The organism is Mesorhizobium sp. Cs1321R2N1 (assembly GCF_037179725.1).
GTDB lineage: Bacteria > Pseudomonadota > Alphaproteobacteria > Rhizobiales > Rhizobiaceae > Mesorhizobium > Mesorhizobium salmacidum.
The window spans coordinates 1-56,552 of sequence record NZ_JAPYKP010000012.1; the positions used below are offsets into that span (position 1 = coordinate 1).

52 protein-coding genes, 1 tRNA gene and 1 pseudogene (1 of these 54 running past the window's edge) are annotated in these 56,552 nt (G+C 62.2%); 28 read left to right on the forward strand and 26 right to left on the reverse strand.

Annotation, left to right across the window (positions count from 1 at the left end):
• From O7A61_RS05450 to bglA, 4 genes are all read left to right on the forward strand, one after another.
• A partial coding sequence (locus O7A61_RS05450) for a glycosyltransferase (RefSeq protein WP_337128886.1) occupies positions 1-445 on the forward strand: 445 nt, incomplete at its 5' end.
• Between the two features lie 3 nt (positions 446-448).
• Positions 449-2,077 carry an alpha-D-glucose phosphate-specific phosphoglucomutase gene (locus O7A61_RS05455; RefSeq protein WP_337128887.1) on the forward strand — a complete coding sequence of 543 codons (1,629 nt, stop codon included), beginning with the start codon at positions 449-451 and terminating at the stop codon, positions 2,075-2,077.
• 232 nt (positions 2,078-2,309) lie between these two features.
• Positions 2,310-4,310, forward strand: coding sequence for a glycogen debranching protein GlgX (gene glgX / locus O7A61_RS05460; RefSeq protein ID WP_337128888.1), 2,001 nt, complete (start codon positions 2,310-2,312; stop codon positions 4,308-4,310).
• The gene (bglA, locus tag O7A61_RS05465) at positions 4,311-5,945 is read left to right on the forward strand and encodes a beta-galactosidase BglA (protein ID WP_337128889.1); all 1,635 of its coding nucleotides are present in this window, start codon (positions 4,311-4,313) and stop codon (positions 5,943-5,945) included.
• 28 nt (positions 5,946-5,973) lie between these two features.
• On the opposite strand, the gene O7A61_RS05470 is transcribed toward bglA, so the two are convergent.
• Positions 5,974-7,743, reverse strand: coding sequence for a hypothetical protein (locus tag O7A61_RS05470; protein ID WP_337128890.1), 1,770 nt, complete (start codon positions 7,741-7,743; stop codon positions 5,974-5,976).
• Entirely contained in the window at positions 7,744-8,190 is a 447-nt protein-coding gene (locus O7A61_RS05475) for a TadE/TadG family type IV pilus assembly protein (RefSeq protein WP_337128936.1), read from the reverse strand. It lies immediately after the preceding gene.
• 477 nt (positions 8,191-8,667) lie between these two features.
• On the opposite strand from O7A61_RS05475, the pseudogene O7A61_RS05480 reads away from it, so the two are divergent.
• The 4 genes and pseudogenes from O7A61_RS05480 to O7A61_RS05495 all read left to right on the forward strand — a co-directional run.
• A pseudogene (locus tag O7A61_RS05480) lies at positions 8,668-9,813 on the forward strand (peptide ABC transporter substrate-binding protein); the annotation flags it as partial.
• A 416-nt stretch (positions 9,814-10,229) separates the two neighbouring features.
• The gene (locus O7A61_RS05485) at positions 10,230-11,153 is read left to right on the forward strand and encodes an ABC transporter permease subunit (protein WP_140508021.1); all 924 of its coding nucleotides are present in this window, start codon (positions 10,230-10,232) and stop codon (positions 11,151-11,153) included.
• Positions 11,146-12,267, forward strand: a complete 1,122-nt coding sequence (locus tag O7A61_RS05490; protein WP_337128892.1) for an ABC transporter permease — start codon at positions 11,146-11,148, stop codon at positions 12,265-12,267. The genes O7A61_RS05485 and O7A61_RS05490 overlap by 8 nt, the downstream gene beginning before the upstream one ends.
• 17 nt (positions 12,268-12,284) lie before the next feature.
• Positions 12,285-13,904, forward strand: coding sequence for an ABC transporter ATP-binding protein (locus tag O7A61_RS05495; RefSeq protein WP_027144001.1), 1,620 nt, complete (start codon positions 12,285-12,287; stop codon positions 13,902-13,904).
• A 28-nt stretch (positions 13,905-13,932) separates the two neighbouring features.
• On the opposite strand, the gene O7A61_RS05500 is transcribed toward O7A61_RS05495, so the two are convergent.
• The 3 genes from O7A61_RS05500 to O7A61_RS05510 form a co-directional block, all read right to left on the reverse strand.
• The gene (locus O7A61_RS05500) at positions 13,933-14,277 is read right to left on the reverse strand and encodes a hypothetical protein (protein WP_337128893.1); all 345 of its coding nucleotides are present in this window, start codon (positions 14,275-14,277) and stop codon (positions 13,933-13,935) included.
• 151 nt (positions 14,278-14,428) lie between these two features.
• A complete protein-coding gene (locus O7A61_RS05505) occupies positions 14,429-14,872 on the reverse strand; it encodes a hypothetical protein (protein ID WP_337128894.1) in 444 nt (147 codons plus the stop codon).
• The gene (locus O7A61_RS05510) at positions 14,869-15,021 is read right to left on the reverse strand and encodes a hypothetical protein (protein ID WP_442921048.1); all 153 of its coding nucleotides are present in this window, start codon (positions 15,019-15,021) and stop codon (positions 14,869-14,871) included. Before O7A61_RS05510 ends, O7A61_RS05505 begins: the two co-directional genes overlap by 4 nt.
• A gap of 532 nt (positions 15,022-15,553) precedes the next feature.
• Between O7A61_RS05510 and O7A61_RS05515 the strand changes: the two genes are divergently transcribed.
• Positions 15,554-16,039: a hypothetical protein gene (locus O7A61_RS05515; protein ID WP_337128895.1), complete on the forward strand. Its 486-nt coding sequence runs from the start codon at positions 15,554-15,556 to the stop codon at positions 16,037-16,039.
• A 408-nt stretch (positions 16,040-16,447) separates the two neighbouring features.
• Here O7A61_RS05515 and O7A61_RS05520 read toward each other — a convergent pair whose 3' ends face one another.
• Positions 16,448-16,846 carry a helix-turn-helix domain-containing protein gene (locus tag O7A61_RS05520; protein ID WP_337128896.1) on the reverse strand — a complete coding sequence of 133 codons (399 nt, stop codon included), beginning with the start codon at positions 16,844-16,846 and terminating at the stop codon, positions 16,448-16,450.
• Positions 16,847-16,946: 100 nt separating this feature from the next.
• Here O7A61_RS05520 and O7A61_RS05525 point away from each other — a divergent pair, with 100 nt between their 5' ends.
• Positions 16,947-17,222: a hypothetical protein gene (locus O7A61_RS05525; protein WP_027143995.1), complete on the forward strand. Its 276-nt coding sequence runs from the start codon at positions 16,947-16,949 to the stop codon at positions 17,220-17,222.
• A 156-nt stretch (positions 17,223-17,378) separates the two neighbouring features.
• Here O7A61_RS05525 and O7A61_RS05530 read toward each other — a convergent pair whose 3' ends face one another.
• Positions 17,379-17,786, reverse strand: coding sequence for a lysozyme inhibitor LprI family protein (locus tag O7A61_RS05530; RefSeq protein WP_337128897.1), 408 nt, complete (start codon positions 17,784-17,786; stop codon positions 17,379-17,381).
• Between the two features lie 472 nt (positions 17,787-18,258).
• Between O7A61_RS05530 and O7A61_RS05535 the strand changes: the two genes are divergently transcribed.
• A complete protein-coding gene (locus O7A61_RS05535) occupies positions 18,259-19,293 on the forward strand; it encodes a YihY/virulence factor BrkB family protein (protein WP_337128898.1) in 1,035 nt (344 codons plus the stop codon).
• 333 nt (positions 19,294-19,626) lie between these two features.
• Here the strand turns inward: O7A61_RS05535 and O7A61_RS05540 are convergent.
• Positions 19,627-19,703, reverse strand: a tRNA-Pro gene (locus O7A61_RS05540).
• A 199-nt stretch (positions 19,704-19,902) separates the two neighbouring features.
• Here O7A61_RS05540 and O7A61_RS05545 point away from each other — a divergent pair.
• Positions 19,903-21,423, forward strand: coding sequence for a phosphomannomutase/phosphoglucomutase (locus O7A61_RS05545; RefSeq protein WP_337128899.1), 1,521 nt, complete (start codon positions 19,903-19,905; stop codon positions 21,421-21,423).
• A gap of 1 nt (position 21,424) precedes the next feature.
• Here the strand turns inward: O7A61_RS05545 and O7A61_RS05550 are convergent, their stop codons facing one another.
• Positions 21,425-22,312 carry an NmrA/HSCARG family protein gene (locus O7A61_RS05550; protein ID WP_337128900.1) on the reverse strand — a complete coding sequence of 296 codons (888 nt, stop codon included), beginning with the start codon at positions 22,310-22,312 and terminating at the stop codon, positions 21,425-21,427.
• 113 nt (positions 22,313-22,425) lie between these two features.
• On the opposite strand from O7A61_RS05550, the gene O7A61_RS05555 reads away from it, so the two are divergent.
• Positions 22,426-23,325: a LysR family transcriptional regulator gene (locus tag O7A61_RS05555; RefSeq protein ID WP_337128901.1), complete on the forward strand. Its 900-nt coding sequence runs from the start codon at positions 22,426-22,428 to the stop codon at positions 23,323-23,325.
• A gap of 51 nt (positions 23,326-23,376) precedes the next feature.
• Positions 23,377-25,611, forward strand: coding sequence for a mannose-1-phosphate guanylyltransferase/mannose-6-phosphate isomerase (locus O7A61_RS05560; RefSeq protein WP_337128902.1), 2,235 nt, complete (start codon positions 23,377-23,379; stop codon positions 25,609-25,611).
• Positions 25,612-25,617: 6 nt separating this feature from the next.
• Here the strand turns inward: O7A61_RS05560 and betB are convergent, their stop codons facing one another.
• From betB to betI, 5 genes are all read right to left on the reverse strand, one after another.
• Positions 25,618-27,081, reverse strand: coding sequence for a betaine-aldehyde dehydrogenase (gene betB / locus O7A61_RS05565; RefSeq protein WP_337128903.1), 1,464 nt, complete (start codon positions 27,079-27,081; stop codon positions 25,618-25,620).
• 86 nt (positions 27,082-27,167) lie between these two features.
• On the reverse strand, positions 27,168-28,820 hold the full coding sequence (betA, locus tag O7A61_RS05570; RefSeq protein WP_337128904.1) for a choline dehydrogenase: 1,653 nt from the start codon (positions 28,818-28,820) through the stop codon (positions 27,168-27,170).
• Positions 28,813-29,817: a threonine/serine dehydratase gene (locus tag O7A61_RS05575; RefSeq protein ID WP_337128905.1), complete on the reverse strand. Its 1,005-nt coding sequence runs from the start codon at positions 29,815-29,817 to the stop codon at positions 28,813-28,815. Before O7A61_RS05575 ends, betA begins: the two co-directional genes overlap by 8 nt.
• Positions 29,814-31,343, reverse strand: a complete 1,530-nt coding sequence (gene betC / locus O7A61_RS05580) for a choline-sulfatase (RefSeq protein ID WP_337128906.1) — start codon at positions 31,341-31,343, stop codon at positions 29,814-29,816. Before betC ends, O7A61_RS05575 begins: the two co-directional genes overlap by 4 nt.
• Positions 31,340-31,930 carry a choline-binding transcriptional repressor BetI gene (gene betI, locus O7A61_RS05585; protein WP_337128907.1) on the reverse strand — a complete coding sequence of 197 codons (591 nt, stop codon included), beginning with the start codon at positions 31,928-31,930 and terminating at the stop codon, positions 31,340-31,342. The genes betC and betI overlap by 4 nt, the downstream gene beginning before the upstream one ends.
• A 188-nt stretch (positions 31,931-32,118) precedes the next feature.
• Between betI and O7A61_RS05590 the strand changes: the two genes are divergently transcribed.
• The 3 genes from O7A61_RS05590 (at position 32,119) to greA (ending at position 35,004) form a co-directional block, all read left to right on the forward strand.
• Entirely contained in the window at positions 32,119-33,285 is a 1,167-nt protein-coding gene (locus tag O7A61_RS05590; protein ID WP_337128908.1) for an acetyl-CoA acetyltransferase, read from the forward strand.
• 78 nt (positions 33,286-33,363) lie between these two features.
• On the forward strand, positions 33,364-34,368 hold the full coding sequence (locus O7A61_RS05595; RefSeq protein ID WP_337128909.1) for an asparaginase: 1,005 nt from the start codon (positions 33,364-33,366) through the stop codon (positions 34,366-34,368).
• A 162-nt stretch (positions 34,369-34,530) separates the two neighbouring features.
• On the forward strand, positions 34,531-35,004 hold the full coding sequence (gene greA, locus O7A61_RS05600; protein WP_337107794.1) for a transcription elongation factor GreA: 474 nt from the start codon (positions 34,531-34,533) through the stop codon (positions 35,002-35,004).
• Here greA and O7A61_RS05605 read toward each other — a convergent pair.
• The 4 genes from O7A61_RS05605 to O7A61_RS05620 all read right to left on the reverse strand — a co-directional run bounded on the left by O7A61_RS05605 (position 35,001) and on the right by O7A61_RS05620 (position 39,242).
• The gene (locus O7A61_RS05605) at positions 35,001-35,390 is read right to left on the reverse strand and encodes a type II toxin-antitoxin system death-on-curing family toxin (RefSeq protein ID WP_027143980.1); all 390 of its coding nucleotides are present in this window, start codon (positions 35,388-35,390) and stop codon (positions 35,001-35,003) included. The two genes, greA and O7A61_RS05605, sit on opposite strands and share 4 nt — an antisense overlap.
• Entirely contained in the window at positions 35,387-35,608 is a 222-nt protein-coding gene (locus tag O7A61_RS05610; RefSeq protein WP_337128910.1) for an AbrB/MazE/SpoVT family DNA-binding domain-containing protein, read from the reverse strand. The genes O7A61_RS05605 and O7A61_RS05610 overlap by 4 nt, the downstream gene beginning before the upstream one ends.
• 68 nt (positions 35,609-35,676) lie before the next feature.
• Positions 35,677-37,803: a methylmalonyl-CoA mutase gene (gene scpA / locus O7A61_RS05615; RefSeq protein ID WP_337128911.1), complete on the reverse strand. Its 2,127-nt coding sequence runs from the start codon at positions 37,801-37,803 to the stop codon at positions 35,677-35,679.
• Positions 37,800-39,242 carry a methylmalonyl-CoA mutase subunit beta gene (locus O7A61_RS05620; protein WP_337128912.1) on the reverse strand — a complete coding sequence of 481 codons (1,443 nt, stop codon included), beginning with the start codon at positions 39,240-39,242 and terminating at the stop codon, positions 37,800-37,802. The genes scpA and O7A61_RS05620 overlap by 4 nt, the downstream gene beginning before the upstream one ends.
• Before the next feature lie 359 nt (positions 39,243-39,601).
• Here O7A61_RS05620 and O7A61_RS05625 point away from each other — a divergent pair, with 359 nt between their 5' ends.
• The gene (locus O7A61_RS05625) at positions 39,602-41,149 is read left to right on the forward strand and encodes a helicase HerA-like C-terminal domain-containing protein (protein WP_337128913.1); all 1,548 of its coding nucleotides are present in this window, start codon (positions 39,602-39,604) and stop codon (positions 41,147-41,149) included.
• 34 nt (positions 41,150-41,183) lie between these two features.
• On the opposite strand, the gene O7A61_RS05630 is transcribed toward O7A61_RS05625, so the two are convergent.
• Together O7A61_RS05630 and O7A61_RS05635 are read right to left on the reverse strand one after the other, a co-directional pair.
• A complete protein-coding gene (locus O7A61_RS05630; protein WP_027143974.1) occupies positions 41,184-42,008 on the reverse strand; it encodes a L,D-transpeptidase in 825 nt (274 codons plus the stop codon).
• Between the two features lie 171 nt (positions 42,009-42,179).
• Positions 42,180-42,842 carry a haloacid dehalogenase type II gene (locus tag O7A61_RS05635; protein WP_337128914.1) on the reverse strand — a complete coding sequence of 221 codons (663 nt, stop codon included), beginning with the start codon at positions 42,840-42,842 and terminating at the stop codon, positions 42,180-42,182.
• A gap of 155 nt (positions 42,843-42,997) precedes the next feature.
• Here O7A61_RS05635 and O7A61_RS05640 point away from each other — a divergent pair, with 155 nt between their 5' ends.
• From O7A61_RS05640 to O7A61_RS05660, 5 genes are all read left to right on the forward strand, one after another.
• Positions 42,998-43,876, forward strand: coding sequence for a branched-chain amino acid aminotransferase (locus O7A61_RS05640; protein WP_027143972.1), 879 nt, complete (start codon positions 42,998-43,000; stop codon positions 43,874-43,876).
• Between the two features lie 169 nt (positions 43,877-44,045).
• Entirely contained in the window at positions 44,046-44,648 is a 603-nt protein-coding gene (locus tag O7A61_RS05645) for a superoxide dismutase (RefSeq protein ID WP_027143971.1), read from the forward strand.
• A gap of 161 nt (positions 44,649-44,809) precedes the next feature.
• Entirely contained in the window at positions 44,810-45,247 is a 438-nt protein-coding gene (locus O7A61_RS05650) for a c-type cytochrome (protein ID WP_337128915.1), read from the forward strand.
• A gap of 9 nt (positions 45,248-45,256) precedes the next feature.
• Entirely contained in the window at positions 45,257-46,207 is a 951-nt protein-coding gene (locus O7A61_RS05655) for a c-type cytochrome (RefSeq protein ID WP_337107786.1), read from the forward strand.
• Between the two features lie 152 nt (positions 46,208-46,359).
• Positions 46,360-47,001 (forward strand): glutathione S-transferase family protein, encoded by a 642-nt coding sequence (locus tag O7A61_RS05660; RefSeq protein WP_337128916.1) that lies wholly within the window; start codon positions 46,360-46,362, stop codon positions 46,999-47,001.
• Between the two features lie 121 nt (positions 47,002-47,122).
• Here the strand turns inward: O7A61_RS05660 and O7A61_RS05665 are convergent, their stop codons facing one another.
• From O7A61_RS05665 to O7A61_RS05675, 3 genes are all read right to left on the reverse strand, one after another.
• Entirely contained in the window at positions 47,123-47,524 is a 402-nt protein-coding gene (locus O7A61_RS05665) for an SET domain-containing protein (RefSeq protein WP_140506104.1), read from the reverse strand.
• Between the two features lie 136 nt (positions 47,525-47,660).
• A complete protein-coding gene (locus O7A61_RS05670) occupies positions 47,661-48,287 on the reverse strand; it encodes a LysE family translocator (RefSeq protein ID WP_337128917.1) in 627 nt (208 codons plus the stop codon).
• A gap of 19 nt (positions 48,288-48,306) precedes the next feature.
• Positions 48,307-50,406, reverse strand: a complete 2,100-nt coding sequence (locus tag O7A61_RS05675; RefSeq protein WP_337128918.1) for a S9 family peptidase — start codon at positions 50,404-50,406, stop codon at positions 48,307-48,309.
• 114 nt (positions 50,407-50,520) lie between these two features.
• Between O7A61_RS05675 and O7A61_RS05680 the strand changes: the two genes are divergently transcribed.
• Positions 50,521-50,889, forward strand: a complete 369-nt coding sequence (locus O7A61_RS05680) for an SH3 domain-containing protein (protein ID WP_337128919.1) — start codon at positions 50,521-50,523, stop codon at positions 50,887-50,889.
• A gap of 411 nt (positions 50,890-51,300) precedes the next feature.
• The gene (locus O7A61_RS05685) at positions 51,301-51,726 is read left to right on the forward strand and encodes a MucR family transcriptional regulator (protein ID WP_027143963.1); all 426 of its coding nucleotides are present in this window, start codon (positions 51,301-51,303) and stop codon (positions 51,724-51,726) included.
• A gap of 169 nt (positions 51,727-51,895) precedes the next feature.
• On the opposite strand, the gene O7A61_RS05690 is transcribed toward O7A61_RS05685, so the two are convergent.
• Together O7A61_RS05690 and O7A61_RS05695 are read right to left on the reverse strand one after the other, a co-directional pair.
• Positions 51,896-52,324, reverse strand: coding sequence for a SufE family protein (locus O7A61_RS05690; protein WP_337128920.1), 429 nt, complete (start codon positions 52,322-52,324; stop codon positions 51,896-51,898).
• A 99-nt stretch (positions 52,325-52,423) separates the two neighbouring features.
• Entirely contained in the window at positions 52,424-52,774 is a 351-nt protein-coding gene (locus O7A61_RS05695; RefSeq protein WP_337128921.1) for a DUF5330 domain-containing protein, read from the reverse strand.
• Between the two features lie 533 nt (positions 52,775-53,307).
• On the opposite strand from O7A61_RS05695, the gene O7A61_RS05700 reads away from it, so the two are divergent.
• The 3 genes from O7A61_RS05700 to O7A61_RS05710 all read left to right on the forward strand — a co-directional run bounded on the left by O7A61_RS05700 (position 53,308) and on the right by O7A61_RS05710 (position 56,234).
• Positions 53,308-55,059 (forward strand): PAS domain-containing sensor histidine kinase, encoded by a 1,752-nt coding sequence (locus O7A61_RS05700; RefSeq protein WP_337128922.1) that lies wholly within the window; start codon positions 53,308-53,310, stop codon positions 55,057-55,059.
• Entirely contained in the window at positions 55,034-55,816 is a 783-nt protein-coding gene (locus O7A61_RS05705; protein WP_337128923.1) for a peptidoglycan-binding domain-containing protein, read from the forward strand. The genes O7A61_RS05700 and O7A61_RS05705 overlap by 26 nt, the downstream gene beginning before the upstream one ends.
• A gap of 70 nt (positions 55,817-55,886) precedes the next feature.
• Positions 55,887-56,234 (forward strand): DUF1491 family protein, encoded by a 348-nt coding sequence (locus tag O7A61_RS05710; RefSeq protein WP_337128924.1) that lies wholly within the window; start codon positions 55,887-55,889, stop codon positions 56,232-56,234.
• Here O7A61_RS05710 and O7A61_RS05715 read toward each other — a convergent pair.
• A protein-coding gene (locus O7A61_RS05715) for a hypothetical protein (RefSeq protein WP_337128925.1) crosses the window boundary here: on the reverse strand, positions 56,212-56,552 show its end. 685 nt of this gene lie beyond the right edge of the window; 341 of the gene's 1,026 nt are visible here — the last part of the coding sequence; its start codon lies off the right edge, out of view; it ends in the stop codon at positions 56,212-56,214. The genes O7A61_RS05710 and O7A61_RS05715 overlap by 23 nt on opposite strands.

Genomic DNA, 56,552 nt, shown 5'->3' on the forward strand with positions numbered 1-56,552 from the left:
AGGCGCGCTGCTGGCCGCGGCCGCACGCCACCGCGGCCGCATCGGCGTCGTCGTCGGCTATGATGAGCAGCTGTCGCATATCATGCAGGGCGGCTGCGACGCCATTGTTATTCCTTCGCGCTTCGAGCCTTGCGGGCTGACGCAGCTTTATGGCCTGCGCTATGGCTGCGTGCCGGTCGTCGCGCGCACTGGCGGCCTTGCCGACACCATCATCGATGCCAATGAAGCAGCAATGGCCGCGGGCGTGGCGACCGGGTTCCAGTTTGCTCCCAACAATGGCGGCGCGCTGCTGCACGCCATCCGCCGCCTGGTCGATGCCCATGCCAGTCCCGCAAGCTTCGAAACCATCCAGCGCCAAGGCATGAAGACCGATCTGTCGTGGGACCGAAGCGCCGAAAAATACGTCGAACTTTATCGCCTGCTGCTTTCGAAAAGGGTTGTCTGAAGCATGATACGCACCGTCCCCACCAAGCCCTATTCCGACCAGAAGCCCGGTACGTCGGGACTGCGCAAGAAGGTACCAGTGTTCCAGCAGGAGCACTATGCCGAGAACTTCATCCAGTCGATCTTCGACGCGCTCGACGGATTTGCCGGCAAGACCCTGGTGATCGGCGGCGACGGCCGCTACTACAACCGCGAGGTCATCCAGAAGGCCATTGCCATGGCCGCCGCCAACGGTTTCGGCAAGGTGATGGTCGGGCAGGGCGGCATATTGTCGACGCCGGCGGCCTCGCATGTCATCCGAAAATACAAGACCTTCGGCGGCATCATTCTGTCGGCCAGCCACAATCCTGGCGGCCCGCACGAGGATTTCGGCATCAAGTACAATGCGGGCAATGGCGGCCCGGCGCCGGAAAAGCTGACCGACGCCATCTTTGCCAAGACCAAGGCGATTTCGAGCTTCAAGACCGCCGACATCGATCCGATCGACATCGATACGGTCGGGACCGTCAAGGCTGGCGGCATGACCATCGAGATCATCGATCCGGTCACCGACTATGCCGAGCTGATGGAGAGCCTGTTCGATTTCGATGCGCTGCGCAAACTGTTCAAGTCGGGCTTTCGCATGCGCTTCGACGCCATGCATGCGGTGACCGGACCCTACGCCAAGGAAATCCTCGAACACCGCCTCGGCGCACCGAACGGCACCTGCCGCAATTTCAAGCCGCTGCCGGATTTCGGCGGCCATCACCCCGATCCCAACCTTGTTCATGCCAAGCACCTCTATGACGAGATGATGGGACCGGACGCGCCGGATTTCGGCGCCGCCTCCGATGGTGACGGCGACCGCAATCTGATCATCGGCAAGGGCATTTTCGTCACCCCGTCGGATTCGGTCGCCATGCTCGCCGCCAATGCCCGCCTGGCGCCGGGCTACAAGGAAGGTCTGAAGGGCATTGCCCGCTCGATGCCGACCAGCGGTGCGGCCGACCGCGTCGCCCACAAGCTCGGTATCGGCATCTACGAGACGCCTACTGGCTGGAAGTTCTTCGGCAATCTGCTCGACGCCGGCATGGCGACCATCTGCGGCGAGGAAAGTGCCGGCACCGGCTCCAACCATGTCCGCGAAAAGGACGGTCTGTGGGCCGTGCTGCTGTGGCTCAACATCCTGGCCGCGCGCGGCGAAAGCTGCAAACAGATCGTCACCGAACATTGGGCGACCTATGGGCGCAATTACTATTCGCGGCACGACTATGAGGAGGTCGAGACCGACCGCGCCAATGCGCTTGTCGACGAACTCAGGGCCAAGCTAGGCTCGCTGCCGGGCACCAGCGTGCGTGGCCTGAAGATCGCCAAGGCCGACGATTTTGCCTATCACGACCCGGTCGACGGCTCGACCAGCGAGCACCAGGGTATAAGGGTGCTGTTCGAAGGCGGCTCGCGCGTCGTCTTCCGGCTTTCGGGCACCGGCACTTCGGGCGCAACCCTGCGCGTCTATATCGAGCGCTACGAGCCGGACCAGGCGAGGCACGACCTCGACACGCAGGAGGCGCTCGCCGATCTCATCGCCGCCGCCGACGACATTGCCGGGATCAAGAGCCACACCGGCCGCAACAAGCCCAGCGTGATTACTTGAGGGTGGTGGATGAGGCCTTCCCTTCTCCCCTTGTGGGAGAAGGTGGCCGAGCGAAGCTCGGACGGATGAGGGGTGCTCCAGCTTGGCGCAAACCGGCGCCCAGAACACGGGCGCCTCATTCCTTCCAACACCCCTCATCCGGCTCGGCGCTGCGCGCCGAGCCACCCCCGGGGCGAGCCAACGGTTTCGCCCGCCCTTCGGGCCCCACAAGGGGAGAAGGGAAGGCGCGCGCATGACGCCGCTCGGCGCCACCATCACCAGCGAAGGCATCCGCTTCGCCGCATGGTCCTCGTCGGCCCGTCGCCTCTGGGTTTCGATCTTCGACGAGCAGGGAAACCGCGAACTCGATCGGCTGGAGCTGACGCCGGATGGCGACGGCATGCATGCGCTTTTCGTCTCCGGCCTGGCCTTGGGCGCGCGCTATGGCCTGCGAGCCGACGGCGACTATGCACCCGAGCGTGGGCTGTGGTTCGACCCCGACAAGCTGCTGACCGATCCTTACGCCGTCGAGATCGACCGGCCCTACGCCTATCACTGGCGGCTCGCCGCGCGGCGCAATGAGGGCGCCGACACCGCGTCGGTGATGCCCAAGGCCGTGGCCAAGGCCTTGCTCGTGGCCCCACCGATCCTGCCGCCGCTGTTTCGTCCGGGCGGCCTGATCTACGAATTGAATGTCCGCGCCTTCACCAAGCTCCACCCGGATGTGCCCCAAGAACAGCGCGGTACGATCGCCGCACTTGCCCATCCAGCCATCATTGAGCATCTGCAAAGGCTCGGTGTCTCCGCTGTCGAACTGATGCCGGTGACGGCGTCGATCGACGAGCGACATCTGCCGCCGCTGGGCTTAAGCAACGCCTGGGGCTACAATCCCGTGACCTTCATGGCGCTCGACCCACGCCTCGCGCCCGGCGGCCTGACGGAATTGCAGGATACAGTCGCTGCGCTGCGCCGGGCCGGCATCGGCACCATTCTCGACCTCGTCTTCAACCATACCGGCGAAAGCGACAGGCTGGGGCCGACGCTCTCGCTACGCGGCCTCGACAACCAGGCCTACTATCGGCACCGGCCGGATGGCGTGCTGGTCAATGACACAGGCACCGGCAACACGATCGCCTGCGACCATCCGGTGGTGCGGGAAATGGTGCTCGACACACTCCGTCACTTCGTGCGCCAGGCCGGCGTCGACGGCTTCCGTTTCGATCTGGCTCCGGTGCTGGGCCGGATCGATGGTATCTTCGACCCGGAAGCGCCGCTGCTCCGGGCCATCACCCATGATCCGGTGCTTCGCGACCGGGTGCTGATCGCCGAGCCTTGGGATATCGGGGCAAACGGCTATCAACTGGGCAATTTCCGGCCGCCGTTCCTTGAGTGGAACGATCGCTACCGCGACGATGTCAGACGCTTCTGGCGCGGCGATGCCGGCATGGTCGGTGCTCTCGCCACGCGCCTTGCCGGTTCGTCCGACGCGTTCAACGGGGCGGGGGAGCAGGCAAGCCGCAGCGTGAACTTCATCGCCGCCCATGACGGCATGACGCTGGCCGATATCGTCTCCTATGAGCGCAAGCACAACGGGGCCAATGGCGAGCAGAACCGCGACGGCCATAACGAAAACCTGTCCTGGAACAATGGCACCGAAGGCGAGACGGACGACGCGGCGATCACCAAGGCGCGCTTCGACGACCAGTGCGCACTGCTCGCCACGCTGTTCGCCTCGCGCGGCACCATAATGCTGACCGCAGGCGACGAGTTCGGCCGCACCCAGAAGGGCAACAACAACGCCTACGCGCAGGACAACGCCATCACCTGGCTTGACTGGGCAGCCCGCGACCAGGCGCTGGAGCGTTACGCATCCGTGCTCGCGGCACTTCGCCAGGCGGTGCCGGCACTGTCGGATACGCGGTTCCTGACCGGGCAAGCGGTTGACGGTTCCGACATCCCCGATGTCACGTGGCTGACCGAGACGGGCGCTCCGCTCAACGAGAGCGACTGGAACGACTCCAGCCGGCATCGCCTCGTCATGCTGTTGCGCGATGCCGTGGGAGGCCGTCTTGCCGTCATGATCAACGGCGACCGCCGCCAATGCGTCTTCACCTTGCCAGTGCGAGATGGCTTCCATTGGCGCGCGGCAATCAAGACGCAGGCGATCGACCTTCTACGCCCGCTGCCGGGTCGCGGCGTCAACTTCATGATCGAGGGCCGGACCGGAAACGGTGGCGCCGGGAAGGGTTCGTAAATGTCCGACGACAATGCCATGCAGAGGCCCGAATGGTGGCGAGGCTGCGTCATCTATCAGGTCTATCCGCGCTCTTTCCAGGACACCACCGGCGACGGCAGCGGCGATCTCAAGGGCATCACGTCACGGCTCGCTCATATCGCCTCGCTCGGCGTCGACGCTGTCTGGCTGTCGCCCTTCTTCAAGTCGCCGATGGCCGACATGGGCTATGATGTATCCGACTATCGCGACGTCGACCCGATGTTCGGCACGTTGGCGGATTTCGATGCACTGGTTGCCGAAGCGCACAGGCTCGGCCTGAAAGTCGTTATCGATCAGGTGCTGTCGCATTCATCCGACAAGCACGAATGGTTCATCGAAAGCCGCGCCAGCCGCGACAACGCCAAGGCCGACTGGTACGTCTGGGCCGACGCCAGGCCGGACGGCGGCGCGCCCAACAATTGGCTGTCGGTCTTCGGGGGACCATCCTGGGAGTGGGACGCGACCCGCCGCCAATATTACATGCACAATTTCCTCGCCTCGCAGCCGGATCTCAATTTCCACAATCCGGAGGTCCAGGACGCGTTGCTGGACACGGTGCGGTTCTGGCTCGAGCGCGGTGTCGACGGCTTCCGGCTCGACACGGTCAATTACTATGTCCACGACCGCTGGCTGCGCAGCAATCCGCCCTTGGCTTCGAGTGTTGCCGGCACCAATACGGAGACCAGCACCTACCTCTATCAGGAGCATCTGTTCGACAAGACGCAGCCGGAAAACCTCGATTTCCTCAGGCGCTTTCGGGCATTGCTGGACGAGTATGAGGGCCGCGCCGCCGTCGGCGAGATCGGCGATGAAGGCCGCTCCTTGCAGACGCTCGCCGCCTACACCTCCGGCGGCGACAAGCTTCAGATGAGCTACACTTTCGACCTGCTCGGCTCGCAATTCTCCGCAGCGCATGTGCGTGGCTGCGTCGAGGCCTTCGAAAATGCGGTTGCCGATGGCTGGGTCTGCTGGGCGTTTTCCAACCATGACGTGGTGCGCCATGTCAGCCGCTGGACGCGGCCGGGTGGCGATCCCGACCGGGTGGCCAAATTCTCGATCACGCTGTTGAGCAGCTTGCGCGGCTCGATCTGCCTCTATCAGGGCGAGGAGCTCGGCCTTGAGGAGGCGGAGCTTGCCTATGAGGATCTGCGCGACCCAGTCGGCATCCGCTTCTGGCCCGGCGTGAAGGGCAGGGACGGCTGCCGCACGCCGATGGTCTGGGAGACGGGCGCCGACAATGCGGGCTTTTCCACCGCGAAACCCTGGCTGCCTGTGCCGGTAGGCCATCGCGCCCGCGCGGTCGATGTGCAGAACGGCGAGGAGCAATCGGTGCTGTCGGCCTACCGCTCGGCGCTCGTCTTGCGCAAACAGCATCCTGCACTGGTCGGCGGCTCGATCCGCCTTCTCGATACCGAGGGCGACGTGCTCGCCTTCATCCGCGAGGGTGGTGGGGAGAGGCTGCTCTGTGTCTTCAATTTCGCCGGAGAGCCGGCGACTTGGCCGTTGCCTGAGGATATCGGAACTGTCGCGGCTGTCCTGGGCGGCACTGCTTCAGTCGAGGAAAACGCGCTCTCGCTGCCGGCTCTCGGTTGCTTCCTCGGTCGGCTCGACTGATTGGCGCTTCGGTTGTGGCCAAGCGGTCCTACTGAACGAGCACTGCCCGTCCGCAGGTCGCGCCGGTGACGCGCACGTCGGCCTGGCCGACACCGACGCCCAGGGCTGACAGCACATTGTAGAGCAAGTCGTCCACGGGCGCCGTTACAGTGTTGAGCAGGGCCACCACTGCTGGTTTGACCGTTCCGAGCAGGGTGGTCACATCGATCCCGAGACCAAGCAGATTGACCGAAAGCGAGAGGCTGTTGACCAGCGACGTGGTGAGCGATTGCGTGATGTTTCGCGTCGAAACGGTCTTCACCGTCTTGCTGGCGATGTCGGTCGCGTTGAAGGTCAGAGTCTGGGGACTGTTGTTGGTGATCGCGGTCGCGGCCGAACCCATTACCTGGATCAACGGGATGTTGATCAGCAGCAGCTTCAGGCTCACATCCGCGATGTCCGCGTCCGTGAAGGTCTGCGGCTGGCTGAAATCGGCGAAGCCGGAAGGATTGTTGCTGTTGGCCAGGTTCAACTGGGCAATACCGGGGTGCGCGGCGATGGAAACGCTGATGCTGGACGGCCCTGTCGGGCAGGTGATGTCGGTCAACTTGGCCTCGGCATAGGCGACTTCCACATTGAGCGGCAGATTGACGGCCAGCAAGCTGATGCCGCCGGCCAGGCCGGGCGTGCCGATACCGACGGAGGCCGTCAGCTTGATGCGCGTCTGGGCGGTCCGCACGACAGTGCCGATACCATCGACCGCCAGCCAGGGCGAGGATTGCATCGGCTCCCCGATGGCGATGTTGAGCTTGGTGGAAAGCAGCCCCGGTATGGTGGCGCCGAGATCGATCGCGGCCTGGTTGGTGCCGTTTGCAAGTACGGCGGCCGCCGTCAGCATCCCCATGGCGCTGGCGTCCACGCCAAGGCCGGACGGCTGTTGCCCGAGACCCAGGCTGCCGACGGAGCCAAGGTCGACAAGTCCGCTGAGTGGGATCTTGACGGTGCTGGTCGACTTGGAGGCGATGGTCTGCAAGGCGACCTTGGCGGTATTGCCGAGGCCAGGAACATTGGCCATGGCAGTGGCGATCTGGCCGACGGTCGCCTTCGATGCCAGAACGTCGGAATAGGTGCCGGCCGTGATGTTCAGTTGTGTGCCGAGCGCACTGATGAAGGAAAGCACGCTGACATCGGCCGAGATCAGCCCGTTGTAATCCATGACGCTGAGCGAGATGTTGCCGCCGAGAAGTCCGCTCAAAAGTGCGTTGAGGATGCCGCCATTGACGCTAAGCAATCTCGACCCGACCGAGAATGTCGCCTGCGGCGTCATGCTGGCAGTGGCTTGGGTGTCGATGACGGGAGTGGGGATCAGCGAGCTTGCGAAGTAGCGCTGGGGAATTTTCGCCAAAGTCACCCGCGCCGCATTGTAAGGCGTCACGCCCGCCTGGAAGCGCTGGCTGACATTGGCGGTCGACGAGGCATATCGGCCCCGCGTGACCGTCACCACCGTCTTTCCGGCGGCCGCTGGGATGGTCTGGCCCGAAGCTTGAACAACGACACCCGGCATGCCGTTGTCGGTGAGCGTGGTGACGACCGCTGTGTTGACGTTGTTGATGTTCGAGGCGGCGGTGATCGCTGCCAGGTCGACCATCGCCTGGGCTTCCCGGCGCTCGGTATAGATGGAGGCCTCGTCTATCGCCACCGCGGCCAGCGCCAGCGCGACCGGCGCGCTCAATGCGGTCATGACGGCGAAGTTCGCCTTCCTGTCTCCCATCATCGACCGTGCAAGCCGGCCGATGCCCTTGCCCGCCCGCTGCAGCATTCAGATACCTCCGACCCTGATCGTTGACTGACGCTTGATGGTCGTCCTTGGCATGGCTATGCCCGGGAACAGATTCCAGATCGGCAGGTTGCGGGCATCATACGAGATGGACACCACGAACTGGCTTCCGTCGGCCACGCTGTCATTGGCCTGGTAGGTCAGCTTGCTGACGTCCACGAAAGGGTAGCCGCCGGCGTTGTTGGTGAGATAGCTGGCCACGAGCGTTTGCCGCTCGGTCTGGTTCACTCCGGCGATAGCCGTCCGGGCGGCGTCGGCCGCGATTTGCTGGATCGAGTTGGCGGCGCCAAAATAGATGCCGTAGGCAACCATTCCGAGCAAGAGAAGGATGAAAAGCGGCGACAGCAGTGCGAACTCGACCGCTGAAGTTCCCGAATTGTCTGTTCGGAACTGGCGCCTTCGGACCTTGGAAATGAGGTTGTGGACCATGGCACCAGCATGCTCAAGTTCGCATGCAGAAAGCGGAAACTCCGGGTGCAACCAAGGGATGTGCTCGATTGAAAGGTCTTTCTAATTTAGCCGTTTCTTCTGCGATAATGAGGATTGACTTAGGGTCAATCAGTACTCAGTTGAAAAGAGCTTACCTCCTGTCTAGTCTCCTGCCACCAGCCGCCGGAGGGAACCGGCGGCGCGCTCAAAGGAGCCAGACATCGGTTCCGGGGCGTCAACACGCAAAGGCGCGCCGATGGCAGCGCCGACAGGGAGAACTTCATGCTGAAAAACATGCTGAAGGCGACGGTACTCGCCACGACCATGACCTTGGCTGCCGGCACGTTCTTGACGCCAGCCTTTGCCGAGACCGTCTATAACAGGGGCACCGCCGCTGAATCGGAATCGGTCGATCCACACAAGACCTCGACCGTCTATGAAGCCAACGTGCTGCGTGACCTGTTCCAGGGACTGGTCATGCAAGATGAGAAGGCGAACCTCATTCCGGGCGCCGCCGAAAGCTGGACGGTGTCGGATGACGGCACCGTCTACACCTTCAAGCTGCGCAAGGACGGCAAGTGGTCGGATGGCAGCCCGGTGACGGCGGACGACTTCGTCTACGCCTTCCACCGGCTCGAGGATCCGGCGACCGGCGCGGAATACGCCTCGATGCTCTATCCGGTGAAGGGTGCGGAGGACGTCAACACCAAGAAGGGCAAGCCGGAGGACATGGGCGTCAAGGCGATCGACGCCAACACCCTGGAAGTGACTCTGAAGGCACCGACGCCGTACTTCCTGGAGATGCTGACCCATCAGGCGACTTATCCGGTCAGCAAGGCCTCGATTGAAAAGCTCGGCGCCGACTGGATCAAGCCCGGCAATCTGGTTTCGAACGGCGCCTATACGCTGGCCGAATGGGTTCCCAACGACCACATGAAACTGGTCAAGAATCCGAAATTCTGGGACGCCGCGACCGTCAAGTTCGACATCGTCAACTACATTCCGACCGAGGATCGTTCATCGGCTATGAAGCGCTTCGAGGCCGGCGAACTCGATAGCTATGACGATCTGCCGACCGAACAGCTCGCCGACCTCAAGACCAAGTTCGGCGACCAGATCCATGTCGGGCCGTATCTCGGCACCTACTATTATGCGATCAAGACCGACAAGGCGCCGTGGAACAACCCCGAGCTGCGCAACGCCATCTCGATGGCGATCGACCGTGACTTCATCGCTGAAAAGGTCTGGCAGAACTCTATGCTGCCCGGCTATTCAATGGTGCCTCCCGGCATCGAGGGCTACACGCCCGCAATGGCCAAATACGCCGACATGCCGCAGATCGACCGCGAGGACGCGGCCAAGAAAATCCTTGAGAAGCTTGGCTACACGCCCGAGCATCCGCTCAAGATGGAGATCCGCTACAACACCTCGGAAAACCACAAGAACACCGCTGTGGCGATCCAGGAACAGTTGAAGCCGCTTGGCGTCGACGTCACGCTGCTCAACACCGACACCAAGACCCACTACTCCTTCCTCGAGCAGAAGGGCGACTATGACGTGGCGCGTGCCGCCTGGATTGCCGACTACAAGGATCCGGAAACCTTCCTCGGCATCACGCGCAAGGCCAGCGGCAACAACTATTCGAACTACAACAGTCCGCAATACGAAGCGGCAATGGACAAGGCCGCGGCCGCCGGCGGCAAGCCTGAAGAGCGCATGAAGGACCTCTCCGCCGCCGAGCGCATCCTGATCGACGATGTCGGCCAGATCCCGCTCCTCTACTACAGCTACCACGACATCGTTTCCTCGAAGCTGCATGGCTTCGTCGACAATGTGATGGACGTGCATCCGTCACGCTTCGTCAGCAAGGACTGATCCCTGGCCAAGCCGCCGCGCAACTGAATGCGCGGCGGCGCTGGTTTGCCATCGCATCGGCCCGGGAAGCGGAATCGATTTTCGGAAAGTTCGGTGCGAAGATTTGAAGGCTGGAGCGCAATCGTCCGGGTGGACGGGCGTGCTCCAGATCAAGCGGGGCACCGATGCTGCGATACGTATTCCGGCGGCTTTTGACCGCCATCCCGACGCTGTTCGTCATCGTGACGATGGCGTTCTTCCTGATGCGCGTCGCGCCGGGCGGTCCATTCAACCAGGAGCGGGGACTTAGCCCCGAGATCAAGGCCAATCTTGAAGCCCAGTTCGGTCTCAACGATCCGCTCTGGCTGCAATATGTCCACTATCTCGGCAATCTGCTGCGCGGCAATTTCGGCCCGAGCTACAACATGCCGGATTTCACCGTCACCGAACTGTTTGCCAAGGGCCTGCCCATTTCCGTCCAACTCGGTGCCTCGGCGCTGATCCTGGCGCTGCTGCTCGGCAGCGTGCTCGGCACCATTGCCGCGCTCAACCAGAACAAGCTTGGCGACTATACGGTGATTGCGCTGGCGACCGCCGGCAGCACCATCCCCACCTTCGTCATCGCGCCGGTGATCCAGCTCCTGTTCGGGCTGACCTGGAGGCTGTTGCCGATCGGGGGATGGGGCGATGGCGCTTTCATCAACAAGGTAGGTCCGGTGCTGACGCTCGCCTTGCCGCAGATCGCCATCGTCGCCCGCCTGATGCGCGGCTCGATGATCGAGTCGCTGCGATCCCATCATATCCGAACGGCGCGAGCGCTCGGCCTCTCCGACTGGTCGGTGGTGGTCAAGCACGCCTTGCGCGGCGCCATCCTGCCTATCGTCTCCTTCACCGGCCCGGCGGCGGCGGCACTGCTGACCGGCTCGGTCATCGTCGAGACGATCTTCTCCATTCCGGGCGTTGGCCGCTATTTCGTCGATGCCGCGCTCAATCGCGATTACACTTTGGTGATGGGAACGGTGGTGGTGATCGCCATTTTCACCATCGTCTTCAACCTGATCGTCGATGTCATGTACGCGATCGTCGACCCGAGGGTGCGCTATGACTGACATCGCAGCCACCGCTCCCGCCATCGTCGGTCGCTCGCTTTGGGGTGATGCCTGGGCGCGCCTCAAGGCCAACCGCGCCGCCATGTTCAGCCTCTACTACCTCGTTCTGATCGGGGTCGTCAGCGTCTTTGGCCCGTGGTTCGTGCCGCATCAATACACGACCATCTACGCCGACTACGTGCGCATGCCGCCAAGCCTGTCGGCCTACCCGAAACCCGATATGATCGAGACGGCGCTCACCGAAGCGATCAAACGCATGCGCGTCGACATCAAGGAGTGGCACCAGGAGGGCAATAAGGTCTTCGTCACGGTCAAGTCGGCCAAGCCGATCGACGACCGCAACATCCGCTACCTCGACCGTTCCGATGCCTTCGACGACACCAAGATCGAGAGCAAGTCGACCGAAGGCCTCGAAGTGACGATGAGCGCATCGGTCAAGCAGCAGTATTTCCTGTTCGGAACCGACAACACTGGCCGCGATCTCTTGTCGCGCACGCTGATGGCCGGGCGCATCTCGCTTGCCATCGGCCTGCTCGCGGGCATCGTGGCGGTGGTGATTGGTGTGATTTATGGTGCCGCCGCCGGCTTTTCCGGCGGCAAGGTCGACGAGGTGATGATGCGCATCGTCGACGTGCTCTATTCCTTGCCGTTCATCTTCTTCGTCATCATGCTGGTGGTGTTCTTCGGCCGCAACTTCGTGCTGATGTTCCTGGCGGTCGGTGCCGTGCTGTGGCTCGACATGGCGCGCATTGTACGGGGCCAGGCGCTGTCGATCCGCCGGCAGGAATATGTCCAGGCGGCGGAAGCCATGGGCATCGGCCAGCGCGGCATCCTGCTGCGCCATGTCATCCCCAACCTGCTTGGCCCCGTGGTGATCTACATGACGCTGCTGGTGCCGCAGGTCATCATCCTGGAGAGCTTCCTGTCGTTCCTCGGCCTTGGCATCCAGGAGCCGATGACCAGCTGGGGCGTGTTGATCTCGGTTGGCGCCAAGAACATCGGCACCGCCAACTGGCTGCTCCTGTTTCCCGCCTTCTTCCTCGTCTCCACGCTGTTCGCCCTGAACTTCGTCGGCGATGGCCTGCGCGACGCGCTCGACCCAAGGGATCGATAAAGATGGGGAACGCTGACATGGCCACGCCCGAAACGATCCTCAGCGTCAAGGACCTCCGCGTCCGCTTTCGCACGCTCGACGGTGCGGTCGAAGCGGTCAAGGGTATCAACATCCACGTGAATGCGGGCGAAACCGTCGCAGTCGTCGGCGAGTCCGGCTCCGGCAAGAGCCAGACGATGATGGCGGCGATGAGCCTGCTGGCCTCCAATGGCGAGGCGTCGGGCAGTGTCGACTATCGCGGCCGCAACCTTTTGACGCTGAGCAAATCCGAGCTGAACAAGGTCCGCGGCCGCAAGATCAGCATGATCTTCCAGGAGCCGATGACCTCGCTCGATCCGCTCTATTCGATCGGCAACCAGCTGATCGAGCCGATCCGCCGGCATCGGGGCCTGAGCGCCACGGAGGCGCATGATGAGGCGCTCAAGCTGCTGCGGCTCGTCCATATTCCCGATCCGGAACGGCGGATGAAATCTTATCCGCACGAAATGTCCGGCGGCCAGCGCCAGCGCGTGATGATCGCCATGGCGCTCGCCAACGACCCCGACATCCTGATCGCCGACGAGCCGACGACGGCGCTCGACGTGACCATCCAGGCGCAGATCCTGATGCTGCTGGCCGAGTTGCAGCGCAAGCTTGGCATGGCGATCGTCTTCATCACCCACGACCTCGGCATCGTCCGCCGCTTCGCCGACCGGGTCTATGTCATGCGCCAGGGGGAGGTCGTCGAGGAAGGGGAGGCGGAAGCGATCTTCGCCAACCCGCAGCATGCCTACACCAAGATGCTGCTGGCGGCCGAGCCGACGGGAACCAAGGCACCTCCGCCCGCCAATGCGCCCGTGGTGCTCGAGGGCAGGAATGTCGAAGTCACATTCAGGATCGGTGGCGGGTTTTTCGCCGGCGAACCGCTGATGCTGCGGGCTGTCGATCACATCTCGATCCGGTTGCAACGCAACCAGACCATCGGCATCGTCGGCGAATCCGGCTCGGGCAAATCGACGCTCGGCCGCGCCTTGCTGCGGCTTTTGCCGAGCGATGGGCTCATTCGGTTCGGCGATCGCGACATTTCCACTGCCAACCGGCAGCAGATGCGACCGCTGCGGCGCCAGATGCAGCTCGTCTTCCAGGATCCCTTCGGCTCGCTGTCGCCGCGCATGACCGTCGGCCAGGTCATCACCGAAGGGCTGCTGGTGCATGAGCCGAACCTTTCGGGAAAGCAGCGCGACCAGCGCGCGGTCGAGGCCCTGCGCGAAGTCGGTCTCGACCCCAACGCCCGCAACCGCTACCCGCACGAATTTTCCGGCGGACAACGGCAACGCATCGCCATTGCCCGCGCTATGATCCTGAAGCCGAAGATGGTCGTGCTGGACGAGCCCACCTCGGCGCTCGATCGCTCGGTGCAGAAACAGATCGTGGAACTGCTGCGCAAGCTCCAGGCCGACCACGAACTGTCTTACCTGTTCATCAGCCACGATCTCGCGGTGGTGCGCGCCATGGCCGACTACATCATCGTCATGAAGCAGGGCAAGATCGTCGAGGAGGGGCCGACCGAGGCCATCTTCAGCAATCCGCAAGCGCCTTATACACAGACGCTGATGAACGCCGCGATCGACGTCACGCGCTTCCGGTTGAGCGCGTGACAAGTCACTGTAGGTGAGGCCTGTTCGCTCAGCCGGCTGAGCTGGCGCACTTGCGTGCGCGCACGGCGACAACGGCATCCTGCTGTTGCTTCAACCGGTCGATCCTTGCCGTTTCACGGTTGGCGACCGCCATCTTCACGCGCGATCCGCCAGGCAGCCAGCGCGGCACGCTGGTGTTGGCGACCTTGCCGCGGGTGATCGCGGTTTGCGAGATGTCGCTCGCGCTGCTTCCCACGGCGCTGTTGAGCTCGGTGCAGCTCATGCTCTCGTATTTGGCCGGATCGGCCGTCCTGCCGATCGAGGAGCATCCGGCAACAAGAAACGCCGTAGCAAGAAGAACCGGTGCCGATCCTGTCGTTGAGATCAAATTCATGTCCGCGTCCGGTTCGCCGTTTTACCGGCTCCCTCATATTCATCGATCAAACTAGGGGCCGATGCCCATCTCGTCAAAGGTTGAGGGGCCGATACCCAGTGCTCGCGCTCTGCACTGGGTATCGGCCCGTTTATTCAATGTCATCGAAATCTTACGCTGCTTCGGCGTCCAATCCGGTCATGGGGACACAACCACCACCGAGCACCATTTGCGCGACGTCAGTGGCATTCTCATCGACATGGGCCGTCACCAGCACAACTCCTTCGCCGACGCCTCTACGCTCAAACCTTCTGGCGCCCGCGGCCATGGCTCCGAACAACCCGCCGAGGATGCAGCCGCAGCCTATCAGGGCCGTCGCCGACAGGCCGGTCGCAAAAGGATTGATGCCGTGGACAGCAAAAGCGCTCAGGCACGCCAACAGCCCGGCGGTGGCGCCAAGCATGACAGCGGGAGATTTCAGGACACCGATTTCGTCATGGTAGGGCCCGATAATCGCGATCTGTACGCGAGGAACCCCGGCCGCCAAAAGGTTGCCGGCGATCCGGGCTGCTTCGGAATGGGATTCAAAAAGCCTGCTGATTGTTGGCATGGTCATTCAGGGCGCGTCGTGTCCGTCAGCACGTCGGTAACGAAGGATGCGGCGATCAAATCGTCGCCAGCGATCCGGCCTTGACCGTCCTCCATTACGGCCGCGACCTTTTGGAAGGTCTTGATTTCGCCCTCGGTGATCCGCGCGTCGCGCATCCTGCTCCTGAGGTCTGCCACGCGCAGCTGCAAGGCATCGGATCTTGCGTTTTCACGATTCGAGATTGTCGTGGTCATCTACGTCCGCTTCTTTTTTGATGGTCCTCGCGCCCAGCCAACCGAACTCTGGAGGGCGGGCAAACGTTCCAGGGCTGGGCTTCGGTCTGGCGAGGTGCGGGACTTAGGTCTTGCCCCAAGACGTAATGGTCTTGCCGGCCGCGGCGCCCGGAACAGCCGCTGTTTGCCACCGTTTGTCCGCTACGAGATTATGGGAGGAAGCCGATGGAGAAGAGTGTTGGCCAGGCGCGCTGGTTGCTCGCACCGATCTTCGCTGTGGCTATTACCTTCATGGTGGCTGGAGTAGTCCTTAGCTGATTGATCACCAAGTTCCCCTTTGGTGCAGCAACAGGCCCGTCCGGCGTAGGATACGACGAATTGCCTGGGCTCAGGGACCCAAGTTCGCGCAATTTATTTCCGGCGATGACGAGATCTCAGAATTGGCCCGGTTCTCTTTCGCACCTGGTGGCCAGGCTTGATCGAGAGCCGGGCCACCAGTCGGCGATCAGTAGCCGCTGTTTTCCATCACCACCGGGTGATGATGACGGTGATGGGTGGAAACGGAGCCGGTGACAACAACGGTATTCCGATGGTGATGCCGGCGGCCATGGTCGTAGAACGCGATCTGTCCATGGTGACGATGATGAAGGCGCTGGCCCTCCTCATTGATGATCCTGACGTGGCTATGATGTCGATGATGGGTCTCGATGACAACGTCAGTCTGGGCGGCCGATGCCAAAGCTGGGAACCCCAGCGAAAGCGCCAAAGCGCAGATGGCCACTGTTTTCATTGCAATTTCTCCATTGCCTTTGTTAGCCCTTCGTTGGGTACAACTGCTGCTGATCCCTTTGGTTCCGGGCTTCCCGGGACAGCTGGGACGTATGGTAAATCGAAGGGCTGGCTATCGGATCGTGACCAGACCTGGAGAAAAATCGCAATGTTTGGCGACGGACTCTCATGAGTCCTCACCCGGGATGTTCGCGACATCGGCTCTTCTACAATTACGGTTGGTTCTCCCGGGCAGCTACGCTGCCGCATCATCGTCGTCCGCGCGCGCAGGCCAGCGCAACTGCCGCTGTGAGGACCAATCTGTCTCTGTCCCACAAAAGCAGTTTGCTTAGCTATTTCGAGATCCTGTCAGGCTACGGAACATTAGATAAGCCTAATGGTTTTATCTCCACAGCAGGCATCACAGTTTGAGGTCCGCTGAAGATCAGCAGGCAAAGGCTGATCGGCCCGCGTCCTCCGCCAGAGGCGCGGGCTCACCAGGCAACTCACCAGGCAACAGGAGAGAGATCATGAACAATATCATTTGGCTCATCGGAGCGGTGGTCATCGTGATAGCGATATTGAGCTTTTTCGGCCTCCGCTAGGCGGCGTGCACCGTGCCCTTGCGGGTGACGTTGGAGGAGCGAGGCGCATTATTGCCCATGTTCAGCAGCTCGTCCTGCTTTAGAATTTCGATGCCGCGCAAGCCGAGCAGGCGAATGACGCTTTTGTCCTTGAGGCGGGTGAAGATCCGCAACGCAGTTTCGATGGTGAGGCCGAGATAGTCGCCAATATCCAGTCGCGACATCCGCCGCTCAATCTTGCGCAGGCCTCCTGGCGGCCAAGAACCAGGAGGTGTTCTTATGCTCTGGTCAAAGCCTTGAGTGCCAGCGGCAGCAGGCGAGACATATCGGCGGCTGAGGTAATCCGAAAAAGGCGGATACAGTCCGCCGCGCGGCGCCATTCGTTTCAAGGATGTGATTGACTTGTGAAGCGACATCCCAACATTCGCCGTTTTTTAGATGTTGCTTATATAGAGTTAGAAACCGCACCTGATCGCAAACGACGGTCCGGGCACAAAAATAGGGAAGGATAATTTCATGAGCTTCAAAACTGCCTGTTTAGGCGCACTTGCTTTCACGATTGTTGGCGGCGCGGCGCTTGCCGGCGCGCTCGATGAACCCAAGATGATGGCCCCGTTCTTCACAGACGCGAGCATGAAGACGATGAAGCCGGACGCCGATATGAAAAAGGCCTGGGCTGCGATGGCCAAGGCCGATCAGGACAAGATGATGAAGGAATGCAACGACGCGGCGATGAGCAAGCCTCATGCTCAGTTCTGCGAGAAATTGAAGGCACTTGGCGGCTCCAAATAAGCCATCACCTTTGCCAACAACCTTGTGGCGGGTTATGCCCCGCCACCAGGCGCACCGCATCAGGTGAATCCAAAACGGCTTTTTGGACGAAATTGTGCCGCAAAACCCAGCGAGTTTCTGGTTCCCGCTGCATTGTGATCAAACCAATTGTGGGCGTCAGTTCGCTGTTGGAACGGGGCAGCTCACATCGCCTTCCTGGCAATTCAGGTAACCCTCGAAATTCTTGACACGGGATTGCGTCAAGCTGTCCATGCACATCGAGATGAGCATCGGTGCCATGCTTCCTCCAGCCGCCCCCGCAGCCTGGAATTGGCACTCCGCATCGCGAAATTTAACCCAGCCCTGCTGCGCTTGAACGAGAAGCTTCTTGGCATCCGCATCGTCCTTGAGGCGGGTTTCGATCTGCTTGTAGAGCTCGTTTAGCTTCTTGTCCGATTTCTTGAACGAAGCATCGGCGCACTGGTTCATGGTGACCTGATCCTTGGCGTCGGCGCATTTGTCCTTGGCAGAGGCAAAACCCGGCATGGCCAGAACCACGGCGGCAGTCAGAATTGCGGTTTTCATCGATTGTCCTCCTGTTTGCCTGTGGGGGTCATCTCATTCCGTAACGGTTCCGGCGAAGCAGCTGGCCAGCTTTTTTCGATTTTTGCAACGCCACCGCGTGTTCCGCTCGTCGATCGCGTGAGCGATTTTCGCGGCGTTGAGGTGATGCTCCCGCAAGGCCCGCCGCCCACGCACCAGCACTTGAGAGCCCGATCAAATGCTCTCGTCGTTCGCATCTGTGCCGGTGGCACCGAAGCAGTGATCTTGCGATGCCGGTACAAGCAGCAGGCGTCAATGTGCTGACCTTTTCCTTCGAGCCCGCCTTGGGAACGCGGAGTTACGTCGCGAGTTGAAGCAAAGGGTAGATCGTGAGTGAAGCGCGTGGAAGTGCGGACGGAGTCATGGTGACGAAGGTCATAATCCGTCCGCAAGATTGTCCGCCGGTATTGCGGCGAACTCTCCAGCCGAGCTGCGAAAAGTCTTGAGGCTAACAATGTCACGGTCGCTGATTGCGTTTTGGCACCTGCTGAGCGAGAGCATCCGCGGCTTCGTCGACGACAATTGCTTGAGCCACGGGGCGGCGATGGCTTTCTATGCGACCACTTCGCTCGCTCCAATCCTACTGATCGTTGTTGCCATCGCCGGTCTGGGCTTCGGGAACGATGCCGCTCAGGTCGCGTTGTCGGCACAGATTTCAGGCGTCATGGGTCCTCAAAGTGCCGATCTGCTGCAAGCAGCGATCGAAAGCGCCTCCCAGAGAACCGCAGGGACCTTGGCGACCATCTTGGGCTTGATCACTCTGTTTGTCACCGCATCCGGGGTGTTCGGAGAGATGCAGCTTTCACTGAACCAGATGTGGAAAGTGCCACCCACCGGATTTTCCATTTCGCGCTTGGTGCGGGCTCGCGCGGCAAGTCTGGGCTTGGTGGGAGCGCTGGGCTTTCTACTTCTGGTCTCGCTGGTTGCGAGCGCGGCGATATCGGCGCTTGCCCAAGTGATCAACGCTCACCTGCCTTTTGGCGAGTTTATCCTCGCCTCCATAAATACCGTCGTCTCCTTTGTTCTGATCGCACTCATGTTTGCTGCCATCTACAAAGTTCTGCCGGACCGTTCACTCGAATGGCGTGATGTGGGCGTCGGCGCCGTGATCACGGCGCTTTTGTTCACCATCGGAAAGTCGTTGATCGGCTGGTATATTGGCACAAGCACTGTCGCTTCCTCATATGGCGCTGCCGGGGCGCTGCTTGTGGTGCTGCTGTGGGTCTACTACTCATCGGAGGTCTTTCTACTCGGCGCGGAAATTACCCGCGCCTATTCGATCCGGCATGGCAGCCGGGCCGATCTGGCGCAAATCGTCCATTCGCGGACGCCACCGGCAACAGGCATCAAACATGATCGAAAGGTATCGGAAAAAGAGATAGTTGGCTGGATCGTTTTCAGCAGCTTGGTCACAGCCCTGATTTCTATCGCGCCCTATCTCAAGAAGTCGGCTCTTCGCCACGGCAACGATCAAGGCACTGATAAATGATGGCTCGATTCGCAAAGCCATGCTCGGCTCTTGAAAGGGCCGGGTACGCCCGGAGCCTCGCCGATCCGGCTCGTCAGATGTGGAAAACCCGGTACCACTCGACGAACCGGCCTAACTCCTTGATGACAGAGGTGCGGTGGCGGTAGCCGATGCCGCTTGCAGCGCGAAGTGTCGGCGAAGATGTCGGCATGGCGCCGGCCTGCAACGGCAGGATTTCGACGGCGGCGGGGCGTGCGCCCGCTGGCGGGGACGCGCCACGTAGACACATAGCTATTTCTGTCGGGATATCTGTGGGATAGCGCCATCGTCGCAGCGCGTACCCATTGTTGTTTCTGGTCGGAGTGGCAGGATTTGAACCTGCGACCCCCTCGTCCCGAACGAGGTGCGCTACCAGGCTGCGCTACACTCCGTGACCAGACCGCGGGCTTATAGCCGCCACACTTCGTTCCTGCAAGCGGCAATGGCAGCCCTTCTGTCGCATTTCGTCCGCTTTCGTCGGGTAGTGCCGTAAAGCCCGGATTTCCATCCGGGATAAACGCGGCTTAAAGCCTTGTGTGCTAAGCCGCTGCCTCGATAGATCGTGTTTTTGCCGCCTGGAGCTCTGCTGTCTTGCCCCCAAAAATCGTCGCCGAGGCCTGGCCCAACAGCTTCGAATTCGAAACCGCGGCGCTGATCAAGGCATCCGGCTTTCGGGAATATGATGCGCGCTGGTGGTTCGGCCATCCCGGTTCGACGGTGCCGCCGGAACTCAATCTGATCGGCGTCCAGGCGCTTGGCATGGGGCTCGGCACACTGATCCGGCGTCTCGGCGCCGGATCTGACATCGTCACCGGACATGATTTCCGTTCCTATTCGCTTGGCATCAAGCTGGCGTTGGTTTCCGGGCTGATGGCGGCCGGCGCACGGGTGAAGGACATCGGCCTGGCGCTGTCGCCGATGGCCTATTTCGCGCAGTTCGCACTGGAGACGCAGTCGGTGGCCATGGTCACCGCCTCGCACAACGAAAATGGCTGGACCGGCGTCAAGATGGGAGCGGCGCGGCCGCTGACCTTCGGGCCCGAGGAGATGAGCGCGCTGAAGGCGATCGTGCTGGCCGGCGATTTCGACCTTACAGGCGGCGGCTCCTATGATTTCGTCCGAGATTTTCGCGCCACGTATCTCGACGACCTGACCGGGGACAAGCGCATCACACGAAAGCTCAAAGTGGTCGCCGCCTGCGGCAACGGCACTGCCGGAGCCTTTGCCCCGGAAGCCTTGCAGCGCATAGGCTGCGAAGTGGTCCCGCTCGATGTCGAACTCGATCACACCTTTCCGCGCTACAATCCCAATCCGGAGGACATGCGGATGCTGCATGCCATCAGGGACAAGGTGCTGGAGACAGGGGCCGATGTCGGGCTGGGTTTCGATGGCGACGGTGATCGCTGCGGTGTCGTCGACAATGAAGGCAACGAGATCTTTGCCGACAAGGTCGGCGTCATGCTGGCGCGTGACATTTCCAGCCAATATCCGGGTTCGACCTTTGTCGTCGACGTCAAGTCGACCGGATTGTTCAACACCGACACGGTGCTGCACGCCAATGGCGCCGTTACCGACTACTGGAAGACCGGCCATTCCTACATCAAGCGCCGCGTTGCCGAACTCGGCGCGGTCGCCGGCTTCGAAAAGTCAGGCCACTTCTTCTTCAACCCCCCGATCGGGCGCGGCTATGACGACGGGTTGGTCACGGCAATCGCCATCTGCCAGATGCTGGACCGCAACCCGGCCAGTTCGATGGCCGATCTCTACCGTGCGCTGCCGCTGACCTTCGGCACGCCCACCATGTCTCCGCACTGCGCGGACGAGGTGAAGTACGACGTCGTCGAACGGGTGGTCTCCGAATTCCAGGCGATGAAGCGGAACGGCTCCAGTTTCGCGGGCCAGAAGATCGTGGACCTCGTCACCGTCAACGGCGTGCGCATCGTCGCCGAGGACGGCACCTGGGGTCTGGTGCGCGCCTCGTCGAACAAGCCGGAACTGGTCGTGGTCGTCGAAAGCCCGGTCTCGTCCGAGCGTCGCCGGCAGATGTTCGATGCCGTCGACGCCGTGCTGCGCCGCAGCCCGGAAGTCGGCGCCTACAACCAGACCTTCTAGTTCAGCGTTCTGGCGCTTTGGTCGTCAGAACGCTCCAGTCGAACGCCCGCGCCCAGTCGGCAAAGCCGTGCCAGCGCACCTCCGGAAATTCCCTGTGCAAGATGGCGATATCGACGTCGTAGCCGACGCGGTCGAACCATTCGAACATCAGCGCAGCGTCCTCGCTTTGCTGACGAGCAACTGCGATCGGTATTTCCTGATAGCGGATCGGGTGGCCGATGGCGCCGGACAGTATTGCGGCCTGTTCTTCGCCCGACAATTCGTCGCCGGCGAAATCGAAGCGCTTGCCGAACACCCGCTCTCGCCGCTCGGCCAGAGCGGCCACGAAGGCGCCGATATCCGCCAGGGCGACCAGTTGAAGCACCCGCTTGGGCGGCATCGCGAAGGCATGGACGCCTTGGTTGAGCGCACCGATCGACCACGGCGCAACGGCATTCTCCATGAAGGCCACCGGCGCGCTGATCGAATACGGAATGCCGAGCTGCTCGATATACCGCTCGACCAGATATTTGCTTTCGAAATGCGGGATGCCTGTCTTCTTGTCCGCGTCGGCAACGGAGGAATAGATCAGGTGTCCGACGCCGGCGGCCTTCGCAGCATCGGCGGCAAGGATCCCCAGACGGGTCTCCTCCTCGAGGCCGGCTTCATAGCTGTTGCCCATCAGGAACATGGTGTCGACGCCTTCTGCGGCGCTCACGACCGAGCCCGCGTCACCGAGATCGCCGGCTACCACCTCGGCGCCCGCCGACGCCAGTTGCCGCGCGCCCTCGCTGTCCGGTTTGCGCGTCAGTCCCTTGACGTGATGGCCTCTAGCCAACAGGGCACGCGCAACCGCGCCACCTTGCTGGCCCGTGGCGCCGGTCACAAGAACGCTTCGTTTGCTGGTCATTTCGTCTGCTCCTTCTTCTCTGTCTGGCTTGTTTGTCCGGAGCAAAACTAGGCCCTGTCCGATTGATGCATAATTGCCTATAATTGGAAAACTTTGTTCCACTGGTGAGCACAATGATTGATCTCAATGATATCGTCGTGTTTGCTCGCGTCGTCGAAGCCGGCAGCTTCACCGCCGCCGCGCGCCTGCTCGCCATACCCAAGACGACGGTCAGCCGCCGTGTCGCCGCGCTGGAACGCGAGGTCGGCGTGCGCCTGCTGCAGCGCACGACACGCAGCCTCAACCTGACGGATGCCGGGCGCTCCTATTATCAGCAGAGCAGCCAGGGACTGCGGATTATAGAGGAAGCGAATCTGCGTCTCGCGGAGGCGAGGGCAGAACCGTCGGGCACTATCCGCATTTCAGCCCCGGTAGGTTTTGGCAGCCACTTTCTCATCCGCGCCGTGGTCGACTTTCTGGCGTTGTATCCGAAGACCAACGTCGAGCTTCGCCTTACCGACGACAAGCTCAACTTGGTCGAGGACGGTATCGACCTTGCCTTCCGCACAGGCACCCTTCAGGATTCGACGCTGATCGCCCGCAAGCTCGGCGCCACGCGCAGGCTGCTCTGCGCAAGCCCGGACTATCTAACACGATACGGAACGCCGGAAAGTCCGGCGGATCTAGCGCGCCATCGATGCGTCATCGCGGGCCCATCGGCCTCAGCTGCTCATTGGGTTCTGGATGGACCACAAGGCCAGGAGACGGTCGTTGTCGCGGGGCGCTTCGCCGCCAACGAAATGCAGGCGGTGGTTGCGGCCGCGCTCGCGGGCTTCGGCATCGCCCAATTGCCCCAGGCGATGGCCGAAGGACTGATCGATCAGGGGCGCCTGCAGCGCGTTCTCGAGGATTACACGACACCGGCCGGCGGACTGCACGTCCTCTATCCGAGCAGCCGCCACCTTTCGCCCTTGGTAAAGGCCTTTATCGAACTGGCGGCCGGGCGGATTTCCAATCGGGCAGATACCGCTTAAAAGGCGTCTGTGCTACTCAATCGACCTTCAATTCCCGAGCGCGAGACCTGAATGACCGAGCGGATCGTCAGTTTTGTCATGAGCGGCGGCGTCGGTTCTCGGCTATGGCCGCTGTCACGTGAGGACAATCCCAAGCAGTTCCACGATCTGTCGGGCGATGGTTCCATGCTGGCCAAGACTTTGCGCCGCCTGACGGCGAGGGCGGCTGGCGAGACGCCGATCTTCCTGATTGCTTCGGAGCGTCATGCCGACCGTGTCCGTGCCGACTTGGCCGGTCTCGATCTTGCCGGTGGCGGCCCCCTGTTCGAGCCCGCGGGACGCAACACTGCCGCCGCCGTCGCACTGGCGACCCTGCGCACCTTGTCGGAATTCGGCGACAGCCTGGTACTGGTGGTGCCCTCGGACCATGAAATATCGACGGCAGGGCAATTCTGGCAAAGCATCGAAGCGGGATCGCAGGCGGCGCGCGCCGGCCGCCTGGTGGTGTTCGGCATCAGGCCGACCCAGCCGGAAACCGGTTATGGCTATATCGAGGTATCGGCCGAGAAGGGCGGGGTATTCGACGTTTCGCGCTTCGTCGAGAAGCCCGATCTTGCGACGGCCAACGACTATCTCAAGGCGGGAAATTTCTACTGGAATACCGGCATCTTCCTGTTTCGGGCCGGTGTCATGCGCGACGCGTTCGAGGCATTCCAGCCCGATATCTGGCACGCCACCGAAGCGGCCTACAAGGCGGCCACAGCGGACCTGTCCGGCCTTTATATGCCGCTGGAGCTTTACGCGGCGATCCCTTCGAACTCAATCGACTATGCCATCATGGAGCGGGCAAAAGACATAGCCATGGTGCCGGCCGGTTTCCGCTGGAACGATCTCGGCTCCTGGCAATCGCTCCTCGATGTCGGTCCCGCCGACGGCCAGGGCAATGTCGTCGTCGGCGATGTCGTCGCCATTGATTGCGAGAATTCCTATATCCGCAGCGACGGCCGCCTGCTGTCGGCGATCGGCATGAAGGACGTTGCCATCGTTTCGACCGCCGATGCCACTTTCGTTGCTCCGGTCAGTCATAGCCAGCACGTCAAGAAGATCGTCGAGCAACTCGAAAAATCGGGACGGCTGGAAACCAGATTTACGCCCGCGCATGACCGCGTCATCCAAAGCGGCGCCTGGCGGCGACGGGTGCATCACTGGCTGTTCCAGGAGACGTTGCCGTTGTGGTCGACATCAGGCGTCGACGAGCGCCATGGCGGCTTCCACGAGGCGCTGGGTTTCGACGCCAAGCCGCTCATCAAACCCAAGCGCATGCGCACCCAGGCCAGGCAGATCTATGCTTTCGCGGTTGCCAAGGAGCACGGCTGGACCGGCCCGGCCGACCGGCTGATCGCGCATGGCATCGACTTCATGGCGGGGCAGGGCCGCACCGAACGGGGCGGTTGGGTGCGCACGCTGAATGTCGATGGCTCCGTCGCCGACCCGGTCGAGGATGCCTACGATCATTCCTGCATCCTGCTGGCATTGGCGCACGCGCATATGTCGGGCAATCCCGATGCCTTGCGGCTCGGCGAAGAGACCTTCGCCTTCCTCGATGCGCATCTGGAGGACAGCCGCATGACCGGCTTCCTCGAGACATCGGACGCGACGGGCGAGCGGCGCTCCAACCCGCACATGCATCTGCTCGAAGCTTTCCTGGCCTGGCACCAGGCGACCGGCGAGCGCACGCATCTGCGTCGTGCGGCGCGCATCATCGACCTCTTCCGCAGCCATTTCTTCGACCCTGAGAGCTGGACGCTCGGCGAGTATTTCGATGCCGAATGGAAACCGGTCTCCGGAGAGAAGGGGACCTGGACCGAACCCGGCCACCACTTCGAATGGGCATCGCTGCTGGTCGATTTCGCCGGTCGCAGCGGCCAGGCTGAACTAAGCGTCTTTGCCCGAAAACTCTATGCCTCGGCGATCGCCAACGGCCTCAACCGTGCCACCGGCCTTGCCTATGGGGCAGTCTCGCGGCAGGGCCTGCCGCTCGACCTGATATCGCGCAGCTGGCCGCAGGCCGAGGCGCTCAAGGCGGCGATCGCGCTGGATGGCTCGGGCGGTCCTGATCTGAAGCCGGAGATCGAGGCGCGCGTCGGTCGGCTGTTCCGCTGGCACATCGACCCGGCCCCGCTCGGTCTGTGGATCGACCGTATCGATGAGCGCGGCCGCTCGCTGGCATCGGACGTGCCGGCGAGCATCTTCTACCACTTGGTCTGTGCGCTGACCCAGTATCTGGATCGCACTGTGGACAAGTAGACAGGATCAGTACGGACTGGCGACATCCCCCATCTCGACATAAACCGACTTCAGCTGCGAATAGAGCGCCAGCGCCGCCAGCGAGTTCTCGCGGCCGATGCCGGACTGCTTGACGCCGCCGAAGGGGATTTCCACCGGCGTCAGATTGTAGGCGTTGATCCAGCAGGTTCCGGCCTGCAACTCCGCGATGACGCGATGGGCGCGCGGCAGGTCGCGTGTGAAAACGCCCGCGGCAAGGCCGAATTCGGTGTCGTTGGCGCGGTCGATCACCTCGTCCTCACTGTTGAATTTCAGCACGCTCATGACCGGGCCGAAAATCTCCTCGCGGGCGATCCGCATCGTGTCGGTGACGCCGGTGAACACCGTCGGCTCGACGAAGAAGCCGCCCTGGAAGCCCTGCAGAGACGGCACATTGCCGCCGCAGGCCGGCGTCGCCCCATCCTGCTTGCCGGCCGCGATATAGCCGACGACCTTGTCTTGCTGCGCCTTGGAGACCAGTGGCCCCATCTGCGTTTCCGGATCGAGCGGATCGCCGATGCGAATTTTCTTGGTGCGTTCGACCAGCCGCTCGACAAAGTGGTCGTGAATGCCGCTCTGGACGAAGACGCGCGTGCCGTTGGAACAGATCTGGCCGGTCGAATAGAAGTTGCCGAGCATGGCGCCGCCAATGGCATTTTCGAGATCGGCATCGTCGAAGACGATCAGCGGCGACTTGCCGCCGAGTTCCATCGTCGCGTGCTTCATCTTCGAGCCGGCCAGCGAGAGCACCTTGCGCCCGGTCGGCACCGAGCCCGTCACCGAGACCTTGGCGACGACATCATGGCCGACAAGCCCGGCGCCGACATCGCCATAGCCTTGCACGACGTTGAACAGCCCGTCGGGCAGGCCGGCCTCAGAGTAGATCTCGGCCAGCGCCAGTGCCGAAAGCGGCGTGTTTTCCGATGGCTTGAATACCATGGCGTTGCCCATGGCGAGCGCCGGCGCCGATTTCCAGCCGGCGATCTGGATCGGATAATTCCATGCGCCGATGCCGACGCAGACGCCAAGCGCCTCGCGGCGCGTGTAGGCGAAGGGTCCGCCGAGGTCGACCGCTTCGCCGTTGAAGACGGCGACCGCGCCGGCGAAATATTCGAGGCAATCGGCTGCCGAAGGGGCGTCCGCCACCAGCGTCTCCTGGATTGCCTTCCCGGTGTCGAGCGTCTCGATGCGCGCAAGATCGGCGTTGCGGGCGCGCAAAATGTCGGCGGCACGGCGCAGAATGCGGCCACGCTCGACCGGCTTAAGCCGCGCCCAGGCAGGCTGTGCGGCGCGTGCGGCCTCGATGGCGAGTTCCAGCACGTTCGGCGTCGCCGAACGCAGCATGGCGATGGTCTCGCCTGTCGCGGGATAGATCACCGGCAGCGGCGCGCCGCGGTCGTCCTCGATATAGCGTCCGTTGACATAGTGCGAAGCCGTGGGCTGGGCGCGCATGGGAGGTCTCCAAATCATTTCGGCCCTACGCGTCGGCTATTGGGCGGGCGGCTGTCGGGCGGCTCACTCTATCGGCGGATCATGGCCTATCTGTCAGAGGCCTGCCAGCGCGGATTGATCCATGGTTCCTGGTTGGACGGCGCGAGCGGCGTACGGCCAAGGATGTGATCGGACGCCTTCTCTCCGGTCATGATCGATGGCGCATTGAGGTTGCCGTTGGTCACGCGCGGGAAGATCGAGGAGTCGGCGACCCGCAATCCGTCGACGCCGATGACCCGGCATTCCGGATCGACGACGCTCGATTGATCATCGACGCGGCCCATTCGGCAGGTGCCGCAGGGGTGATAGGCGCTTTCGGCGTGGTCGCGAATGAACAGGTCGAGATCGTCATCCGACTGCACATGGCTGCCCGGCGAGAGTTCCTGTCCGCGATAGGCATCGAAGGCCGACTGGCCGAAGATTTCGCGGGTCAGGCGGATGCAGTGGCGGAACTCCGCCCAGTCGTCCGGATGCGACATGTAGTTGAAGCGGATGACCGGCTTCGCTTTTGGGTCCGGCGAGCGCAGCGTCACCGAGCCGCGCGACTTCGAGCGCATCGGCCCGACATGCGCCTGGAACCCGTGCGACTTCGCCGCCGCCTTGCCGTCGTAGCGAACCGCCGCCGGGATGAAGTGGTACTGGATGTCGGGATAGTCGACGCCAGCCTGTGAGCGCACGAAGGCGGCGGCCTCGAAATGATTGGTGGCGCCCAGGCCCGACTTGAAGAACAGCCATTGCGCCCCGATCATCGCCTTGGAGAACGGGTTCAGCACTGAATTCAGCGTGATCGGTCTGGTCGATTCCTGCTGGATATAGAGCTCCAGATGGTCCTGCAGGTTGCCGCCGACGCCGGGCCGGTCTGCCACGACGGCAATGCCGTTTTCGCGCAAATGCCCGGCCGGGCCGATGCCGGACAGCATCAGGATCTTTGGCGAATTGATCGACGATGCCGCGACGATCACTTCGCGTCGCGCCTTAACGACCTGAATCTGTTTGTGAGCTTCGATCTCGACGCCGATGGCGCGTTGATTCTCGATGATCACCCGGCGCGCGAAACCCTTGACCAGACTCACGTTTTTGCGCCTGAGCGCCGGCTTCAGATAGGCTGATGCCGCCGACCAGCGGCGGCCGCCCAGAATGGTCTGCTCCATCGGGCCGAAGCCTTCCTGCTTGGCGCCATTGTAGTCGTGGGTCAGTTCAAACCCTGCCTGGAGGCCCGCTTCGACGAAGGCGCCATAGAGCGGATTGCGGCGCGAGCCGCGCTGCACATGCAGCGGCCCACCATGCCCGCGCCAGCCATCCTCGCCACCGTCCGAATCCTCCATGCGCTTGAAGTAGGGGAGCACGTCAGCAAAACCCCAGCCGGCGGCGCCCTGTTCTGCCCAATGGTCGAAGTCACGGGCGTGGCCGCGCACATAGACCATGCCGTTGATCGAGGACGAGCCGCCGATCACCTTACCGCGCGGCGTCGCCAGCACGCGGCCGCCCAGATGCGGCTCCGGCTCACTGGCGAACCCCCAGTCGTAGAGGCTCATGTTGAGCGGGATCGACAGCGCCGACGGCATCTGGATCAGAGGTCCGAGATCGGTGCCGCCGAATTCGATGACGATGACCGAATGCTTGCCGTCCTCAGACAGGCGATAGGCCATGGCCGAGCCGGCGGAGCCGGAGCCGATGATGACGAAATCCGCTTCAAGCATGGTTCATATGCGCCATAAAATCGGCGAGCGAAACATTGCCGCCGGTAGCCACTACAAGGACGGTCTTTCCCGCCACATCCACTTTGCCGCCGAGCAGTGCCGCCAACGACGCCGCACCCGACGGTTCCAGCACCAGCTTCATCCGCTCGAAAGCGATCCGCATGGCGCGCCGCACCGACTGGTCGTCGACGGTGATGCCGCGGACACCCGCGGTCTTGACCGCGGCGAACGGCGCGTCGCCTGGCCGGCGCGACATCAGCCCGTCGCAGATCGACTTTGGTCCGATCGGCATCGTCTCGATGCTGCCATGCGCCAGCGAGGAACCCATGCCGTTGAACCCTTCGGGCTCGACGCCGATGATCCCGGTCGCCGGCGACAGATAGTGGAAGGCGAGCGAAACGCCGCCGATCAGCCCACCGCCGCCGACCGAGCAGAACAACAGGTCGGCGCTGGCGTCCTTGGCGGACAACTGGTCGAGCGCTTCAAGGCCGGCACCCGCCTGGCCGGCGACGATCTCCGGATCGTCGAAAGGATGCAGCAGGGCCAGATCTTCGGTCTCCGCGATCTCGCGCGCCTTTGCGGCCGCGACTTCCTCGCGAGCCCGATCGCCATGATCGGTCAGTACGAGGCGCGTGCCATAGCCTGCGGTGGCGTCCCGCTTGGCAGCCGGCGCATCGATCGGCATGACAATGGTGACCGGAATGCCGAGCGCCTGGCCGGCCGCGGCCAGCCCTTGCGCGAAATTGCCGGAGGAATAGGCGACGACGCCCTTCTTCGCCTCATCGGACGAAAGCCGCTTCAGCCGCCAATAGGCGCCGCGAACCTTGAAGGATCCGGCCCATTGCAGCGATTCCGGCTTGATGAAGATCCGGGCCGCGCCGGTTTCCCTGGCCAGCGCCGTCGATTCCAGCAGTGGCGTGACCTGCGTCGCCTGGGAGGTGACGGCATAAGCCTGTCTGAGATGGTCGAGGGAGGGGACGAGAAGGTCTGCCATCATTCGCCTCGCGGATACCTTTTGCTCTCTTCGAGATTGTCGAGGTTCATGTGATTGCGCATGTACCGCTCGGACGCCTTCTGCAGCGGCTGGAAATCCCAGGGGTAATAGGCGCCGTTGCGCAGCGCCGGATAGACGACCCAGCGACGTGCCTGGCTCTCGCGCACGGCGGCGTCGAAGCCGGCCATGTCCCAACGCGCCCGCACCTTTTCCATGAATGCCGCCACAAGACCCGCATTGGCCGGGTCGTCGGCCAGATTGTCCCGCTCGAGCGGATCGGCTTCGAGATCGAACAATTGCGGCGGATCGAGTTCGCAATGAACGAATTTGTATCTGCCGTCGCGGATTGCAACCAACGGCGCATAGGAGCCTTCCGCGGCATACTCGATCAATACCGGTGCCGTGCGCTGCCCGCCCTTGGTGAGCGGCAGCAGCGACTGGCCACCGGTCCACGGCGCGATCGCCCCGATATCAATGCCGGCGAGGTCACAAAGCGTTGGTGCCACGTCGAGATTGGAGACGGGCGCCTCGATCAGGCCGGCACGAATGCCCTTGCCGGCAATCATCAATGGCACCCGCGCCGAGCCTTCGAAGAAGCTCATCTTGAACCACAGGCCTCGCTCGCCGAGCATGTCGCCGTGATCCGAACAGAACAGGATGATCGTGTCGTCGAGCATGCGCGTTCGCGTGAGAATGTCCAGGAGCTCGCCGACCTTGTCGTCGACATAGGAGATGTTGGCGAAATAGCCGCGCCGCGAACGACGCACCTGCTCGGGCGTGATCTTGAAAGAGGGATAGTCGCTGGCGTGGTACAGCCGCTGGGAATGCATATCCTGGTCGTCATGCGCGATGTACCCGGTTTCCGGGTCCAGCGCCTGGCAATGCTCATAGAGATCCCAATACTGCTTGCGCGCGACATAGGGATCGTGCGGGTGCGACAGCGAGACGGTGAGGCACCAGGGCCGATGGCCCGCATCGTCCTGTTCGCGTGAAAGCTGATAGAGCTTCTGCGACGCGAGGAACACGACCTCGTCGTCATACTCCATCTGGTTGGTGGTTTCCGCAACGCCGGCGCCGGTCACCGAACCCAGATTGTGATACCACCATTCGATGCGCTCGCCGGGTTTGCGGTAGTCCGGCGTCCAGCCGAAATCCGCCGGATAGATGTCGGTGGTCAGCCGCTCCTCGAAACCGTGCAACTGATCCGGTCCGACGAAATGCATCTTGCCCGACAGGCAGGTATAGTAGCCGGCGGCACGCAGATGATGGGCGAAGGTCGGGATCGACGAGGCGAACTCGGCCGCATTGTCATAGACCCCGGTGCGTGACGGCAACTGGCCGCTCATGAACGACGCACGGCCCGGCGCGCAGAGCGGCGAGGCGGTGTAGTTGTTGGCAAAGCGCGCCGAACGAGGCGCCAGCGCTTTCAGATGGGGCGTGTGCAGGAATTCCGCCGGCCCATCCGGGAAAAAGGTCCCGTTGAGCTGGTCGACCATGACGATCAGGAAATTAGGTCGCTTCGCTGTCACTGTTTGTGCCGTCCGCCAAGTTTGGTTTCGAGATAATCCTCGACCAGCGCGATCGCGGTCGCGGCGTCGGGCACGCCGTCCTTCAGCGCGCGCCTGATGTAGAGCCCGTCGATCATCGCAGCCGTCGTTTCCGCGGCGCGGTCGGCTTCGATCTTGGGCAGGATACCGGTCAATCCGCTCATCAGGTTCGAATGCAGCCGCCGGGCGTAGATTCTGAGCAGCCGGCGAAGCGAGGACGATTGCTGCGCCTCGACATAGAAGGCGAGCCATGCGGCGATGGTCTCCGCCTTGAACTGGATGTCGGAAAAATTGACGGCGACCACGGCCGAGACGCGCTCGCGCGGGGAAGTGGTGGATTGGAGCGCGCGGCGCATGTCGGTGGTCAGTTCAGCCAGGATGTGCCGCATCGTCGCGAACAGCAGCTCATCCTTGGCGCCGAAATAGTGATGGGCAAGAGCCGATGACACACCGGCGCGGCCGGCAATCTCCGACATGGTCACGTCAAGCGAGCCGCGCTGACCGATCGCCGAGATCGTCGCGTCGATGAGCGCCTTACGGCGCAATGGCTCCATTCCGACTTTTGGCATGTCGTTACCGATTTTGTACGTAGATTATTTTTTATTGACGCGTCAATCAATAAAAATATCGACGCTGACGCGACCTGCACCAAGCGATTGTTGCGTTGCGGCCCTTCACGGTTCGGGGAAGAATGTTTATATTTGAACAATAAACGGCGAAGCCTTGGACGAGGCTGGCGCCAAGGATGGAGACCGCCATGACCGCATGCATCGTTGGCTGGGCGCATTCGCGTTTCGGCAAGCTTGAGGGCGAGACGCTCGAAAATCTGATCGTCAAGGTCGCGACGGACGCGCTCGATCATGCCGGCATCGGCCCGGACGAGGTCGACGAGATCGTGCTTGGCCATTTCAACGCCGGCTTTTCGGCGCAGGATTTTACGGCAAGCCTGGTGCTTCAGGCCGATGACCGGCTGCGCTTCAAGCCGGCGACACGGGTCGAGAATGCTTGCGCTACCGGCTCGGCAGCGGTCAGGCAAGGCATCCGGGCCATCGACTCAAACGCTGCCCGGGTCGTTCTGGTGGTCGGCGCCGAGCAGATGACGACCACGCCCGGGCCAGAGATCGGCAAGAACCTGCTCAAGGCGTCCTATCTGCCCGAGGACGGCGACACGCCGGCCGGTTTTGCGGGCGTCTTCGGCAAGATCGCGCAGGCCTATTTCCAGCGCTATGGCGATCAGTCGGATGCGCTCGCCATGATCGCCGCCAAGAACCACAAGAACGGCGTCGACAATCCGTATGCCCAGATGCGCAAGGATTTCGGCTATGACTTCTGCCGGCAGGAGAGCGAAAAGAATCCCTTTGTCGCTGGTCCGCTGAAGCGCACCGACTGTTCGCTGGTTTCCGACGGCGCCGCCGCCCTTATCCTTGCCGACACGGCGACGGCGCTGAAGATGCGCCGCGCCGTCGCCTTCCGTGCCAACGAGCATGTGCAGGATTTCCTGCCGATGTCGAAGCGCGACATCCTGACGTTCGAAGGTTGCGAACAGGCCTGGACCCGTGCACTGAAGAACGCCGGCGTGACACTCGACGATCTCTCCTTCGTCGAAACGCATGACTGCTTCACCATCGCCGAACTGATCGAATATGAGGCGATGGGACTGGCGAAGCCGGGTGAGGGCGCCAAGTTGGCGCTGGATGGCACAACGGCAAAAGACGGCCGCCTGCCGGTCAATCCCTCAGGCGGCCTGAAGGCCAAGGGCCATCCGATCGGCGCCACCGGCGTTTCGATGCATGTCTTGACCGCCATGCAGCTTGTCGGCGAAGCCGGCGACATCCAGGTGCCGGGCGCGAAACTCGGCGGTATCTTCAACATGGGCGGTGCGGCCGTCGCCAACTACGTTTCCATTCTCGACCGGATCAGATAGACCGCCCGCATTACAGCGCCGCGCGCCGTTTGGGGCGCGCAAACGACGCTGTAACACTTTGATTTTGCGGGAGGTGACATGACAAATCCGGTTCTGATCGAGGTTTTGCGCGGCGCCATTGTCGAGAGCGCCCATCGGGGCGCGGTCGCTGTCTTCGATGCCGATGGCAAGCCGGTCCTGGAGATCGGCGACACGTCGAAGCCGGTCTTTCCGCGTTCCGCCGTCAAGGCGATCCAGGCGCTGCCGCTTGTCGAAACGGGTGCCGCCGATGCCTATGGCTTCGGCGACCGCGAACTGGCGCTGGCCTGTGCCTCCCATTCCGGCGAGCCGGCGCATGTCGAATTGGCGCGGTCCATGCTGGCCAGGGCTGGGCTGGACGGGTCGGCGCTCGAATGCGGGACCCATTGGCCTTCGAACCATGACGCGGAGATTGCGCTCGCGCGTGCCGGCGGTTCACCAAATGCGCTGCATAATAATTGTTCCGGCAAGCATTCCGGCTTCCTCTGCACCTGCGTCCATTCAGGCATCGCCCATCGCGGCTATGTGAGGCCGGATCACGCCTTGCAGGAAATGGTGCGCGGTGCCATGCAGGCAGTCACCGGCGCTGTCCACGGCCCCGACGAACGCGCGATCGACGGCTGCTCGATCCCGACCTATGCGGTACCGCTCAGGAGTTTCGCGCTTGGCTTTGCCCGCATGGCCACGGCCCACGGCTTTGGCCCAGCGCGGGCGAAGGCCGCGAAGCGCCTGCTCTCCGCCTGCATGGCGGAGCCGTTCTTCGTCGCGGGCACAGGCCGTGCGGACCTGTTGCTGATGGAAGCCGCTCCCGGGCGAATTTTTGCGAAGGGGGGAGCCGAGGGCGTCCACTGTGCCGCAATTCCGCAACTCGGCCTCGGTATCGCGGTCAAATGCGATGACGGTGCCGGGCGCGCCGGCGACGCAATCGCAGCCGCGGTACTCGCCAGGCTGCTGCGGGCGGATGAAGCCTTGGCGGCGAAGCTGCTCGAACTGGCGAACGTGCCTATCGAAAGCCGGATTGGCGCCAAGGTCGGGGCGCTGAGGCCGACGCCGGCCTTGAATTGAAAGCAGCAATCAGCTGACGCGGTTGCGCTCGGCGGTCAGGTGCGCATAGCCGCTGCTGCCGGTCTGGGTGAGGTCAACTGTCACCGGCTCGCCCCGTTCGACACGCCTCTTCTCTCAGCGGCAACGCTTGCCGAGAAGCCACTCGGCGCCTAAGTTCAGCGAATGAGCAGAGCTTTTACCCGCGAAGAAGACAGCGAAAACGCCATCGCCGGCGTTGGCGAGCGGCCGATCAGCACGCACCGTAACCTGGTGACGGAACGCGGCCTGGCGCAGATCGAGGACAATCTGGCCGATCTGCGCGATATCATGGCGAAAGCGGAGCGGAAAGCCGACCGCGAGCGCATTGCGGTCGTGTCGCGCGACCTGCGCTACTGGACCGCGCGGCGCGAGAGTGCCGAGCTTTCCGTGCCGGAGCCCGGCAGCGATGTTATCCGCTTCGGCATGGGTGTCACGCTGGAAAGTGACGACGGCAAGAAGGTGCACTGGAAGATCGTCGGCGAGGACGAAGCCAATCCAGCCAAGGGCAGCATCTCGCATGTCTCGCCGATGGCGGTCGCCTTGTTTGGCAAGAAGGTCGGCGACGTGGCCAACGTCAACGGCAAGGAGTGGGAGATCGTCAAGCTCTCGGAGAGTTAGTCTTCAAGCTTGACGACATGGTCGCGGAAGAATGCGGCGGCACCCGCTTCGTCGATCTCACCGGCAGCGACGGCCATGACAAATTCGTAAAGCGTGCCGTTGTCGGCCGTCAGGACATGGCCGTTCACGATCAAAAATGCGCCGGCGGCGACGATCGCTGTCCGTTTGTTGCCGTCGACAAAGGCATGATTCCTGGCAATGCCGAAGACATAGGCGGCGGCAAGATCCTCGACTAAAGGATCTCCGTAGTTGGCCTTGTTCTCGGCCCGGGCGAGCGCCGATTCAAGAGCATTTTCATCTCTCAGACCTTGTGCTCCGCCGTGCCTGCGCAATTGCTCGGCATGCATGGCTTCGACTGCGCGCCGGGTCAGGAATTCCCAGCTCATTCCGCGAGCTTCTGAAGCGCGACCTTGTATTTGTTCATGACCTTACGAGCGGCTTCCATCTGCCGCTCGAAACTGTCATCCACCGGCTCAAGGGCAATTCCCTTATCCGTTTCGACGATTTGGAGCTGATCACCGGTCTTCAAATTCAGACGATCGAGCAGGTCCTTCGGCAGGATCACACCCTCCGAATTGCCAATCTTGCGAATTGTGGTGTTCATATGAAAACGTCCTGTTGCAACGCTAATTATAACGCAGCACGCTGGATGTTGCAACAGAAATTATAACGCTATCGACCTGCCGCCAGCAGCCGATCCAGCAGCCGCTCCGCCGCTTCCGGAATAACCGTGCCCGGCGGGAAGATTTCCGCCGCGCCTGCTCGCAGCACCGCGCCGTAATCCTGCGGCGGGATGACGCCGCCGGCCACGATCAGCATGTCGCCGCGGCCGAGCTTCTTCAGCGTGTCGCGCAATTCGGGAATCAGCGTCAGGTGGCCCGCTGCCAGCGATGAGGCGCCGATGACGTGGACGTCATGCTGGATCGCCAGCCTGGCGATCTCTTCCGGCGTCTGGAACATGGCGCCGACGGTGATGTCGAAGCCGAGATCGGCGAAGGCCGTGGCGATCACCTTCTGCCCGCGGTCGTGGCCGTCCTGTCCCATTTTGGCCACGAGAATGCGCGGCTTGCCGCCGTTTTTCTTTTCGAAGGCATCAAGCTTGTCCTGCAGCCGGTTGACCACCGGATTGTCGCCAAGCGCCTTGCGGTAGACACCGGAAATGGTCTGCACCGTGGCCACATGGCGGCCATAAGCCCTTTCCAAGGCGAACGAGATTTCACCGACAGTGGCATTGGCGCGCGCGGCGCGGATGGCGAACTCCAGCAGGTTGTCCTCGCCTTGGGCGGCACGGGTCAGCGCATCGAGCGCGTTTTCGACCGCGGCGACGTCACGCGTGCCTTTCAGCCGTTGCAGCTTCGAGAGTTGCCGGGCCCTGACCTCGGCATTGTCGATCTTCAGCACGTCGACCTCGATATCGGTCCCGGGGCGATGCGCATTGACGCCGACCAGCATCTGCTCGCCGGAATCGATGCGCGCCTGCGTACGCGCCGCGGCTTCCTCGATGCGCAGCTTGGGTATGCCCTTTTCGATCGCCGCCGCCATGCCACCGAGAGCCTCGACCTCCTCGATATGGGCGAGCGCACGCGCCGCCAGGTCATGTGTCAGCCGCTCGAGATAGGCCGAACCGCCCCACGGATCGATGATCCGCGTGGTGCCGGATTCTTTCTGCAGGATGAGTTGCGTGTTGCGGGCGATGCGCGCCGAATGATCGGTCGGCAGCGCCATTGCTTCATCGAAGGAATTGGTGTGCAGCGACTGGGTATGCCCTTGGGTCGCGGCCATCGCTTCGATCATGGTGCGGATGATGTTGTTGTAGGGATCCTGCGCCGTCAGCGACCAGCCGGAGGTCTGGCAATGGGTGCGCAGGGACAGTGACCGTTCGTCCTTCGGCGCGAAATTCTTTTTCATCAGGGTCGCCCACAACAGGCGGGCGGCCCTGAGCTTGGCCACTTCCATGAAGAAGTTCATGCCGATCGCCCAGAAGAAGGAAAGGCGCGGCGCGAAACGGTCGATGTCGAGCCCTGCCGCGACGCCGGCGCGGGCGTATTCGATGCCGTCGGCGATCGTATAGGCGAGCTCCAGGTCGGCGGTCGCGCCGGCCTCCTGCATGTGATAGCCGGAGATCGATATCGAATTGAACTTCGGCATGTTCTTCGAGGTGTAGGAGAAGATGTCCGAGACGATCCGCATCGAGGGCTTCGGCGGATAGATGTAGGTGTTGCGGACCATGAATTCCTTCAGGATGTCGTTCTGAATGGTCCCCGCCAGATCCTTCTGCGCGACGCCTTGTTCTTCCGCCGCCACGATGTAGAGCGCCATGATCGGCAGCACCGCGCCATTCATCGTCATCGACACGGTCATGTCGCCGAGCGGAATGCCGTCGAACAACTGCCGCATGTCGAGGATGGAATCGATGGCCACACCCGCCATGCCGACATCGCCGGCCACGCGCGGATGGTCTGAATCATAGCCGCGATGGGTGGCCAGATCGAAGGCAACCGAAAGACCTTTCTGGCCGGCGGCAAGGTTGCGCCGGTAAAAGGCGTTGGACTCTTCGGCGGTCGAAAAGCCTGCATATTGCCGGATCGTCCAAGGCTGCTGGACATACATGGTCGGGTAGGGGCCGCGCACGAACGGCGCCAGGCCTGGATAGGTATCGAGATGCGGCAATCCTTTGAGGTCGCCCTGGTTGTACAACTGCTTGACGACAAGACCTTCCGGCGTCGTCCGCTGTCCCTTGACCTCGACCGGTGCGCGGCGCGGCGGCACCCAGCCGATCTGACTGAAATCCGGAATCAAGAAGCGGCCCCGATGGATTGCTCGATGCGAACCGGCGACAGTGCCTCGCACAGGACGACACCCTCGGTGAAGGCAGGTCGCCGCTCTGCGTCCAGCGTCTCGACCGGACGCTCGCTTTTCAAGGGATGAAGCGTGGCGCCGACAATGGCCCGCTCGCCTGACTTGAAGGCAATGCCGCGCTGGGCGGCGGCAGTGCGGACGCGCTGCTGGATATGTCCGTCCCGAAGGCTGGACAGCACGCCACCCTCTGCCTCGATCCCCTGCAATTCCGCCCATGCTGCTTCGCAAAGATCTGACGTCAGCGCTTCGACCGCGCCGGAGCCATGGGCGGGATCGGCGACATGATCGACATGGCTTTCTTTGGCCATGATCAGTTGCGCATTACGCGCGACGCGGCGGGCAAAAGCCGTCGGCAGGCCGTGCGCGATCGTATGCGGCAGGATTGAGATCGAATCGGCGCCTCCCGCCGCCGCGGCGAAGCAGCCGATCGTCGTGCGCAGGATGTTGTTTTCGGGGTCCAATGCCGTCATCATGCGAAATGATGTCTCGGCATGGATATTGGCCGTGGAATTGGGGATCGAGCAGGCCTCCTGCACCCGTGCCCACAGCCTGCGCAGGGCCCGCACTTTGGCCGTAGACAGGAACTGGTCCTGGTCGACGCTGAGCGCGAAACCGATATGAGGCGCGGCATAGACGAGCGGCTGCCGCGCCTTCTCGAACATCCTCAGATACGAAACCGCCGAAGCCAGCATGATGCCGAGTTCCTGCGCTTCCGTGGCGCCGGCATTGTGAAAGACGCGACCGTCCGCCTCCAGAAGCACACCGGGGACGCCCATCGAGAAGAAATGCGCCAGCGATTGCGGCATCGATTCCTGCAGCGCCTCGATCGACATGCGCAGTCGTCCGGTGCCGGCGAGGATAGCCGCCGGATCGATGCCGAAGGAAAGGTTGAGCTTTGCCGGATCGGAGCGGCGCTTGCTCAGGAACGCCACCAGCCAGTCGGCCATGGGGCGGCTCCACGGGTGGGTATCGATGCGGATCTGGACCCGGTTGAGGGGTACGCCCTCTAGTACCGTCTCCAGTGCCTGCGCCGTCCTCGGCAGGCCGTAGCCGAACGCGTTCGGAGCACCCTCGAAGACGAGCGACAGTCCCGTCGCGCCCTGCGAGATATCTTCCAGGACCTGGGTCTTGGCGCGATCGACATCGGGGTCGTCGACGCGCTGGCTGACGATCCAGGGCAATTGAGGATTGGCGCGCACGATCGGTTCCGTTCCGGTCGCGCGATCATAGAGCGGCTCGACGCGGATGTTGTCGTCGGTGTGCGAGACCAGCTTTTCCTCAAAGGATGCGCCGGCCAGCGCTTTTTCCGCCAAGGCCAGCCATTGCTGACGCTGCGCATCCGTTGGCTCAACATCCCTGGTCAAGGCTCCGGCGCCCATTCATCGTCCTCGTTCTATGTGGCCGCACCAGCCCGGGCAGCCCAGTCTACGGTCCCCGGACGGTTATCGCAATGCGCATCCAAGGCCTGAATCCCACCACCAGATATTCGATCCACCTGATATAGGTTGGCTTGCGTGGACCGACCATGGACGATTGCCAAACACCATCGAAATTCGCAAGTTCCAAAATCCACTCCTGGCGATTGGTCCGGTTTGGACGATTGGCCCTGATTGGACGATAGCCCTGATTGGATGATTGGCCTCGCTTTGGACAATTGTCATTGTCGCTATGCAACGGCCTCACTATACCTTCGGACAAAGGCTGGCCTTAGACACATCAGTTTGCGGAGAACCGACATATGGCTGACGATACCAGTATTTTCATCGGCGCCAGCCGCAAGCCCGACGACAGCTATCAGCGCGCCGAAAATCTGCTGCTGCAATACGGCAACCGCCACGGCCTGGTGACCGGCGCCACCGGTACCGGCAAGACTGTCAGCTTGCAGATCCTGGCCGAAGGTTTTTCGAATGCCGGCGTGCCGGTATTCTGCGCCGACATCAAGGGCGACCTTTCCGGCATCGCCATGATGGGCACCGCCCAGGATTTTCTTGTCAAGCGGGCAGAACAGGTCAAGCTCGACCCTTACGACTTCCAGGAATTTCCGGTCATCTTCTGGGACCTGTTCGGCGAGCAGGGCCACCCCATCCGCGCGACCATTTCGGAAATGGGACCGCTGCTCCTGTCGCGGCTGATGAACCTGACCGACGCTCAGGAAGGCATCATGAACATCGCCTTCCGCATCGCCGATGAGGAAGGCCTGCTGCTGCTCGACATGAAAGACCTGCAGGCGCTGCTCGCCAACATCGCCGAACGCGCCGAAGAGATCAGCGCCCGTTACGGCAACGTCACCAAGCCATCGGTAGGGGCCATTCAGCGCACGCTGCTGGTGCTGGAGCAGCAAGGCGCGGCGAATTTCTTCGGCGAGCCGGCTTTGCGGATTGCCGACATCATGCGCACCACGCGTGACGGTCGCGGTGCCATCAGCGTGCTCGCCGCCGACAAGCTGATGATGAATCCGCGCCTCTACGCGACGTTCCTGCTTTGGCTGATGTCGGAGCTGTTCGAGGAACTGCCCGAAGTCGGCGACCCCGACAAGCCGAAGCTGGTGTTCTTCTTCGACGAGGCGCACCTCTTATTCGACGAGGCGCCGAAGGTGCTGATCGACCGGGTCGAGCAAGTGGTCCGCCTGATCCGCTCCAAGGGCGTCGGCGTCTATTTCGTCACGCAGAACCCTTTGGATATCCCCGAAAAGGTCCTGGCCCAACTCGGCAACCGCGTGCAGCACGCGCTGCGCGCCTACACGCCGCGCGAGCAGCAGGCGGTGAGGACGGCGGCCGAAACTTTCCGGCCCAATCCGGACTTCGACTGCGCCACCGCCATCACCCAGCTCGCCACCGGCGAGGCGCTGGTTTCGACGCTGGAGGCCAAGGGCATTCCGTCCATGGTCCAGCGCACGCTGATCCGTCCGCCGTCGTCGCGGCTTGGACCCATCACCCCCGCCGAGCGGCAGAAGCTGATCGGGGAAAGCCCGGTCACCGGCCAGTACGACCAGGTCATCGACCGCGAGTCGGCTTTCGAGATGCTGCAGAAGAAGGCCAAGGAGGCGCAGGACGCCGAGGCGCAGGCGCAGCAGGCAGGCACCGGCGGCTCGCGCTGGACCATTCCGGGTTTCGGCAATGACGATCCCGCACCGCAGTCCGGCGGCAGGCGCGCGCCTGCGCCGCGGCCCTCCAACCGCCAGACGGTGGCGGAAGCGGCGATCAAGTCGGTCGTGCGCTCGGTCGGCTCTTCGGTCGGACGTGCGATCGTGCGCGGAATATTGGGCAGCCTGTCGCGGGGGCGGTAGAATCGGGCAGCGGCGTTGCCGCTGTCCGGTGAGCTCAGAAAATCGCGTCCGTCACCGCTTTGACCGGGCCGAGCAGGACCGATCCATCCGGCACGCCGGCGTCGATCGGGATGGCCTTGTGGTTGGCCGACGCCACCATCGGCTGGCGGGCGTCGCTGGTCACGATGACCGGCGTCTTGGAGGGCACGCGGTCGTAAAGGTCGATGATGTCCTGGTTCATCAGGCGCACGCAGCCCGACGACACCGATTTGCCGATCGAGCGCCATTCCGGCGAGCCGTGCAGGCGATAGAGCGTGTCCACATTGCCCTGGAAGAGATAGAGCGCGCGCGCGCCGAGCGGGTTCTTCAAGCCGCCGGGCATGCCGCCATTGTCGGCGCTATACTGCTTCAATTCCGGCTGGCGGGCGACCATCTCATCCGGCGGCGTCCATTTCGGCCATTTCTGCTTCCATTGGACGACGGCGTCGCCCGACCACTCGAAGCCGGCGCGGCCGAGACCGACGCCATAACGGATGGCCTGGCCGCCCGGGCGAACCAGATAGAGGAAATGGCCTGTCGTATCGACGACGATGGTTCCCGGCTTCTGGCCGGTCGGGTCGGGCACGATCTGGCGCAGGAACTGCGGATCGATCCTGTCGACCGGGATGGCCGGCAGATCGAAGCCGCCATCGCTGACCGCCGCGTACATCGACGCATAGTCGGCAAGCGGAGGCTCGACATAGGTTGGTGGCGGCGGCTCGGCCGGCCCGGGGCCGGTGGTGGCGCATGCCGAAACCGCGATCGAGGCGGCGCCCAGGGCTGCGGCGTTGAGGAAGCCGCGACGGCTCAGGCGATAGGATTCGATTTCGGTTATGGACATGGCTGCCTTCTTTAAGACTCAAATCGCAACAAAGCGTCAACACGCCGACGTCCGCTGCGGGTGCCTGACAACACCTGAGGCGATAGGCGGTTCCGATTCTGGCCCGAACGTGGACAAACAAAGGCGAAGCTGTGACTGCGCCGCCACTGTGGCGTTGAGGCCACAGGTCCGCTAGCCACCGGATACGAGGGCCTCCAGCGACGGCAGGATCAGGGCCGGCGGCAAGTCCCGGTATTCCTCCGGCTGGTTGGAGCGGTTGATCCAAACCGTGCGGAAGCCGAATTTGGTGGCGCCCGCAATGTCCCAGCGATTGGAAGACTGGAAGGAGATCGCGCCGGGATAGAGCCGCCAATCCGTGGCGACCATGTCGTAGACCGCCGGATCGGTCTTGAAGCGACGCACCGCATCGACCGAATAGATGTTGTCCAGGACCTGGTCGAGTGCCGCCGACTTGACCGCCGCCTTCAGCATTTCGGGCGAGCCATTGGAGAGGATCGCCAGCCTGGCGCCCGAGGCCTTGAGCGCCTTCAGCACGGCCGGCACTTCGGGATAACAGTCCAGCCTCCAATAGGCCTCCAGCAGCTTTGCCTTGAGACTAGGATCGGCCGAAGGGACCCTGCGCAAGGCGAAGTCCAGCGCCTGTTCCGTCAACTGCCAGAAGTCGGCGTAGGCGCCCATCAACGTGCGCACCCAGGAGTATTCAAGCTGCTTGGCGCGCCAGATTTCGGACAGGAGCTGGCCGTCGGGGCCGATCGCGTCTGCATGGCGGCGCACGGCCGCATGCACGTCGAACAGCGTGCCATAGGCGTCGAAAACATAGGCGGCGTATTGCATGGCAACAGTTTTGAGGCGAGGCGGGACAAGGTGCAAGCCTTGATTGCATCGCACCCGTCGCTGGCCTCAACAAAACTCCCCGATGCTGGTTGACGGCAGCGGCCAAAGCATCATCCAATGTTGTCACACAAGATCGACCGGAACAGGAAAACGCGATGACACTGGCGGCGGCGGCGCAATCCGCGACATGGACTTTCGTCGATGGCGATTGGTACGAAGGCAATGTCGCCATTCTGGGGCCGCGCAGCCACGCCATGTGGCTCGGCACCAGCGTGTTTGACGGGGCTCGCTGGTTCGAGGGCGTGGCGCCCGATCTCGAACTTCATGCCGCACGCGTCAATGCCTCGGCGATCGCGCTCGGCCTCGCGCCAAACATGACGCCCGAGCAGATCGTCGGGCTGACCTGGGACGGATTGAAGAAATTCGACGGCAAGACGGCGGTCTACATCAGGCCGATGTACTGGGCCGAGCATGGCGGCTACATGGGCGTCCCGGCCGATCCCGCCTCGACCCGTTTCTGCCTCTGCCTCTACGAATCGCCGATGATCTCGCCGACCGGCTTTTCCGTGACCGTATCGCCGTTCCGGCGCCCGACCATCGAAACCATGCCGACCAACGCCAAGGCCGGCTGCCTCTATCCCAACAACGGCCGCGCCATCCTCGAGGCCAAGGCGCGCGGCTTCGACAATGCGCTTGTGCTAGACATGCTGGGCAATGTCGCGGAGACCGGAAGCTCGAATATCTTCCTGGTCAAGGACGGCCACGTGCTGACGCCGGCGCCCAACGGAACCTTCCTGTCCGGCATCACCCGCTCGCGCACGATGACGCTGCTCGGCGACTATGGGTTCAGGACGACTGAAAAGACGCTGTCGGTGCGGGATTTCCTCGAAGCCGACGAAATCTTCTCGACCGGCAACCACTCCAAGGTGGTGCCGGTCACCCGCGTCGAGGACCGCGACCTGCAACCCGGCCCGGTGGCCAAGAAGGCACGCGAACTCTATTGGGATTGGGCGCATTCGACGTCAGCTGGCTGAGGTTCGCCTTTTTTGTCGCTGCGCGGTTGCCGCAGGAAAAGCGTGTGACAGTTTTCGGGAACCCGCTTAGAAAGGGAACCGGCGCTTCATTTCCGGAGTTGCTCCAGCTCAATCCCGACCTATCTTACTCCGGTATCCACACCGGATTTTCCACGAGGGAGTACTACCCATGGCTTTCGAATTGCCCGCTCTGCCCTACGACTATGAGGCCCTGCAGCCCTATATGTCGAAAGAGACGCTGGAGTATCACCACGACAAGCATCACAAGGCCTATGTCGACAACGGCAACAAGCTCGCCGCCGAAGCCGGCCTCGGCGATCTTTCGGTCGAAGAGGCGGTCAAGCAGTCGTTCGGCAAGAACGCCGGTCTCTTCAACAATGCCGCCCAGCACTACAACCACATCCATTTCTGGAAATGGATGAAGAAGGGCGGCGGCGGCAACAAGCTGCCTGGCGCGCTGCAGAAGGCTTTCGACAGCGATCTCGGCGGCTACGACAAATTCAAGGCTGATTTCATCGCCGCTGGCACGACGCAGTTCGGTTCGGGATGGGCCTGGGTTTCGGTCAAGGACGGCAAGCTGGCGATCTCGAAGACGCCGAACGGCGAAAACCCGCTGGTTCATGGCGCATCGCCGATCCTCGGTGTCGACGTCTGGGAACACTCCTACTACATCGACTACCGCAACGCCCGGCCGAAATACCTCGAGGCCTTCGTCGACAGCCTGATCAATTGGGATCACGTGCTCGAGCTCTACGAAAAGGCAAATGCCTGATCGATCTTCCGAAAAGGCCCGGCACCCCCGGGCCTTTTCTTTTAAGTCGAAGCCCCATCGCAGCCAGAGTCGTCCAAATTCATGCGGAGAGAAGGGAATATTCCTCCTCCCACACCCGTTAACGTCCTGTCCTGAAATGCCTTCATCACGGAGCCAAATGAATGAGAAAGCTTGTCATCGCCATCTCTATGCTCGCACTCGCCGCGTCGGCGGCCTTTGCCGATCCCGTCCTCGGCCGGCAGGCACTGATGAAGGAACGCGGAAAGATCGTCGGCGGCCTGTCGAAAGTGGTCAAGGGCGAGGAACCCTTTGATGCCGCCGCGGTGCTGACTCAGTTGCAGGCACTGCAGGCAAATGCCGAGAAATTCGATGTAGAGGCCTTGTTCCCGAAGGGCAGCGATACCGGCGACACCACGGCGGCGCCAAAGATCTGGGAGGACATGGCCGGCTTCAAAACGGCCGAAGATAAGTATCTTGCCGACGTCAAGGCCGCGGTCGCGGCTGCTCCGGCCGACCTCGACGCGCTGAAGACGCAGATCGGCACCATCGGCTCGGACTGTGGCACCTGCCACCAGGGCTACAGGGTCAAGAAGGGCTGATCGCCTGATATGGCATGGCTGAAGAAGCTCGTCGGCGCGGCCCTCGTTCTGGGCGTCGCCGGCGCGGCCGCCGGGTGGCTGCTGTCGGCACCTGTCAGGCTTGATGGGGCGGATCTGGCGCAACTCGGCCCAGGCGATGTTGTCCGGGGCAAGCGCATTTTCTATGCCGGCGGCTGCACCTCATGCCATGCGAAGCCTGGGTCGCGGGGCGATGCGCGGCTTCAACTCGTGGGCGGGCTTGAACTCAAGACGCCGTTCGGCACCTTCGTGCCTCCCAATATTTCGCAAGATCCCAATGATGGCATTGGCGCATGGTCGGTCGGGGATCTCGCCAATGCCATGCTGAAGGGTGTTTCGCCCACGGGTGAGCATTTCTATCCGGCCTTTCCCTACGCCTCCTACGCGCGCATGAAGCCGTCTGATGTCGCCGACCTCTATGCTTTCCTGAAGACGCTTCCCGCCGTCGCCGGCAAGGCGCCGGGCAATTCGCTGGCATTCCCGTTCAACATCCGGCGAGGCATTGGCCTATGGAAGCGCCTCTATCTCAGCGATCAGCCTGTCATTCCCCTGCATGATGGCACGCCGGAACTCGTGATGGCAGGCCGCTACCTGGTCGAAGGGCCGGGTCATTGCGGCGAATGCCATACGCCGCGCGACTTGGCTGGCGGCACCAGGAAGGGCCAATGGCTGGCCGGCGCCGTCGCCGCCGAGGGTTCGGGCGTCGTGCCAAACCTTACTTCGGGCGAGGGGGGTATCGGCAGCTGGTCCGCATCCGACATCGCAAACTACCTGGAAACCGGGTTCACGCCGGATTTCGATTCCGTCGGCGGCGCCATGGTCGATGTGCAGCGCAACATGGCCGAGCTGACGGCGGACGACCGCGCGGCGATTGCCGCCTATCTCAAGGCGATACCGCCGCACCCCAACGGCTATCCGGCTCGCAAGAAAAGTACGAAATAGGTCGGGAATCCATAAAGTGGGAAGGGCCCGCATCTGTAGGATGACGAATATGCGCCAAGCCCTGAGTGCATTATGGGCCATTGATAGTCCGTTGCGCGACCGGCTTACCTCTGCGAGATAGTACATCCAGCCCAATCCAGGGACGCTTAACTATGCTCACCGTCTATGGCGAAGGTCGTGGCTTCCGTGTTGTTTGGCTGCTCGAGGAATTAGGATTGGCTTATCGGCTGCGCCCGGTCGATCTGTTCGCAGTCGAGAATGATCGCGGCTTTCTCGCGATCAACCCCGCCGGCTTCATTCCCGCGCTGCAGGACGGCGAGACGATCATGGTAGAATCGATCGCGATTCTTGAGTACCTGCTCGCCCGCCACGGCTCAGATTCGCTTGCCGTCGCCCCGCTCGATCCCGCCTTCGCCTCCTATCTGCAATTTCTTCACTTAGGCGAGGCCGGGCTCGCCGGGCCGATGAACGCCGTCTTAGTCGGTCGCGAACTGGCGCCCGAAGCCGAACGAGATGCCCGGGTTACTTGCTGGGCATTGGAGACCTTCGAGAGCCGGCTGGGGTTGGTTATCCGCCGCCTCGCGGATTGCCCCTATCTCGCCGGCGAGCGGTTCACTGCTGCCGATATCTCGGTGAGCTACGCCCTCCTGCTCGGCCTGCGAACTGGTAACTATGTCCCCGGATCTATCGAGCGGGACTATCTCGCTCGCACGACGGCACGCCCTGCCTACGCCCGAGCAATGGAAAGCTGTCAGGCCACCAAGGCTTGGGCGGCGAGATCACCGGGATTGTAGTGCTCGCCTGGTTGAGCAGTCGCGAAAAGTTCCTCATGGGGGTCTACCAACTAGGGGGCCTCCTCGCCATGGTCCAGCTGGCTTCAATCCGGCTGTGGCTCCACGCTAACGAGTCTACTGCCTAATCTTCGGACTGCAAGTGACGATCGCCGAGGAAATCGAAGCCCGTCTCAAAGAAATGATTGTAGTTGCAGGTCATTTCCTCGCCCGGGGCGATGTCGCGCAAGGCGTAGGTTTCCTCGGGCGACGAGACATCGCAATTCGGCTCGTCGTCATGGTTCATGTAACGGGCGTCGTCGGCTTCGAAGACGATATAGGCCGGATCGCGCCGGTCGGGGTAGGAATAGCGGTCGAGATAGTTCTTTACCGGCCCGGTCTCGCCCTCATAAGTCTCGACGTCGATGATCCGGTCGAACCGGGGGTCGAGCTTCCAGACCAGCGTGCCCTTGGCAATGTGGTTCTTGGCAAACACACCGATGCCCTGGATCGGCGATTTGTCGAGATAGACGTCGACGAGCAGCATAATGGACCCTTGTGCGAATGTGGGCTTCGTGCCCGGGAAAATCGTGCTTGGGTAGCGCGCGACCGTTGCAATTGCGAGCGGAAATCAGCTGGGCGGAATTCAAAAAATATGATCGGCAGACGTGAGTCGCCTGGCTTCAGCGCTGTTGCAAGGCCAGGCGGACACCCAGGGCGCAATAGATGCCGCCGACAACCTTGCCCTGCCATTTCAGCACTGTCGGATTTTGGCGCAGGAAACCGCCCACCCGCCCTGCGCTCACGGCAAACACGACCGTGCTGAAAAGCCCCAGCATGACGAAGATGATCCCCAATACGGCTAACTGAATCATCGCCGATCCGTTTTCGGGCCGCACGAACTGAGGCAGGAAAGCGAGGAAGAAAAGTGCGGTCTTGGGGTTGAGCACCTCGGTCAGGACGGCCTGTCGAAACGCCTTTCCGGCAGAGATCGCGAGCGTGCCGGCGGTCGGATCGGTCGGCGCTTTCTCGATGATGGCGCGAGTGCCGAGGTAAACGAGGTAGGCCGCGCCGATATACTTTACGATGCTGAACAGCGTCGCCGAAGTAGCGATGATCGCCGAGATGCCGACCATCGCCATCACGGTATGAAACACATCGCCGGCCGCGATCCCGGCGCCGGTGGCGATCCCGACCCTGGTTCCCGAACTCGTTGCGCGCGCGATCGTCAACAGTGTGGCCGGACCCGGAATGAAGACAAAACCGAACACAACCGCGATATAGGCTATCAATGTGGACAGATCGATCATCGCGGCGTTCCTCCGTAAGCTATGCCTTGTCCGTTACCTTCAACGTGAAGGCATAAGTATAGGCGATCTCCTCCAGGCGCGAAAACCGGCCGGAGGCACCGGCATGGCCGGAATCCATGTTGATTTTGAACAGCACCGGATTGGCGCCCCTCTTGCGGTCACGCAGCCGCGCCACCCACTTGGCCGGCTCCCAATAGGTGACGCGCGGATCGGTAAGACCGGCGAGCGCCAGGATCGGCGGGTAGTCGAGTGCTGCGACATTGTCGTAGGGCGAATAGGTGGCGATCGTCCGGTAATCGTCGGCCGACGCAATCGGATTGCCCCATTCCGGCCATTCCGGCGGGGTCAGCGGCAGCGTCGCGTCGAGCATGGTGGTAAGCACATCGACGAACGGAACCTCGGCCACGATGCCGCCGAAGCAATCCGGCGCCATGTTGGCGATGGCGCCCATCAGCATGCCGCCGGCCGAGCCGCCCTGCGCAACGATGCGGTCATGCGCGGTATAGCGCTCGGCCACGAGATGGCGGGCGCACGCGATGAAATCGGTGAAGGTGTTCATCTTGTGCGCCCGCTTGCCGTCATCGTACCAGCCATAGCCCTTGTCCTTGCCGCCACGGACATGGGCAATGGCAAAGACGAGGCCGCGGTCGACCAGCGAGAACCAGTTGGTATTGAAGGCGGCCGGAACGGCAATGCCGTAGGAACCATAGCCGTAGAGCAGGCAAGGCGCGGAGCCGTCCAGCGGCGTGTCGCGGTGATGCAGAAGCGAGATCGGCACCAGTTCACCATCGGCCGCGGGCGCCATCAGCCGCCTCGTGACGTATTGATGCGGGTCATGGCCGGACGGCACTTCCTGGGTCTTGAGCAGCACGCGCTCACGGGTGCGCATGTTGTAGTCGAACATCTGCGACGGCGTCGTCATCGACGAGTAGGAAAAGCGCATCATCTCGGTGTCGTATTCCAGGGCCCCTGAAAGGCCGAGCGAGAAGGCTTCCTCATCGAAGAAAATCAGATGCTCTTCGCCGCTGGCACGGTCACGCACGACGATACGCGGCAGGCCTTCCTTGCGCTCGAGCCGGACCATGTGGTCTTTGAAGCCGATCACCGACAGGATCAGCCGGCCCGGTTCATGCGGCACCAGTTCCTGCCAGTTGGCGCGGACCGGATCGCTTGCCGGCGCCGTCATGATCTTGAAGTCCTTGGCACCATCCGCATTGGTCAGGATGAAGAATATGTCGCCGCCTTCCTCAAGTTCATATTGAAGGCCGGTCTCGCGCGCCGAAACCAGCTTGGGTTCGGCAAACGGATCGCTGGCGCTCAACAGGCGGTATTCCGAAGTCTCGTGGTCGTTGATGCCGATCATGATCCATTGATTGTTGCGGGTTCCGTCGACGTCCATGAAGAAGCCGGGGTCGGTTTCCTCGTAGATCAGGCGGTCTCTTTCGGGGTTCTGTCCAAGCGCGTGGAACAGAACCTTGGACGGCCGGTGGTTTGGATCGAGACGCGTGTAGAAGAACCCGTCATTGCCCGCGTCCCAGACGCCCGAACCGCCGGTGGCGGGAATCTGGTCCGCCAGTTCCTTGCCATCGGCAAGGTCGCGCACACGCAGCGTGTAGAATTCGGAACCCTTGTCGTCGAAGGCCCACAGGAGCTTGCGATGATCGGCCGAATGATCGACGCCGCCAAGCCGGAAATAGGCCTTGCCCTCGGCCTCGGCGTCACCGTCGAGCAGGATCTGCTCGGGCCCGCCGTCGCGCGGCATGCGGAAATAGCGCGGCTGCTCGCCGCCGAGCTTGAAGGAAGAGCCATAGGCGTAAGGCCCGTCCTTCATGGGAACGGATGAATCGTCTTCCTTGATGCGGCCCTTCATTTCCTTGAAGAGCTGCTTTTGCAAATCTGACGTGTCGGCCATCAGCTTCGACTGGTAGGCATTTTCGGCTTCGAGTTCGGCGCGGATCCCAGGATCGAGCAAGGAGGGATCCCTGAACATCTCCTGCCAGTTATCCGCCCGCAGCCAGGCATATTCGTCGGTTCGCGTGATGCCGTGATGCGTGTCCGAGACTGGCCTCTTCTCGGGGGAAGGGGCGCTGACGATTGGAAATCGGGAAGTCCTGGTCATTGCGTCTCGCTCTGGAAATATCTTGAATGACGAATGAACACACCGATCAGGGCGGGTTCAAGAGCAGTTGCGTAGAGGTGGTGTGGGCCCATGAGGTGGCCGGGAGGAGGGAAGATGACTATTCGGTCTCGTATTGCTGCGGCCTTCGCCGTTGCTTCGCTAACTCTGGTCTTTGCCGGCCAGTCTCATGCGACCGTATTCGCGGCTTGGCAAGTGGCCAATGTGCCGTTCGGCGACACGCTCAATGTGCGCAAATATCCGTCGGGAACATCCCAGAAACAGGCCGCCTATCCGAACGGGGCCGTCCTGCAGATGACCGGGAGATGCACCGGCGGCATAAACCTGCTCGATATCGCCAATCAACCGGCATGGAAACAGCAGCAGACGGTTCGCTATCGCTGGTGCGAAATCTGGCATGACCCCGCCAGGAACGGCGTCTTCGTCACCGGCTGGGCCTATGGCGGATACATCGCGCCGTTTTGACCGGGGGAATGGCCTGATTGATGGCGGGATGGTTTGGCAACCTATGGTTTCGTGGACAGGTGTGAACAACCAAGCTTGTCGGTGTGGTCGCCAAGCAAACCGGAGCATTGAAACTTGTTTTGTGAGTTATCGCGAATGTAACGATTAGCTGACCCAACGTCAGCCTTTGTCCGTTTGGCGACGGAAATATCGAAAAATTACATGGTGCACGAAAGATTGAAGCTGATCGCGCAATAGTTGACCAACATTCGTAAATATAATGCAGAGAGCGAATTGACTTACTTGACGTGTGGTCGCATTGATGTCCCTGTGACACGAATCGACGCAGCTCTATCTGCGCAAAATTCGTGCAATGCCCTGTTTGTAAAAAGGGGCACAGATCGACGTAACTCTTGTTGGGGCCTGAAGACCATGGATATTGTCGAAACACCTTCCAGAAACAATGATGCGCTGATCGAGCTCACCGCCGATGTGGTGGCAGCCTATGTCAGCAACAATCCCGTGCCGGTCGGCGAACTGCCGAACCTGATATCCGATGTCCACGCCGCTCTCGGGCGTGTGGGCGGAACCGTCGAACAGCCGCCTGCCGACAAGCAGAAGCCGGCTGTCAACCCGAAACGCTCGGTTCATGACGACTACATTGTCTGTCTTGAAGACGGCAAGAAGTTCAAGTCGCTCAAGCGTCACCTGATGACCCACTACGATCTGACGCCCGATCAGTATCGCGAAAAGTGGAACCTGGACCCAAGCTATCCGATGGTTGCCCCGAACTACGCGGCGGCCCGCTCGCAGCTTGCCAAGAAGATGGGCCTTGGCCGCAAGCGCAAAGCGCGGTAGTCGCGGCTTGCCGGATTGGAACTAAAATCAAACGGCGCCTTCGGGCGCCGTTTGATTTTGCGGGCGAGTGCAATTCCAGGAAAAGTGTGAACCGGTTTTCCCGGGAAAAGCGCGTAGCGCTTTCCCTAGGGAGTTGCGTCAAAACAAGGAAGATAAAGGCAGAAGCCTGTCAGGCAGTCTGCGCGAGCGCCATCTCGGCATCGCGTTTGATGCGCTTGACCATCGAGCGAAGGCCGTTGGCGCGCTGAGGTGACAGGTGTTCGTCGAGGCCGAGTGCCTTCAGCGTCGCTTCAGCGTCGGCTTTCTGGATTTCGCTGGCCGTCTTTCCGGAAAACAGCGCCAGCATGATCGCGACCAGTCCGCGCACGATATGAGCGTCCGAATCGCCCGTGAAGCTGATGACGGGATCGGCGCCCGGACCCCGTTCGGTGGTCAGCCAGACCTGGCTGACGCAACCTGGCACCTTGTTGGCGGCGTTGCGTTCCGCATCGGGGAAGGGAGGCAGCGCTTCGCCAAGTTCGATGACGTAACGATAGCGGTCCTCCCATTCCTCGAGGAACGAGAAGTCGTCTCGGATTGTCTGGATCGTGGTCGTCATGACCCGGATATAGTCACGCGATGGCGCCGCGTCACGGAAAAACAAGAACACCGCGGACGTCGAGAGGGCAGACGGTCCGCGGTGCGCCGTCGAGACGGCCTAATTCTTTATCGGCAGGTTGACCGTTTGGGGCAGGACGATTTGTTCCGGCACGCTGCCCGTCATTGTCGAGATGTCGGGGCCGGCGGACTTGTCGTCCAGCATGGCGGCCGCGATCTTGGCGGTCTCCTTGGCGCGTGCGGTGATGGTGTGCATCGCCGATTTGCCGGTTTCGCAGACATCGGGCTTGCGTTCGCAAATCCCGGCGATGTCGCCGACGGCGTCTCGCGCCGCGAACAGGGCCTGGATCGGCCCGACGCTTTGCTGGCCCGTTTCATCGGACCCGACACCCAGCGGCAGCGCCAGCAGCACCAGTGAAAACCAGAAAGCCATTCTTATCAGGAAGAACATGCCTTGCCTCTCGTCGTGACCGGATCATGCATCATATGGCACGACCTCTTTTATGGGCAGAATGTTGGCACACAGGCACAAAGGACGGCTTGCATGATCGCCGAGAATTTTCCTCAAATTTTAGGCAAATTCGAAACGAAGCGTTTTGTTTTCGATTTGTTTCATATCGGGACGGTTCTCGTTACCATCCGATAACCATCTATCCAGTTGTTTCTACCGGATTTTTCCTAAATGGAGGCGATCCCGTTCCTGCCTCTGGGCCGCTGATGACGGGCGTTCGCGAATAACCCTCCGTTTACTATGGCTGCATTTGCCCGGGCTTTCGGCGGCTGTCGTCCCGATATTTGCCGCAGGGCCGGCCTTGGTCGGCCCTGCCTTATCCATTCCTTAAACGCTGGATGCGAGTTTCAAAGCCACCCAAGACAATCTGCAAAAGCAGAGCTGTTCACGACGAGTGCGAGTGCGTTGAGTTGATGCCGATCGAGGCCAGATACGCTGAATTGCCTGGCGCAATGGCGGCCGGTTGTGAACGCATGGTTCATCCCAGCGTTCTCGGGCGCAGCGACCGCGAGCGCCAGCGCCGTTTCATCGGCGTGATGCTGGCCGCGCCGTTCTTTGCAGCGGGTGCCGCGGTCACGCTGGTTACGTCGGGCATGGGGGCTGCCGTGACCATGGCCGCCATTTTCGCGGCCTTCGGTCTGTGCTGGTTCATCGCTCTGCTGGTAGCAGCGACCGGCAAGATGGCCGCCGCCGGGCCGATCGCCCTGGCGATGGCGGCGATTGCCCTTGGCGGTCTCATCGGTGCGGCCGGCGGATTGAGTTCACCTGTCGCCATGCTTGCCTTGGCGCTGCCATTCGAAGCCTGGTGGATCGCCGCCTCGCGGCGTGCTGCTGTGTGGGGGGGCGCCTCAGCCGTCATCGCCATCGCCCTTCAGTCCCTGTCGGCCACCTTCCTTCCATTCGCGGACGCGCACATCGCCGCCTGGCACTGGCTGGTGCCATTGGCGTGGGCGCTGACCCTCCTCCCGCGCATATCGGCTTTTCGCGGCACCGCCGGCGCGGCCGCTACGGTCGATGCAGGTGACGGATTGGAAGACATCATCGACGCGGTGGTCTTTCGGGTCACCCGCCACGGCGAAGTCGTGGAGGCGTCCGCCAAGGCGCGTACGCTTCTGAAATTGCCACCTGAATTGTTGTCCGGAGCGGGCCTCTTCGACCGCGTCCACCTGTCGGACCGTGTCTCCTATCTCAGCGCCTTGGCCGACATGCGTGACGGCGCACTGTCGCGCCGCCTCGAATTGCGCATCAGGCTGCCCCAGAGTGGCAACGGCGCCCACAACGGAAATGGTTTGGTGGCCGACAACTACCAGCCATTCGCGCTCGAACTGGTGCGCGGCGAGGAACAAAGCGACGTTTTCACCCTTGTCCTGCGCAAGAACGACGAGACCGCGAGGTTGCGCGAAGAACTGGCGCAAGCCAATGAGACGGCGGCCGCCGCCGAAGTGGCCAAGGGCCGCTTCCTCGCAGTGGTGAGCCATGAACTGCGCACACCCTTGAATGCCATCATCGGCTTCTCCGACATGCTGCTGCACGAGATGTTCGGCGCCTTCAAGGATCCGCGCCAGAAGGAATATGTCGGCCTCGTGCGGGATTCGGGCCAGCATCTGCTGGCAGTCGTGACATCCATACTCGACGTCTCGAGGATCGAATCGGGTGTCTACGCCACCGAGCCGGAGCCGTTCCGGTTCATGGAAGCCGTGGACATGTGCCAGTCGATGATGCGGCTGCAGGCCCAGGCCAAGAACATCGACCTGCAGACGCAGATCGCCCCAGACGCGGGCGATATCAATGCCGATCGCCGCGCCGTACAGCAGATGCTCATCAACCTCGTTTCCAACGCGATCAAGTTCACGCCCGACGGCGGCGATGTCGTCGTCGGCGCCAAGCGGATCGGCTCACGTCTGCATTTCTGGGTCAGGGACACCGGCATCGGCATTGCCGAGGAGGATTTCGCCAATCTCGGCAAACCCTTCATGCAGATCCAGAACGACTATACCCGCCGTTTCGAGGGAACGGGTCTTGGCCTTTCCCTGGTGAAGGGGCTGGTGGCCTTGCATGAAGGCACGATGTCGATCGAAAGCATGCCGGGCGAGGGCACCACGGTGACCATCAGCCTGCCGGTCAGCGGGCCGAAGGGACGCCCCGCCAACTCGACCGGAGTGCTGACGATGCCGGTGACGAGGGCGAAAGGGGACGGAAATGGCTCGCTCCGCAAAACAGGCTAAGGCGGTCAAACGCCGCAGCAACGCCTTGCAGGACGGCGCCATCGCCGTTGGCGGCATGATTTCGCGCAATCCCGTTCTGGTGGGAGGATCGACCGCATTCCTGGTGACGCTGTTCTACGTTTCGGCCAACGCGCTGTGGTATCAGCCTTTCCCGCACGCCGGGGCGTTTTTCGCCACGCGTCATTTCCAGGGCTTTCCGCACGCCGCAGCCGACGAGCCGGAGACGACAATTAACATCGTGCGGCCCAATGCCGCGCCCGCCCCGATCAAGGGCGACCCGGTGGTCGAGCAGGTGCAAGGCATATTGAAGGACCTCGATTTCTATTCCGGCACCGTCGACGGCATTTCCGGCCCCAACACGCGCAAGGCCATACAGGCCTATCAGCAGAAGGTCGGGCTGAACGCCTCGGGCGAGATCGATGCGCTGCTGCTGGATCAACTGGGTGCAACGCCGAATACGGCCGCCGTGCCCAAGCCGCAGCCTCGCCCCGACATGGCGCCGGCCGCTGTTCCCGTGTCCTTGCAGACGAATGAGGCACAGACGAATGCCGCTTTGCAGGGGCCTGATCCCCGCATCGTCAAGATCCAGGCCGGGCTCAAGGCCTTCGGCAATGACGACATGCAACTGGATGGCGTCGTCGGTGCACGCACGAAGGCGGCGATCAAGGAGTTCCAGACGCTGTTCGGGTTGCCGCAGACCGGCGAACCCGACGAGATCGTCTACGTCAAGATGCGCGAGATCGGCCTGACCAACTGACAGCCGAAACGACGGCTCGCCCTGCATCGGAAATTTCGATAGAGAGCCCGCATGTTGTCGGGAGTCTTCGATGCGTGTAACCGCTGACCTGTGGGTTTCGGCCCTGTTGCGCCGGGTTTTCGGCGCTGGCGGATTTGCCGCCGTGGTCAATCGCGGTGCGACAGAGGCCGGGGCTGTGTTCATCCTGGCGCGGGGCAGGATGGGTGAAACGGCTCTCTACGGGCCGGCGCCGCAGACAAGCTACGATTCGGCCAAGCCCGAAGACCGTTTTTTCAGCCTTCTGGCCGCCGGCGATGATGCGTCCGTGCTGGACGCGAGACTTGAGCGCGAGAAAAAATTCGATCCCGACATTTGGGTGATCGAGATCGAGGCCGGGAATGTTCCCGTCGAGGAGCTTATTTCCGTGAAGACGCCCTGAGGCCGGGGGCGTCGGCTTCGTCGCTGTTGGAGGCCTTGCGGCTGTCGCCGTTTGTCGGCGAAGCATCGCGAGCCGCCCTGGACGGGGTTTTGGCTTTCCATCCCCGCACTTTGTCCAGGGCCGTATCGCGGTGCAGTAGGCGGTAATGGTCGAGATAGGTGCGGATGGCCTGCGGATGCGGGAACAGGCCGGGATAGACGGCAACCGTGATCAGGAATGCCCGGTCCTCGCTGAAATCGAGCGAGCGCAGCGCCGCAAGCAGCGGCGCATAATTCTGGTTGGCGGTCAGCGATTGCGCGATCGAGAAATCAATGTCGA

Coding starts and splice junctions, on each gene's coding strand:
- O7A61_RS05475 (WP_337128936.1), bottom strand. CDS start 8,190: ATGGTCCACAACCTCATTTCCAAGGTCCGAAGGCGCCAGTTCCGAACA.
- O7A61_RS05695 (WP_337128921.1), bottom strand. CDS start 52,774: ATGTTCTTCCTGATAAGAATGGCTTTCTGGTTTTCACTGGTGCTGCTG.
- O7A61_RS05490 (WP_337128892.1), top strand. CDS start 11,146: ATGACTGACATCGCAGCCACCGCTCCCGCCATCGTCGGTCGCTCGCTT.
- betB (WP_337128903.1), bottom strand. CDS start 27,081: ATGCGCGCCCAGCCCACGGCTTCGCACTATGTCAACGGACGCTATATC.
- O7A61_RS05655 (WP_337107786.1), top strand. CDS start 45,257: ATGGCATGGCTGAAGAAGCTCGTCGGCGCGGCCCTCGTTCTGGGCGTC.
- O7A61_RS05705 (WP_337128923.1), top strand. CDS start 55,034: ATGGCTCGCTCCGCAAAACAGGCTAAGGCGGTCAAACGCCGCAGCAAC.
- O7A61_RS05555 (WP_337128901.1), top strand. CDS start 22,426: ATGATTGATCTCAATGATATCGTCGTGTTTGCTCGCGTCGTCGAAGCC.
- O7A61_RS05625 (WP_337128913.1), top strand. CDS start 39,602: ATGGCTGACGATACCAGTATTTTCATCGGCGCCAGCCGCAAGCCCGAC.
- betA (WP_337128904.1), bottom strand. CDS start 28,820: ATGCTTGAAGCGGATTTCGTCATCATCGGCTCCGGCTCCGCCGGCTCG.
- O7A61_RS05660 (WP_337128916.1), top strand. CDS start 46,360: ATGCTCACCGTCTATGGCGAAGGTCGTGGCTTCCGTGTTGTTTGGCTG.
- O7A61_RS05575 (WP_337128905.1), bottom strand. CDS start 29,817: ATGATGGCAGACCTTCTCGTCCCCTCCCTCGACCATCTCAGACAGGCT.
- O7A61_RS05630 (WP_027143974.1), bottom strand. CDS start 42,008: ATGTCCATAACCGAAATCGAATCCTATCGCCTGAGCCGTCGCGGCTTC.
- betI (WP_337128907.1), bottom strand. CDS start 31,930: ATGCCAAAAGTCGGAATGGAGCCATTGCGCCGTAAGGCGCTCATCGAC.
- O7A61_RS05685 (WP_027143963.1), top strand. CDS start 51,301: ATGGATATTGTCGAAACACCTTCCAGAAACAATGATGCGCTGATCGAG.
- O7A61_RS05690 (WP_337128920.1), bottom strand. CDS start 52,324: ATGACGACCACGATCCAGACAATCCGAGACGACTTCTCGTTCCTCGAG.
- O7A61_RS05470 (WP_337128890.1), bottom strand. CDS start 7,743: ATGCTGCAGCGGGCGGGCAAGGGCATCGGCCGGCTTGCACGGTCGATG.
- O7A61_RS05485 (WP_140508021.1), top strand. CDS start 10,230: ATGCTGCGATACGTATTCCGGCGGCTTTTGACCGCCATCCCGACGCTG.
- O7A61_RS05520 (WP_337128896.1), bottom strand. CDS start 16,846: ATGTCGCTTCACAAGTCAATCACATCCTTGAAACGAATGGCGCCGCGC.
- O7A61_RS05455 (WP_337128887.1), top strand. CDS start 449: ATGATACGCACCGTCCCCACCAAGCCCTATTCCGACCAGAAGCCCGGT.
- O7A61_RS05610 (WP_337128910.1), bottom strand. CDS start 35,608: ATGAACACCACAATTCGCAAGATTGGCAATTCGGAGGGTGTGATCCTG.
- O7A61_RS05500 (WP_337128893.1), bottom strand. CDS start 14,277: ATGAATTTGATCTCAACGACAGGATCGGCACCGGTTCTTCTTGCTACG.
- O7A61_RS05635 (WP_337128914.1), bottom strand. CDS start 42,842: ATGCAATACGCCGCCTATGTTTTCGACGCCTATGGCACGCTGTTCGAC.
- O7A61_RS05560 (WP_337128902.1), top strand. CDS start 23,377: ATGACCGAGCGGATCGTCAGTTTTGTCATGAGCGGCGGCGTCGGTTCT.
- O7A61_RS05640 (WP_027143972.1), top strand. CDS start 42,998: ATGACACTGGCGGCGGCGGCGCAATCCGCGACATGGACTTTCGTCGAT.
- O7A61_RS05590 (WP_337128908.1), top strand. CDS start 32,119: ATGACCGCATGCATCGTTGGCTGGGCGCATTCGCGTTTCGGCAAGCTT.
- O7A61_RS05510 (WP_442921048.1), bottom strand. CDS start 15,021: ATGCGCGACGCGCGGATCACCGAGGGCGAAATCAAGACCTTCCAAAAG.
- glgX (WP_337128888.1), top strand. CDS start 2,310: ATGACGCCGCTCGGCGCCACCATCACCAGCGAAGGCATCCGCTTCGCC.
- O7A61_RS05620 (WP_337128912.1), bottom strand. CDS start 39,242: ATGGGCGCCGGAGCCTTGACCAGGGATGTTGAGCCAACGGATGCGCAG.
- O7A61_RS05530 (WP_337128897.1), bottom strand. CDS start 17,786: ATGAAAACCGCAATTCTGACTGCCGCCGTGGTTCTGGCCATGCCGGGT.
- O7A61_RS05645 (WP_027143971.1), top strand. CDS start 44,046: ATGGCTTTCGAATTGCCCGCTCTGCCCTACGACTATGAGGCCCTGCAG.
- O7A61_RS05710 (WP_337128924.1), top strand. CDS start 55,887: ATGCGTGTAACCGCTGACCTGTGGGTTTCGGCCCTGTTGCGCCGGGTT.
- greA (WP_337107794.1), top strand. CDS start 34,531: ATGAGCAGAGCTTTTACCCGCGAAGAAGACAGCGAAAACGCCATCGCC.
- O7A61_RS05675 (WP_337128918.1), bottom strand. CDS start 50,406: ATGACCAGGACTTCCCGATTTCCAATCGTCAGCGCCCCTTCCCCCGAG.
- O7A61_RS05605 (WP_027143980.1), bottom strand. CDS start 35,390: ATGAGCTGGGAATTCCTGACCCGGCGCGCAGTCGAAGCCATGCATGCC.
- O7A61_RS05665 (WP_140506104.1), bottom strand. CDS start 47,524: ATGCTGCTCGTCGACGTCTATCTCGACAAATCGCCGATCCAGGGCATC.
- O7A61_RS05525 (WP_027143995.1), top strand. CDS start 16,947: ATGAGCTTCAAAACTGCCTGTTTAGGCGCACTTGCTTTCACGATTGTT.
- O7A61_RS05495 (WP_027144001.1), top strand. CDS start 12,285: ATGGCCACGCCCGAAACGATCCTCAGCGTCAAGGACCTCCGCGTCCGC.
- O7A61_RS05680 (WP_337128919.1), top strand. CDS start 50,521: ATGACTATTCGGTCTCGTATTGCTGCGGCCTTCGCCGTTGCTTCGCTA.
- bglA (WP_337128889.1), top strand. CDS start 4,311: ATGTCCGACGACAATGCCATGCAGAGGCCCGAATGGTGGCGAGGCTGC.
- O7A61_RS05505 (WP_337128894.1), bottom strand. CDS start 14,872: ATGACCATGCCAACAATCAGCAGGCTTTTTGAATCCCATTCCGAAGCA.
- O7A61_RS05700 (WP_337128922.1), top strand. CDS start 53,308: ATGGTTCATCCCAGCGTTCTCGGGCGCAGCGACCGCGAGCGCCAGCGC.
- O7A61_RS05550 (WP_337128900.1), bottom strand. CDS start 22,312: ATGACCAGCAAACGAAGCGTTCTTGTGACCGGCGCCACGGGCCAGCAA.
- O7A61_RS05535 (WP_337128898.1), top strand. CDS start 18,259: ATGTCACGGTCGCTGATTGCGTTTTGGCACCTGCTGAGCGAGAGCATC.
- O7A61_RS05595 (WP_337128909.1), top strand. CDS start 33,364: ATGACAAATCCGGTTCTGATCGAGGTTTTGCGCGGCGCCATTGTCGAG.
- O7A61_RS05670 (WP_337128917.1), bottom strand. CDS start 48,287: ATGATCGATCTGTCCACATTGATAGCCTATATCGCGGTTGTGTTCGGT.
- O7A61_RS05650 (WP_337128915.1), top strand. CDS start 44,810: ATGAGAAAGCTTGTCATCGCCATCTCTATGCTCGCACTCGCCGCGTCG.